Origin of the sequence: Pseudomonas sp. GD03903, from assembly GCF_029840045.1 — a bacterium.
Classification (GTDB): domain Bacteria; phylum Pseudomonadota; class Gammaproteobacteria; order Pseudomonadales; family Pseudomonadaceae; genus Pseudomonas; species Pseudomonas pseudonitroreducens.
The window spans coordinates 1-57,671 of record NZ_JAOCBT010000013.1; the positions used below are offsets into that span (position 1 = coordinate 1).

Annotated in this window: 49 protein-coding genes (1 of these 49 running past the window's edge); 43 read left to right on the plus strand and 6 right to left on the minus strand. The window is 60.8% G+C overall.

Annotated elements, in window-relative coordinates; translation table 11 throughout:
* The 26 genes from N5C91_RS19865 to rarD form a co-directional block, all read left to right on the plus strand.
* The coding region (locus tag N5C91_RS19865) for a bifunctional prephenate dehydrogenase/3-phosphoshikimate 1-carboxyvinyltransferase (protein ID WP_279831446.1) at positions 1–1,999 on the plus strand (1,999 nt) is incomplete at its 5' end.
* The gene (cmk, locus tag N5C91_RS19870; RefSeq protein ID WP_279831447.1) at positions 1,999–2,688 is read left to right on the plus strand and encodes a (d)CMP kinase; all 690 of its coding nucleotides are present in this window, start codon (positions 1,999–2,001) and stop codon (positions 2,686–2,688) included. The genes N5C91_RS19865 and cmk, both read left to right, overlap by 1 nt.
* A gap of 233 nt (positions 2,689–2,921) precedes the next feature.
* Positions 2,922–3,674 carry an ABC transporter permease gene (locus N5C91_RS19875; protein ID WP_279831671.1) on the plus strand — a complete coding sequence of 251 codons (753 nt, stop codon included), beginning with the start codon at positions 2,922–2,924 and terminating at the stop codon, positions 3,672–3,674.
* A complete protein-coding gene (locus N5C91_RS19880) occupies positions 3,664–5,397 on the plus strand; it encodes a type II/IV secretion system protein (RefSeq protein WP_279831449.1) in 1,734 nt (577 codons plus the stop codon). Before N5C91_RS19875 ends, N5C91_RS19880 begins: the two co-directional genes overlap by 11 nt.
* Positions 5,398–5,402: 5 nt before the next feature.
* A complete protein-coding gene (locus N5C91_RS19885; protein ID WP_279831450.1) occupies positions 5,403–6,593 on the plus strand; it encodes a type II secretion system F family protein in 1,191 nt (396 codons plus the stop codon).
* Positions 6,594–6,657: 64 nt separating this feature from the next.
* The gene (gspG, locus tag N5C91_RS19890; RefSeq protein WP_279831452.1) at positions 6,658–7,092 is read left to right on the plus strand and encodes a type II secretion system major pseudopilin GspG; all 435 of its coding nucleotides are present in this window, start codon (positions 6,658–6,660) and stop codon (positions 7,090–7,092) included.
* On the plus strand, positions 7,061–7,471 hold the full coding sequence (locus N5C91_RS19895; RefSeq protein ID WP_279831454.1) for a type II secretion system protein: 411 nt from the start codon (positions 7,061–7,063) through the stop codon (positions 7,469–7,471). Before gspG ends, N5C91_RS19895 begins: the two co-directional genes overlap by 32 nt.
* On the plus strand, positions 7,468–7,902 hold the full coding sequence (locus tag N5C91_RS19900) for a prepilin-type N-terminal cleavage/methylation domain-containing protein (RefSeq protein ID WP_279831456.1): 435 nt from the start codon (positions 7,468–7,470) through the stop codon (positions 7,900–7,902). Before N5C91_RS19895 ends, N5C91_RS19900 begins: the two co-directional genes overlap by 4 nt.
* Positions 7,899–8,489, plus strand: a complete 591-nt coding sequence (locus N5C91_RS19905) for a prepilin-type N-terminal cleavage/methylation domain-containing protein (RefSeq protein WP_279831459.1) — start codon at positions 7,899–7,901, stop codon at positions 8,487–8,489. Before N5C91_RS19900 ends, N5C91_RS19905 begins: the two co-directional genes overlap by 4 nt.
* On the plus strand, positions 8,479–9,516 hold the full coding sequence (locus N5C91_RS19910; protein ID WP_279831462.1) for a hypothetical protein: 1,038 nt from the start codon (positions 8,479–8,481) through the stop codon (positions 9,514–9,516). The genes N5C91_RS19905 and N5C91_RS19910 overlap by 11 nt, the downstream gene beginning before the upstream one ends.
* 406 nt (positions 9,517–9,922) lie before the next feature.
* Positions 9,923–10,540: a hypothetical protein gene (locus N5C91_RS19915; protein ID WP_279831464.1), complete on the plus strand. Its 618-nt coding sequence runs from the start codon at positions 9,923–9,925 to the stop codon at positions 10,538–10,540.
* Positions 10,537–11,142, plus strand: coding sequence for a hypothetical protein (locus N5C91_RS19920; protein WP_279831467.1), 606 nt, complete (start codon positions 10,537–10,539; stop codon positions 11,140–11,142). Before N5C91_RS19915 ends, N5C91_RS19920 begins: the two co-directional genes overlap by 4 nt.
* Before the next feature lie 118 nt (positions 11,143–11,260).
* Positions 11,261–11,788 (plus strand): hypothetical protein, encoded by a 528-nt coding sequence (locus N5C91_RS19925; protein ID WP_279831469.1) that lies wholly within the window; start codon positions 11,261–11,263, stop codon positions 11,786–11,788.
* The gene (locus N5C91_RS19930; RefSeq protein ID WP_279831472.1) at positions 11,772–14,081 is read left to right on the plus strand and encodes a type II secretion system protein GspD; all 2,310 of its coding nucleotides are present in this window, start codon (positions 11,772–11,774) and stop codon (positions 14,079–14,081) included. The genes N5C91_RS19925 and N5C91_RS19930 overlap by 17 nt, the downstream gene beginning before the upstream one ends.
* A gap of 501 nt (positions 14,082–14,582) precedes the next feature.
* A complete protein-coding gene (locus N5C91_RS19935) occupies positions 14,583–16,403 on the plus strand; it encodes a hypothetical protein (RefSeq protein WP_279831475.1) in 1,821 nt (606 codons plus the stop codon).
* A gap of 108 nt (positions 16,404–16,511) precedes the next feature.
* Positions 16,512–17,648 (plus strand): glycosyltransferase family 4 protein, encoded by a 1,137-nt coding sequence (locus tag N5C91_RS19940; RefSeq protein ID WP_279831477.1) that lies wholly within the window; start codon positions 16,512–16,514, stop codon positions 17,646–17,648.
* 21 nt (positions 17,649–17,669) lie between these two features.
* On the plus strand, positions 17,670–18,923 hold the full coding sequence (locus tag N5C91_RS19945) for an ABC transporter ATP-binding protein (RefSeq protein WP_279831478.1): 1,254 nt from the start codon (positions 17,670–17,672) through the stop codon (positions 18,921–18,923).
* Positions 18,916–20,607 (plus strand): sulfotransferase, encoded by a 1,692-nt coding sequence (locus N5C91_RS19950; protein ID WP_279831479.1) that lies wholly within the window; start codon positions 18,916–18,918, stop codon positions 20,605–20,607. The genes N5C91_RS19945 and N5C91_RS19950 overlap by 8 nt, the downstream gene beginning before the upstream one ends.
* Positions 20,608–20,662: 55 nt before the next feature.
* Complete coding sequence (locus N5C91_RS19955) at positions 20,663–21,403, plus strand: glycosyltransferase (protein ID WP_279831480.1); 741 nt, start codon at positions 20,663–20,665, stop codon at positions 21,401–21,403.
* Positions 21,404–21,414: 11 nt separating this feature from the next.
* Positions 21,415–22,947, plus strand: coding sequence for a glycosyltransferase family 4 protein (locus tag N5C91_RS19960; RefSeq protein ID WP_279831481.1), 1,533 nt, complete (start codon positions 21,415–21,417; stop codon positions 22,945–22,947).
* Positions 22,948–22,967: 20 nt separating this feature from the next.
* Entirely contained in the window at positions 22,968–24,176 is a 1,209-nt protein-coding gene (locus tag N5C91_RS19965; RefSeq protein WP_279831483.1) for a glycosyltransferase family A protein, read from the plus strand.
* Positions 24,173–25,978, plus strand: coding sequence for a glycosyltransferase family 4 protein (locus tag N5C91_RS19970; RefSeq protein WP_279831485.1), 1,806 nt, complete (start codon positions 24,173–24,175; stop codon positions 25,976–25,978). The genes N5C91_RS19965 and N5C91_RS19970 overlap by 4 nt, the downstream gene beginning before the upstream one ends.
* Positions 25,975–27,282, plus strand: coding sequence for a hypothetical protein (locus N5C91_RS19975; RefSeq protein WP_279831487.1), 1,308 nt, complete (start codon positions 25,975–25,977; stop codon positions 27,280–27,282). The genes N5C91_RS19970 and N5C91_RS19975 overlap by 4 nt, the downstream gene beginning before the upstream one ends.
* Before the next feature lie 332 nt (positions 27,283–27,614).
* Complete coding sequence (gene rpsA / locus N5C91_RS19980; RefSeq protein WP_038803317.1) at positions 27,615–29,297, plus strand: 30S ribosomal protein S1; 1,683 nt, start codon at positions 27,615–27,617, stop codon at positions 29,295–29,297.
* Between the two features lie 140 nt (positions 29,298–29,437).
* Positions 29,438–30,307 carry a carboxylate/amino acid/amine transporter gene (locus N5C91_RS19985; RefSeq protein ID WP_279831489.1) on the plus strand — a complete coding sequence of 290 codons (870 nt, stop codon included), beginning with the start codon at positions 29,438–29,440 and terminating at the stop codon, positions 30,305–30,307.
* Positions 30,304–31,200: an EamA family transporter RarD gene (gene rarD / locus N5C91_RS19990; protein ID WP_279831490.1), complete on the plus strand. Its 897-nt coding sequence runs from the start codon at positions 30,304–30,306 to the stop codon at positions 31,198–31,200. Before N5C91_RS19985 ends, rarD begins: the two co-directional genes overlap by 4 nt.
* Positions 31,201–31,253: 53 nt before the next feature.
* On the opposite strand, the gene N5C91_RS19995 is transcribed toward rarD, so the two are convergent.
* The 3 genes from N5C91_RS19995 to N5C91_RS20005 form a co-directional block, all read right to left on the minus strand.
* Positions 31,254–31,859: a C40 family peptidase gene (locus N5C91_RS19995; protein ID WP_236198490.1), complete on the minus strand. Its 606-nt coding sequence runs from the start codon at positions 31,857–31,859 to the stop codon at positions 31,254–31,256.
* 343 nt (positions 31,860–32,202) lie between these two features.
* The gene (locus N5C91_RS20000) at positions 32,203–32,607 is read right to left on the minus strand and encodes an NUDIX domain-containing protein (protein ID WP_236198491.1); all 405 of its coding nucleotides are present in this window, start codon (positions 32,605–32,607) and stop codon (positions 32,203–32,205) included.
* Positions 32,604–33,149 (minus strand): dihydrofolate reductase family protein, encoded by a 546-nt coding sequence (locus N5C91_RS20005; protein ID WP_236173035.1) that lies wholly within the window; start codon positions 33,147–33,149, stop codon positions 32,604–32,606. Before N5C91_RS20005 ends, N5C91_RS20000 begins: the two co-directional genes overlap by 4 nt.
* Positions 33,150–33,320: 171 nt before the next feature.
* Between N5C91_RS20005 and N5C91_RS20010 the strand changes: the two genes are divergently transcribed.
* Positions 33,321–34,658 (plus strand): DEAD/DEAH box helicase, encoded by a 1,338-nt coding sequence (locus tag N5C91_RS20010; protein WP_236173180.1) that lies wholly within the window; start codon positions 33,321–33,323, stop codon positions 34,656–34,658.
* A 60-nt stretch (positions 34,659–34,718) separates the two neighbouring features.
* Here the strand turns inward: N5C91_RS20010 and N5C91_RS20015 are convergent, their stop codons facing one another.
* A complete protein-coding gene (locus N5C91_RS20015; protein WP_236198492.1) occupies positions 34,719–36,383 on the minus strand; it encodes an MFS transporter in 1,665 nt (554 codons plus the stop codon).
* A gap of 221 nt (positions 36,384–36,604) precedes the next feature.
* Here N5C91_RS20015 and N5C91_RS20020 point away from each other — a divergent pair, with 221 nt between their 5' ends.
* A complete protein-coding gene (locus N5C91_RS20020) occupies positions 36,605–37,900 on the plus strand; it encodes a phospholipase (protein ID WP_279831495.1) in 1,296 nt (431 codons plus the stop codon).
* Positions 37,901–37,958: 58 nt separating this feature from the next.
* Here N5C91_RS20020 and N5C91_RS20025 read toward each other — a convergent pair whose 3' ends face one another.
* Both N5C91_RS20025 and N5C91_RS20030 read right to left on the minus strand, forming a co-directional pair.
* Positions 37,959–38,222, minus strand: a complete 264-nt coding sequence (locus tag N5C91_RS20025) for a DUF2790 domain-containing protein (RefSeq protein WP_024766324.1) — start codon at positions 38,220–38,222, stop codon at positions 37,959–37,961.
* A 559-nt stretch (positions 38,223–38,781) separates the two neighbouring features.
* The gene (locus N5C91_RS20030; protein ID WP_279831498.1) at positions 38,782–40,959 is read right to left on the minus strand and encodes an FUSC family protein; all 2,178 of its coding nucleotides are present in this window, start codon (positions 40,957–40,959) and stop codon (positions 38,782–38,784) included.
* Positions 40,960–41,303: 344 nt separating this feature from the next.
* Here N5C91_RS20030 and N5C91_RS20035 point away from each other — a divergent pair, with 344 nt between their 5' ends.
* The 15 genes from N5C91_RS20035 to astD all read left to right on the plus strand — a co-directional run.
* Positions 41,304–42,251 carry a LysR family transcriptional regulator gene (locus N5C91_RS20035; protein ID WP_236173031.1) on the plus strand — a complete coding sequence of 316 codons (948 nt, stop codon included), beginning with the start codon at positions 41,304–41,306 and terminating at the stop codon, positions 42,249–42,251.
* 216 nt (positions 42,252–42,467) lie between these two features.
* A complete protein-coding gene (locus N5C91_RS20040; RefSeq protein WP_279831500.1) occupies positions 42,468–43,529 on the plus strand; it encodes a TRAP transporter substrate-binding protein in 1,062 nt (353 codons plus the stop codon).
* 45 nt (positions 43,530–43,574) lie between these two features.
* Complete coding sequence (locus N5C91_RS20045) at positions 43,575–44,213, plus strand: TRAP transporter small permease (protein ID WP_279831501.1); 639 nt, start codon at positions 43,575–43,577, stop codon at positions 44,211–44,213.
* Positions 44,210–45,490: a C4-dicarboxylate TRAP transporter large permease protein DctM gene (dctM, locus tag N5C91_RS20050; RefSeq protein ID WP_054907235.1), complete on the plus strand. Its 1,281-nt coding sequence runs from the start codon at positions 44,210–44,212 to the stop codon at positions 45,488–45,490. The genes N5C91_RS20045 and dctM overlap by 4 nt, the downstream gene beginning before the upstream one ends.
* 150 nt (positions 45,491–45,640) lie before the next feature.
* Positions 45,641–47,596: an acetate--CoA ligase gene (acs, locus tag N5C91_RS20055; RefSeq protein ID WP_279831503.1), complete on the plus strand. Its 1,956-nt coding sequence runs from the start codon at positions 45,641–45,643 to the stop codon at positions 47,594–47,596.
* Positions 47,597–48,321: 725 nt separating this feature from the next.
* Positions 48,322–49,101 carry an ABC transporter substrate-binding protein gene (locus tag N5C91_RS20060; RefSeq protein WP_184593050.1) on the plus strand — a complete coding sequence of 260 codons (780 nt, stop codon included), beginning with the start codon at positions 48,322–48,324 and terminating at the stop codon, positions 49,099–49,101.
* A 140-nt stretch (positions 49,102–49,241) separates the two neighbouring features.
* Positions 49,242–49,931 carry an ABC transporter permease gene (locus N5C91_RS20065; RefSeq protein WP_279831507.1) on the plus strand — a complete coding sequence of 230 codons (690 nt, stop codon included), beginning with the start codon at positions 49,242–49,244 and terminating at the stop codon, positions 49,929–49,931.
* A 16-nt stretch (positions 49,932–49,947) separates the two neighbouring features.
* Complete coding sequence (locus tag N5C91_RS20070; RefSeq protein ID WP_236173028.1) at positions 49,948–50,646, plus strand: ABC transporter permease; 699 nt, start codon at positions 49,948–49,950, stop codon at positions 50,644–50,646.
* Positions 50,647–50,656: 10 nt separating this feature from the next.
* Positions 50,657–51,769 carry a M14 family metallopeptidase gene (locus N5C91_RS20075; RefSeq protein ID WP_279831509.1) on the plus strand — a complete coding sequence of 371 codons (1,113 nt, stop codon included), beginning with the start codon at positions 50,657–50,659 and terminating at the stop codon, positions 51,767–51,769.
* Positions 51,770–51,786: 17 nt separating this feature from the next.
* The gene (gene aotP / locus N5C91_RS20080) at positions 51,787–52,551 is read left to right on the plus strand and encodes an arginine/ornithine transport ATP-binding protein AotP (protein WP_024766334.1); all 765 of its coding nucleotides are present in this window, start codon (positions 51,787–51,789) and stop codon (positions 52,549–52,551) included.
* A 37-nt stretch (positions 52,552–52,588) separates the two neighbouring features.
* The gene (gene argR, locus N5C91_RS20085; protein ID WP_236173026.1) at positions 52,589–53,572 is read left to right on the plus strand and encodes a transcriptional regulator ArgR; all 984 of its coding nucleotides are present in this window, start codon (positions 52,589–52,591) and stop codon (positions 53,570–53,572) included.
* 481 nt (positions 53,573–54,053) lie between these two features.
* Complete coding sequence (locus N5C91_RS20090) at positions 54,054–55,274, plus strand: aspartate aminotransferase family protein (RefSeq protein WP_279831510.1); 1,221 nt, start codon at positions 54,054–54,056, stop codon at positions 55,272–55,274.
* A gap of 168 nt (positions 55,275–55,442) precedes the next feature.
* On the plus strand, positions 55,443–56,459 hold the full coding sequence (gene aruF / locus N5C91_RS20095) for an arginine/ornithine succinyltransferase subunit alpha (RefSeq protein ID WP_236198498.1): 1,017 nt from the start codon (positions 55,443–55,445) through the stop codon (positions 56,457–56,459).
* Between the two features lie 11 nt (positions 56,460–56,470).
* Positions 56,471–57,490: an arginine N-succinyltransferase gene (astA, locus tag N5C91_RS20100; protein ID WP_236173024.1), complete on the plus strand. Its 1,020-nt coding sequence runs from the start codon at positions 56,471–56,473 to the stop codon at positions 57,488–57,490.
* A 25-nt stretch (positions 57,491–57,515) separates the two neighbouring features.
* Positions 57,516–57,671 carry the start of a succinylglutamate-semialdehyde dehydrogenase gene (gene astD / locus N5C91_RS20105; protein WP_279831513.1) on the plus strand. The gene runs 1,311 nt beyond the window's last position, so 156 of the gene's 1,467 nt are visible here — the first part of the coding sequence; it begins with the start codon at positions 57,516–57,518; the stop codon falls past the right edge of the window.

Genomic DNA, 57,671 nt, shown 5'->3' on the forward strand with positions numbered 1-57,671 from the left:
CGTGCCGATTCTGGCGATGGAGAAAGCCCTCGGCGAGCTCGCCACCCTCGACATCGGCAACGCCATCCTCACCGACGTGGGCAGCGCCAAGGGCAATGTCGTGCGTGCGGCGAAAGCCGTGTTCGGTGGCATGCCGGTGCGCTTCATTCCCGGCCATCCCATTGCCGGCTCCGAGCAGAGCGGGGTGGAGGCGGCCAACGCGAAATTGTTCCGCCGTCATAAAGTCATCCTCACGCCGCTGGATAATGCCGACGCGGACGCGATCCAGTGCGTCGAAGCGCTCTGGCGTGAGCTGGGCGCGGATGTCGAGCAGATGGCCGTCGAGCACCACGACGAAGTCCTCGCGGCGACCAGTCACCTGCCGCACCTGCTGGCCTTCACGCTGGTCGACTCGCTGGCCAAACGCAGTGAGAATCTGGAAATCTTCCGCTATGCCGCTGGCGGCTTCCGCGACTTCACGCGGATCGCCGGCAGCGACCCGGTGATGTGGCACGACATCTTCCTCGCCAACCGCGAGGCGGTGCTGCGCATCCTCGATGTATTCCGTGACGACCTCGATGATCTGCGCGAGGCCGTCGACCATGGGGACGGGCAACAACTGATGGGCGTCTTCACTCGCGCCCGGGTTGCTCGCGAGCATTTCAGCAAAATCCTGGCCCGCCGGGCCTATGTGGACGCCATGCACAACAATGACCTGATTTTCCTGGCCCAGCCGGGTGGCCGCCTCTCCGGACGTGTTCGCGTACCGGGCGACAAGTCCATTTCCCACCGCTCGATCATGCTCGGCTCGCTGGCCGAAGGCACGACCGAGGTGCAAGGTTTCCTCGAGGGTGAAGACGCCCTCGCCACCATCCAGGCGTTCCGCGACATGGGCGTGGTCATCGAAGGCCCGCACCACGGCCGCGTGACCGTGCATGGCGTCGGCCTGCATGGCCTGAAGACGCCGCCCGGCCCGATCTACCTGGGCAACTCCGGCACCTCCATGCGCCTGCTCAGCGGCCTGCTCGCTGCCCAGCCGTTCGACACCACCCTGACCGGTGACGCCTCGCTCTCCAAGCGCCCGATGAACCGCGTCGCCAAGCCGCTGCGCGAGATGGGCGCGGTGATCGAAACCGGTCCGGAAGGCCGCCCGCCGCTGACCATCCGTGGTGGCCAGAAGCTCACCGGCATGCACTACGACATGCCCATGGCCAGCGCCCAGGTGAAATCCTGCCTGCTGCTCGCCGGCCTCTATGCCGCCGGTGAAACCTCCACCACCGAGCCGGCTCCGACCCGCGACCACACCGAGCGCATGCTGCGCGGCTTCGGCTATCCGGTCGACGTCGAAGGCGCCACCGCGCGCGTCGAGTCCGGCCACAAACTCAGCGCCACCTCGATCGAAGTCCCGGCCGACATTTCCTCGGCTGCGTTCTTCCTGGTTGCCGCGAGCATCGCCGAAGGCTCCGACCTGACCCTGGAGCACGTCGGCATCAACCCGACCCGTACCGGCATCATCGACATCCTCAAGCTCATGGGCGCCGACATCACCCTGGAAAACCAGCGTGAAGTGGGCGGCGAGCCGGTTGCCGATATCCGTGTGCGCTCGGCCCAGCTGAAAGGCATCGACATTCCCGAAGACCTGGTACCGCTGGCCATCGACGAGTTCCCGGTGCTCTTCGTCGCCGCCGCCAGTGCTGAAGGTCGTACTGTGCTGCGTGGCGCGGAAGAGCTGCGGGTGAAGGAATCCGACCGCATCCAGGTCATGGCCGACGGCCTGCTGGCCCTGGGCGTGAAGTGCGAGCCGACCCCTGACGGCATCATCATCGATGGCGGCAGCTACGGCGGCGGCGAAGTCTGGAGCCACGGCGACCACCGTATTGCCATGTCCTTCAGCGTGGCCTCGCTGCGTGCCGGTGCGCCGATCCGCATCCATGATTGCGCCAACGTAGCGACTTCCTTCCCGAACTTCCTCGGGCTGGCGTCCGGGGCGGGCATCCGTGTCGCCGAGGAGAAGAACTGATGAACGGCGAATGGCCAGTCCTCGCCATCGACGGTCCCAGCGGCTCGGGCAAGGGCACCGTTGCCGGCCTGCTGGCCAAGCGCCTGGGCTGGAACCTGCTGGACTCCGGTGCGCTGTACCGCCTGCTGGCGTTCGCCGCCGGCAACCACGGTATCGACCTGACCAATGAGGAAGCGCTCAAGGTTCTGGCGGCGCATCTCGACGTGCAGTTCACTCACGCCAAGGGCGGCCAGGGCCAGCACATCGTCCTCGAAGGCGACGACGTTACCGACGTGATCCGCACTGAACAGGTCGGCGCTGGCGCCTCCCAGGTCGCCGCGCTGCCGGCGGTGCGCGATGCACTGCTGCAACGCCAGCGCGCCTTCCTCGAAGCCCCGGGCCTCGTCGCCGATGGCCGCGACATGGGCACCGTGGTCTTCCCCAGCGCTCCGCTGAAGATCTTCCTCACCGCTTCCGCCGAGGAGCGCGCCCGCCGCCGCTACCTGCAGTTGAAGAACAAGGGCATCGACAGCGACCAGGCGCAATTGGCCGAGGAAATCAGCGCCCGCGACGAACGCGACAGCCAGCGTGCCGTTGCACCGCTCAAGCCCGCTGATGGTGCCATCCTGGTGGACTCCACCTCGATGAGCATCGATGAAGTGGTGGAGAGTATTCTCGCCGAGGTTTCGCGGCTGGGGCTGGCTGACTAGGTGACCTGATCTCGTCCGAGCCATGGCGGCTCGGACGAGGTCTTCCTTGCCTTAGGAATTGGCTGTCCGCGTGGTCGGAGCGGTCCTGCATCCACCGCCACGCACTTACCTCATCATCCCTGACTGGTTTTTCTACAGTCGCTCGCAATGAGCAGGCTGTTTCAGTCGAGGGTCCCTTGCCGAATCATTTCGCCCCCACCAGAGCCGAGCGCCTGATCGAGCGTAGCGGGCTGATGTTCACGCTGGCCCGTCGCGAACTGGACTCACGCTATCGCGGCACGCTGCTTGGTCGTCTCTGGGTCGTGCTCTCGCCGTTTCTCATGCTGGCCGTATACACCTTCGTCTTCGGCCATATCCTCAAGTCGCGTTGGGGAACTGATCAGTCAACCGCCTCCTTCAGTCTCACCCTGTTTTCCGGCCTGCTGCTCAACACTCTGATGGGCGAATGCCTGGGCCGTGCCGCTGGGGTGATCCACGACCATGGCAATTATGTGAAGAAGCTGGTCTTCCCGCTGGAGATCATCCCCCTGTCGCTGGTGGTGGCAGGCCTGACGAACGTGTTGGTGGGGTACCTCATCCTGCTGCTGGCGATGTTTCTGCTGGGTCACACACCGGGCTGGATAGCATTGTTGTTGCCGCTGGTGTTGCTGCCGTTCCTGCTATGCATCATCGGGCTGACTTGCCTGATTGCCGCTTTGGGTGCCTATTTCCGTGATACTCAGCAACTGGTGCAGTTTGCTTTAGTGCTCGCGCTGTTTCTCAGTCCGGTGCTTTACCCGTTGGCATCCCTGCCTGAGGGCGCCCGCGCCTTTCTGTCACTCAATCCCCTGACGATCCCTGTACAGGCAGTGCGTGGTCTCCTGTTCGATGCTCCCTTGCCATCGATGATCGAGTTGGCTATGTACTGCGCAGCCTCGCTGGTCATCGCCATCGGCGGCCTCTGGCTGTTCCTGCGCGTCAAGAGCGGTTTCATCGATGTACTCTGAGCCGATTGCCTCGTCGCCCCCGGAGTTGTCTGCTCTCGATCGACTGGGACAGCGTCTGGTCAGCAAGGGCCTGGTGAGCGCCGAAGAAGTGGAGCGGGCGTTGGAGTTGCAGGCACGTATCGGTGGTCGACTGGGGGCGATTCTGATGCGTTCCGGTGCCCTTTCTGAAACGGTATTGCTCGATGAGTTGGCCGATCAACTCCTGGCTCCTTTGGTAGGAAAGACCACGGAGGTTCCGAGTGCGGCGATGATCACCGACGCGCTGGAGAAGTCGAACATCCGTCCCGAATGGTTTCTGGCCGAGCAGGTCGTGCTTTGGGAGAGCGACCAGCAAATCCTGCAAGTGGCTGCGCGGGATCCACTGGAGCCCGCCTTGCGCGACGTCATGCAGCGCTTTTATCCGGAGCGTGAAGTGCAGTGGGTACTCTGCCGCTCGCAGGACCTGGATGCGTGGCTGCGGGTAGTTGATCAACACCAGCAACGCGACAGCTGGAGATCGCGCATGTTCGCCGAGGACGATGTGCGCCATTTGCGCGAAATGGCGGAAGAGGCGCCGATCGTCGAGTTGGTCAACAACGTGATCGGTCAGGCTATCGAGCGCCGTGCCTCGGACATCCACATTGAACCCGGCGAGTTCAACTTCCAGGTCCGCTTGCGCATTGACGGTGTGCTGCAGAACCAGCTGACACTGCCGCGAGAGCGATTTGCCGCCGTGGTTTCGCGGATCAAGCTGATTTCCGCCATCGACATTGCCGAGCGCCGCTTGCCACAGGACGGCCGCATGAGCATACGGATTGGCGGCCAGGAAATGGATATCCGAGTTTCCAGTCTTCCGGGAGTGCACGGCGAGTCGGTGGTGATGCGGCTTCTGCCCAAGGAGCGAGAAGGGCTGCGCCTGGAGAGCCTGGGAATGTTGCCCGATCATCTGGCGATGATGCAGGTGTGGACGCGGGAGCCGCACGGAATCGTGCTGGTCACTGGGCCGACTGGCTCGGGCAAATCGACCACGCTCTACGGTAGTCTCGAGTCGATCAACGATGGCGTGCGGAAGATTATTACGGTCGAGGATCCGGTCGAGTACCAGGTTCCGAACATTACTCAGGTGCAGGCTCACGCTGAAATCGGCCTGAGCTTTGCCGCAGCATTGCGCTCGATCCTGCGTCAGGACCCTGACGTGATCATGATTGGCGAGATCCGCGATCTAGAAACCGCCGAAATAGCCGTGCAGTCGTCGTTGACCGGCCACCTGGTCTTTTCGACGTTGCACACCAACGATGCGGTTAGTGCCTTCACTCGCCTTATAGACATGGGAGTCGAGCCTTTCCTGGTGGCATCACCGATCCGTGGTGTCCAGGCGCAGCGGCTGGTGCGCACCCTCTGTTTGCATTGTTCGCAGTTGCAGGATCCGACGATGGCCGAGGCAGAATTGGCCACGGTAATTAGCCTGGCTCAGTCGATCTTCCCGGAACAGAACGCAAGCTGGCGTCGCGCAGTGGGCTGTTCACATTGCCAGGGCACAGGCTATCGGGGGCGTCTGGGCATCTATGAAATGATCGATGTGCGTCCGGAAATGCAGGAGCTGATCATGCAACGTGCTCCTGTTGAGCAGATGCGCCGCCTGGCCCACGTACAAGGCTATCGCTCGATGCGTGAGGATGGGCTAGTCAAGGCCTGGATGGGACTCACATCGGTGGATGAAGTCCACCGAGTGACCAGTGGCTGACTGACATGCGTATCCGCTACGTCGCCATCGACCGCCACGGTAAACGCTGCCGTGGCGAACTGAATGTGGATTCCCAGGCTGAGGCATTACGGCAGTTGGAGTCCCAGGGTTTGACGCCGCTGTCGCTGGATCAATCGGCTCGAACTATCGCTCGACGCAGTCGCCGCCTGAGCAGTGAAGAACTCAATCTTTCCCTCTACGAATTGGCGACTTTGCTGTCTGCCGGCGTCGGGTTGGCCGACACCGTAGAAGCGCAGCAGTCTTCGGCTCAACACCCTCGCCTGGCTCATGCCCTGCAGAGCATGAGCGATGGTCTGCGCCAGGGCCGTTCCTTCACTCAAGTGCTGGAATCGGCTGGGCTGCCCTTGCCCCGCTACGCCTATCAACTGGTCGCAGCTGGCGAGATGACGGGCAATATCGCCCAGGCGTTGCGCGATTGCGTCGCGCAGATGGAGTACGAACGGCGCACTCGCGATGAGATCCGCAATGCCTTGATCTATCCGGCGATTCTGGTCCTCAGTGGTGTCGGGGCGGTCGCGATGATGTTCGTTTTTGTCGTGCCCAAGTTCGCCAATCTGCTGGAGCATTCCGAGCGCCTGCCGTGGCTGGCCTGGGCTGTTCTGGCCAGCGGCGTTTGGTGCAAGGCCAATGCGCTGCTGCTGCTGGTGCTGGTGGTGATCGTCGCCACGGTTGGTATCTCCCTCCTGCGCAACCCCATTGTCCGGGGGCGCGTACTGAATCGTGTCCTGCATTTTCCGCTTATAGGGGAATGGCTGCTCCAGGCAGAGATCGCCCAGTGGTCAAAGGTACTGGGCACCCTCTTGGGCAATCGCGTCACCCTGGTAGACGCCTTGCGACTATCGGGTGAGAGCCTGCGAATTCCTTCGCAGCGCGAACTGATGGAGCGGGTTACCCAAGATGTTCGCGGTGGTACGTCACTTTCCGAAGCCTTGGAAAACCGGCATGCCATCACCGCCACGGGCAGCAATCTGATTCGAGTGGGTGAAAAGTCGGGACGGCTATCGGACATGCTCGACAATCTGGCCACCCTTTACGAAGAGCATGGTCGCTCGCGCATGCGCAAGGTGTTGGTCTTGGTGGAGCCACTGGCGATCCTGGCGATCGGTGGCGTCTTTGGCGTGATTATCACTGGCGTGGTTCTTGCGATCACCAGTGCCAACGACATGGTTCTTTAGGTCCGACCGTGATGCTCACGGGTGTAGAGCGCCGCACTGGCGCGTAATGAGGGGAAACGGGTTGATGAGAAAACGCCGGCAGCAGGGGTTCACCCTGCTGGAAATGATCGTGGTGCTGGTGATCATCGGATTGCTGATGGGATTGGTCGGACCTCGGCTGTTCAGTCAGGCAGACAAGGCCAAGGTGCAGACCGCCGAGACGCAAGTGAAGATGCTCAAGGGAGCGTTGATGACCATGCGTCTGGATATCGGGCGTCTCCCCACCGATCAGGAAGGGTTGGCGTTGCTCAATTCCGCACCGACCGACGACAGCATCAAGGCTTACTGGAAGGGGCCGTATCTGGAGGGGGGAGTGCCTCTCGATCCTTGGAATCACCCTTATCTCTACAGCAGCAAACCGAGCCAGGACCAGCCGTTCTCTCTCTATAGCCATGGGGCGGACGGTCAGCCGGGGGGAGAAGGGGACAATGCCGATATCGGCTACTTGCCCAAGCAATAACCGCCAGGGGGGCTTCACCTTGCTTGAACTGGTGGTGGTTCTGGCGATTGTCACGTTGCTGGGCGCCGTCGTGCTGCCGAACCTGGTGAAGATGCAGCAGGCGTGGAAGTTCCGGATCGAGTTGCAGGATATCGTCAGCCAGATCCGGAGCCTGGGGTACCGTGCTCGGCTGCAACATGTCGAGGCTCGAATCGGCTCGCAGGGCATGTTGCCGGAGTACCTGCTGGTACTGCCGCCGGGCTGGAAACTGACCACCCAAGTGCCGGTGATCTACCGTAGCAACGGTGCCTGCCTAGGAGGCAAAGTCGAGCTGATACAAGGAGATCAGCGCCGCGAGTTCGACCTGATACCTCCTCTCTGTGTGCCGGAGCATTCATGAGGTGGAGTCAGTCGGGTTTTACCCTGTTGGAGGCCGTCGTTGCCATGACCTTGCTGGTAACGGTGGGGGGAGCGCTGCTCGCCTGGATAAACTCCACCTTCGTCATGGTCGAGCGGATGGAGGCAGTGCAGCGGCGCATAGTCACCTCTCGCCTGGCGCTTGCCTATCTGGAGCAGCTCAACCCGGCCGTGCAGGATAGCGGTCAGGTACAACTGGGGCATTACCTGCTCGAGTGGAAAAGCCAAGCGTTGACGGAGCAGGCGCCAGTCGTGGGGCGCTACACCGGCAACCCCGGACCTTATGTGGCGAGTCTTTTCCGGGTCACCGCGCGGGTCAGCGAAGAAGGGGCGAGGCCTGTCGAGTTGGCAGTCGAGTTGCCAGGTTATCGTCAGGTTCGCTTCTCCCAGGACCAGGGTGCGATGCAACCATGAAACAGGGGCGGCAGGCCCGCTTTCAAGCGGGCTTTACCCTGCTGGAATTGCTGGTGGTGCTGACCATGGTCGCCTTTATCACGACCCTGTTGATCCAGGGGATGGGTTACATCGCCAAGGTCAACGACAGTTTTGTTCGGGAGGGGGACAGCCGTCAGGCACGAGAGCTTGCATTCGGCTGGTTCGACGACGCACTGACGCAACTGGTAGCACCCGAGCACAACGATGTCGCGGGCCGCTTTCGGGGGGATGCCCTGAGCTTCGAGGGCGTGACCCTGGCCAGTGTGGATCGGCGCGAAGGCATTCCGGTCCCGTTCGCTTTTCGACTCGAACCCAAGCCGGGCGGCACCGAGCTGATTTACGTCCGGCGCATCGAGGCACGTCGTTGGCCGCTGATTTCTCTCGCCGCCGAGGCACATTTCGAGTTTCAGGATGCAACTGGCCAATGGCACAAGGAGTGGCCACCCGCACCGACCGAAGCGGATTTGCTGCCGGCGGCTGTTGCTCTGGCTGAAACTGGCGGAGGTCTGTTCTTGATGGCGACCGTACAGACACCACGCCAACAGGTGTATATCAGTGACTTTTGACCCTCGCGGCCTATCGCCGCCCAGGCGCGCAAATGGTTTCGTGCTGGTAGGCGTGATCTGGTTTCTCGCCTGTATGAGCCTGGTGGTTGCCGCTGCCGTGATCTGGATCGATCGCTCACGCGAAGGCATCGAGGCCGAGCAGCAACTTCTGCTTTATACCCTGGACGAGCGGAGCATGCTGAGCCGCCTGATCTGGATGACGGCAACGCATCGCCAGACGGTAGCCGGACTGACGACGCCAGAAAGTATTCCCCCTGAACCTGGGAACATGGATCCATCGATCCTGGCGGCAGGTAGCGAGATCCCCATGGACGGGCGGGAATATTGCCTGGCCAATGGTCGTTGCATTGCGTTGATCGACGGCGCTTCCCGTTTGAGTCTGATCGGCAGCGAGCCCGCGGTGCTCAATGCATTGCTGCGCTACCTGGGCGTTCCCGCGGAAGACATACCGAAAATGCTGGTCGAGTTGGCCCAGTATCTGAAGAGCGGCCAGCAAAGTGCGGAGGCGGGCTTCATGCAGCGCAGAATGCACTCACCCATGGAGGTATTTCTGCTGCCGTCTTGGCATCCATGGGAAGAGCAGCTCACCGAGCGCGGTTGGGGCGAGTTGGTGACGGTCCGAGAAACCGCGTTGAACCTGAATACCGCCAGCCCCGAAGTCCTAAAGGCCGGATGGCAGTTGCCAGCCAGCGGTATCGCGCGCCTGGTCAACTTGCGTCTCGAGCATCCCATTCTCCACGCCGCCGATCTTGAGGCCATGTTGGGTAGCTATGCCGCAAGCGTCCCGCCAGAAGGGTGGGCGCGTCTGCCCAGTACGACTGTTCTGATTCGCACCCGCCCTGTGGGCGGGCAAGCTCTTCATGAATATCTGCTCAGCTTCGAATCCACCGATCTGCGCCTCCCGCCCTGGCAGCTACTCCAACGAAGGACATTGCCGATCCATGCTTCTACAGTCGCCGTTCCTCATGAGCCTCACTCGACACCTGGCCTTCTCGCCGCCCCGCTTGTGGCAGGTCCTTGGCGATGACGAGCGGGCTTCCCTGCAATGGGAGTCTCGTGCCCAGGGCATATGGCGCAATGCTTCGGCTCAATGGGTGATCGATCGATCTCAATGCATCTTCCGCTGCCTGGATTTGACTCATGTTCCACGGTCGCAACGACCACAGGCACTCTCAGTGAAGCTGACTGGCCTGTCCCCCTATCGCTTGCCGGGGCATTACGCCGTGTGGCGTGGTGGGTTAGCAATGGTCTGGCTCTGGGACCGAGAAATACAGCAGGAGTTGGCCTCGACAGAACCTGAGTTGCCCAGGCACTACCGCTGTCTGCCAGAGACCGTCTTGCAACGGGCCGTTGCAACAACGGAGCAGTCGGTTACCCGACTGCAGAAGACCAGGCGTGGTATAGATCTGCAGGTCTGGAAGGCGGGAGCGCTGATGCAGAGCATTCATTACCAAAGCCCTCCTTCGCCCAGTCAGATTGGCATGCTTGCCCGTGGTATTGCCGGATTAGATGCTCAATTGCAGTTGGAAGCAGAAAGCGCGGACTACCTACCCGCTCCTTGGGGCGGGGGGTGGCAAGGAGTGCAAGGGCAGTGGGAGCGCTGGGTGCCCCATGGGCTGCTTACCGTGCTCTTGCTGGGATGCTCCGTTCAATTGGCACAAGGCATCTCCTGGTGGTCGGAATCGAGGAAGTTGCAGTCGGAGCATGCACAGCTTGTAGACAGGATCGAACCACTCCTGGAAGCCCGCACTCGCACCCAGCAGGCTTCAGCATTCAGCGCGCAATTGCACAAGCGAATGGATGAGCAACCCTCGCAGATCGAGTTGCTGCGTAAGGTCGCCCCGCTCTTGCCCGTTGATTCCAGGTTGTTGAGTTGGCGACTGCGTGACCACGAGCTTGAGCTGCAGATCACCACGGACAATCAGGACCCACGGTACTTCGTTCAGCAGCTACAGGAGGGCGGAAAGTTCCAGAATGTGCGGGTTGAGCCGGCTCCTGCCGGGAATGGTCTGCGGCTGCTGATGTCGCTAGGTGAGAAGGGCGCGAAATGAACGAACTACGTGGCTTCGCCCATCAGCATTGGCTTCGTCTGCAACAGCAATGGCAGGAACAGATTCGTTTGCGCATGGCCTGTTGGGGATTGCTGGCACTGCTGATAATCAACCTGATCGCGCTCTGCGGGAGCTGGAAGTCCTCCCGTCAACAGGAGTACAAACAATACGCAGTCGAACTGAAGAAAATGCAGGAGCTGGCACGCCAATCTTATTGGCCTGATCGAGCGATTCAGGCAGAAGAGCGCCTGGCTCAGTTCCAGACCCACTTGTGGAGAGCGCCGAATGCTTCGCTGGCCCGAGCCAACGTTCAGGCCTGGCTGGATCGTGAGGTGAAATCCTCCGGACTTCAGGAGCCTCGAATCAATGTGCTCGAGCCATTGGATTTCACCGGGCAGAAAGATGCGCGTATCGAAGTACAGCTACGTGGCAGGTTCGAAGCTGCCAGCTATGGAAAGCTCCTCTATGCAATCGAAGGTGCAGAGAACTGGATCAGCATCGATTCGGTCGACCTGAACAACGGTCTCTCTCCTGCATTGAATCTCCAACTGTCATTCCACTTTGTTCCAGGTGAAAGGGCTGCCTCGACTGTACAACGCTGATCGAGGAAATTTCCTGCGAGCTTGAGGAATAAATTCGAATTAAAACCCCTGTTTGGCAAAATAAAGCAGAAATACAGAAATTTCATTCAGATCAGATGCCGATTGCTTAGCGAGAGGAGTGACAGAATCATGCACTCTGTCTTCTCGCCATGTCGCCGTTGCCCAAGCAATGATCTCTTTTAATATTCTCCGCTGGTATGTTTTCGTCGTCGCAGTTGGTGTTGCCTACGGCTTTTTTGCCAAGCCTGAGACACATATCCAGGTGGCCGAAGAAAACAGTGAAGAGTGGGCGTTAGTCGAGTATTCGCGGGCGCACTACGACCAGGGCATAGTTCATGATCTGGCTCAGATGACGTGGTGGAAAGAGGATCAGGAAGAGTCAATCTCTAGAGAAAAGGAAGAGGCGGAGAAGGGGCCTGTTAAAAAAGTTTCTTGGCTATTTCGAGGGATTGTTGTCGAGAGCGGAAAGCGCTATGCGCTGATCGCCGAAGATGCTGCATCGCCGCTAAGGCGTTATTCGCCTGGCGAGTCGCTTCCAGGAGGGGAAATACTCGAAATTATTCATAAGCAGGACATTCGTTTTTCTCTTCCAGGTGAAAATGAAGGTAAGGATCTTGAAAGGAAATTGTATGCGCCTGCCGAGTAGAGCGATTCCCTTGACGGCATGGCGTGCGTTTGTGGTAGCCACTGTCGTGGGTGTCGCTTCGGGATGTAGCACCGACGCGATGAAAGTGCCGCACCCGCTAGTCGAGCCGGCGTCTAATGGTACAACTGAGACTAATTCATCTTCGACTTTAGATTCTGCAGCTACCGGCGGTGAGCAGGCTGCGGCCAAAAAGGAACTGGAAGTCAGCAAGACTCCTCAGGCGCCGGCGCCCTCCCAAGGTGGCGTGGTGGATAGACCTGATCGTCTGGTGCTCAATGACAGCAAGCTAGATGTAACGGTCAATGTCGAGGATGTTACATTGCCCGCCTTTATCAACGAAGTGTTCGGCAATATCCTCGGGCAGTCCTTTGAAATAGATAATACCCTGAAGAACAAGAACGACCGCGTAACCCTGCGCCTGGAGCAGCCGCAGACTCGTCAAATGGTCTACAACGTTGCCTCGCAAGTCATGAGCAACTATGGCGTCGAGATCATCAAGCAGGGCAGCGTACTGCGCTTCCAGATCAAGCAGATTGGACTGAGTCCGGATGAGCCACCTATCCTTATCAGTGGTGACGCCCGCCCCGAAGTTCCTATTGCCTATCGACCCGTTTTCCAGTTCGTCCAACTACATAATGTTGATGGCAAGGATGTCATTCCGTGGCTGAATAGTGCCTATGACAAAGCCGGACTGACGGCTTCGGTCGACGGCGCGCGTGGCGGCCTGATGCTCAAGGGAATGTCGTCCATCGTGGCACAAGCCGCCAAGGCAGTGCAGTTGCTGGATCAGCCCTTCATGCGTGGCCAGCACAGCATCCGTATCGATCCCGCGTTCCTTTCTGCCGATGACCTCGCCAAGCAACTGAAAGCGTTACTTACTGCACAAGGTTACAGCGTAGGAATAGGGGAAGGCGCAGGAAGCATCGTTCTCGTTCCCTTGGAAAGCTCGAATGGCTTGATCGTTTTTTCAAACCAGCAATCACTACTGCATCTCGTACAGGAGTGGGCAGAGCAGGCGGATCGTAGCCCCTTGGCAAATACCATCAGCTCTGGTGAGGGAGCAGATAACGTTGGGTTGTACTTCTATGAGGTGCGTAATACCCGAGCTACGGATCTAGCTAAGTCTTTGCGATCACTGATGTCTGGTCTAGGTGGTGGGTCGGGGGCCTATGGCTTGACTCCGGATCTGACCAGCAGTGCATCGCAACGAGCTACCGCCGACAGTCCTCCTCCTGTTCGGTCAGCGCAAACCTCTGATATGGGGGGGGGGAGGCAATCCGGTGTGTCGCCATTGCTTCAATTGGCTGGAACTCAAGCCCTCCTCGGCGCGACAGGTAATAGCAACTTGATGGACAGCATTACCTCAAGCGTGATGGGCGGCGGGACTATTGTTGAAGATGAGAATCGCAACGCTATTCTTTTTCGTGGACCGGGAAAGGTGTGGCAGCAATTACAGCCGATCTTGAAGCAGCTTGATAGGCCGGCGCGACAAGTTTTAATCGAAGTTACAATCGCCAGCGTGGCCTTGACTGATAACGAATCGACCGGTGTCAGTTGGGGGAAGAATACTCCATATAATGAAGGTAGGGTGATGAATTTAAGCGCTGGCGAAGGCGGATTCATGTACATGCTGAATACTGCTGGAGGAGCGTTTGCAACGATCAATGCGCTGGCCAATGACGATCGTTCCCGGATATTGGCTACGCCTCGTGTTCTTGTCAAAAGCGGTGATCAGGCAAATATAAATGTTGGTACCGATATTCCTATTGTTACCGGTCAGCAAAACGATGGAAGCGCTACGAATGGAAGTTCTAACGTACTCCAGAGTATTTCATATCGATCTACAGGGGTGATTCTCAATGTCTCTCCGGTTATTTATTCAAATAATCGGGTAGATATGATGGTAAGCCAGGAAGTTAGCTCGGCAGGAGGCGGGGGCGGATCATCTGGAGGCGGGGGTACCGGGACATCTAGCGGTAATCCACCCATTACTCGAACGTCACTGGAAACCGCTCTGACTCTCCAGAGTGGCGGGTCGGTCTTTATGGGAGGGCTGATTCGTGAAGATGGGGATGATGGAAATGGCGGTGTTCCGGTTCTAAAGGATATTCCATGGCTTGGCTATCTATTTGGTAGCCGTTATAGGAATAAATCGCGCAGTGAAGTAGTCATGCTGATACAGCCCTACATTATTGAAAGTGCAGATGAGATAAAGGAAGTTACCGAGAAGCTCAAAAAAATGATTGAGCCTGCTCTCGAGTGCAATAAGGCACCCGGAATGTGTGGGATTTGAAATCTATAGAGGCCGGTTGGTTATGCGTCTGGCTCTAGTTGGTGTTCTCGCTTAATTGAGCCCAGGCTGAAGTCTGGGTTTGTTTTTAAGAGCGCTGGATTTTTCGTAAGGAAATTTCCGCTCTAGTACTTCAGGAAGGCTGTAGGAAGTACTTCCCGTCGATGAGGGTTTTTTCTTTATTTGTGTCTTTCCTGAATGATATGGCTTGCCTGTATTGTCTAGTGCGCAACGGTGGCGGTATAAATTTAATTAGAAATCACTCTTGGTGGTTTCCTTGCCCTGGCTCGATCCTATCGAGAAGGGTAACTAAAAGAATGTCCGACGATGAGGTTTGAACGGTAGGGTTGTTGGCCAACTACTGTCGAACTTGGCTGCTGGTAATGAGTGTTGATGAATCCTCATCATTTCGGCGCTGATCTCTAAAGTTGGCTTGCGTCTATTGGTTCAGCTAATAGACAGAAAATCAAAATGACTAGTCGAAAAATTAGGAGTTAATAACTCATGTTGAAGAAAACACTGCTCGGTGCCGCGATTACCTCTGCCCTTTTCGCAGGCTTTGCAAATGCAGGGGTAGTAAGCATCAGTCCGGCGAGCTCGAACGAATCTGTTCCGGTGAACTCACCGGGTGCTGATAATCAGTTTGCCCCGGGGCAGGCCAACTATCTTGCAGGTGTGAGCCTGGAGACTGGTGCGAATTACGCCAGTCGTGCAGCCAACATCACCATTGCCCAGGAAATCTTCGGCAATCTGTCCGAAACCACTCAGTTCGACCTGCCGGACCTGGACTACGCCATCGATCCGTCCAAAGCGATGAAGGCTGCGGTAGGCCACACCATCAAGCTGACGCTGGACCGTACCGTTGCCCAATTCGCTAACCAGATTTCTCCTAACCAGATCCAGATCGGATCGTTGGCTGCGGGGACGGGCTTCGCTATCACCAGCGGTATCGGGGTTAACACCCTCAGCTTGACTCTGGATGCTGCAGGTGCGGCAGAGATTGCCAAGGCAACTGCGGCAAACCCGTCGTCCGGTGTGGTTCACTTCCTCTTCCGAACTGTAGGTTCCGCCAGTACCGCTCCCGCCAAGGTTGACCACTTGCGTGCTCCGCTTCAGGGCGATGCAACTTTTGTCGGACAATCGAGCCGGCCCGTATCGTTGCTGGTTGATCCACTTAACGAGCGCCGCTTCCAGGTAACCGTTTCTGCTCAGCTGGATACCACGACCGGTGCGAATGCTCTGAGCTCCGCCAACAATGATTCTGCTACTCCCTTCATGGTGTTCACATCGCTACCGGCGGTGTACTGGGATGTAATGAACACCAATCAGTGGGGCTCCTATCAGGTACTTAACTCCCTGGATCTGGCTAACCAGGATAAAACATTCGATCCAAAAGTCACCGCTCAATCGGCTGGCAGTGATGATACAAATTACGGAGCCAACTATCAGCGTCTGGGTTCCGTTCGTCTCGGTGTCAACACTGATGTACTGAACGAAGACGGCCGTAACGTTTTCGGCTTCAACGGCAGTGACCAGATAGAAAGCTATATTTCAGGTAATTTCACCGGACTGGATTCAATTGGCCTAGTTAATGGCTCATGCTCCGATTATGCGACCGGCACGTCTGCCGCAGTGTATGCATGGGATGCTGCGGCCATCGCGAAGAAAGCGGGCACAGATGGCGTTGCGAAACTCGCGATCAGTCTACGCAACGAAGATGTCAACCAGACTTACAACATCTGCGCCATTGCAAGTGGAGCTAAGGCGATGGCGGCTCAGCAAACCTTCGCTGTCGGACCGCTTTCGGTCAACTTCGGCAACGTTCGCTATGTCAACCGCCTGATCAACGGCGGCCAGATTGACCACTTCTGGAAAAGCAGTTGTGTTGCAAGTCTGTTCAATTTGCCTGCCGGCAACAACCAGGACCAGTTCTACATTCGCCTGACCAACACCAGCGATGACGGTCGTAACGGGAAAGTTCGCGGCGTTCTCTTCGATCAGAATGGCAAGCGTTATCCCGCTACTGGCAGTGCTTACCTCACTGACTCTATGGGCAAATCGGCCCTGAAAGCTCACGAGACTGGTGTATATAGCGTGAAGGAAGTGGCTAGCGCGTTCGGCGTGAATGGCGACGACTGGAATGGTGTTGGCGGTCGCTCTCGTTTGGTACTGGAAGGCGAATTCCCCACTTGCGAAGCTCTGGGGCTGATTCGTACCGCTAATGGCACTCTGAACAATATGACTGCAACTACACAGGGTAACTTCAATGGTGATGGTGGGCCGTCTACCATTATCAATCACGAGGCAGGTAACAACCGTAATTAATTGATGGTGTAATTCAAGAGGGGGGTGATCCCCCCTCTTGTTTTTTTTGGTAAATAGTTCGTTGTGGTTTTTTGATGATTTGACACTCGGAGTGTCGAGGTTAGGTTAGTGCCTTCTGTCAGTTTCAAGAAGTTGGCTATTGTCTCCACTCAGGCATTCTCTCTGATTAATTTTCGCGGCGATTTGATCAGCTTTCTTGTTCGGCGTGGGGTGCAAGTTTTTGCCTTGGCCCCTGACTATGATGAGTCAACAGAGCGGGCCATACGCGGCTTGGGCGGTGTTCCTGTAGTTTTTTGCATCGATCGAGTTGCAATAAATCCTTTATCTGCACTAAAAGTCATGTGGGATCTCGGAAGAATTTTTCGCTCACTTCAAGTTGATGCGGTTCTTAGCTACTTCGCTAAGCCTGTTATCTATGCGGGGATTGCCGCGCGCGTGGTACGGGTTCCTCGTATTTATTCGATGATTGAGGGCGCGGGCTATGTGTTCTCTGATGACTCACTAAGAACGCTTAGAAAAAAATTCCTTAGACTTATCGTTGGTCGCTTGTATTGGCTGAGTCTGCGTTATTCTCATAGAGTTTTTTTGCTCAATCAAGATGACTATAAGCTGTTTGTTCATGGTGGACTGGTGCAGGCGGATAAAGTGAAATTGCTGCCCGGAATTGGGGTGGATCTGCAGCGGTATTGTGCGGTTAGGCCGCTCGTAAATCCGATAACTTTTGTATTTATGGGGCGTTTGCTTAAAGAGAAAGGTATTTGTGACTTCATAGAAGCGGCACGAAAAGTCAGGCTAAAGTACAACTCTCAGGTTAGGTTTGTCGTAGTCGGTGATGTTGATCTGAACCCGGGCTCTATTCGGCGTGATGCAGTAATAGGGTGGGAGCGTGAAGGGTTGATTCAGTGGGTTGGCCATGTGAATGACGTTCGCCATTGGCTGGCGAGGGCGAGTGTGTTTGTTCTTCCCTCATTTTATCGTGAGGGGCTGCCGCGAAGCATTCAAGAGGCAATGGCAACCGGACTTCCCATTATTACTACCAACTGGGTGGGATGTCGCGAAACCATAGAAGACGGTCGTAATGGGTTTCTGGTTCCGATCCGTGATCCGGTTAGCCTTGCCAATGCAATGGAGCGCTTTATCCTGGAACCGGTTATTATTTTTAAGATGGGGCTGGAGAGTCGCCTGCTGGCAGAGTCTCGTTTCAATGTTCATAAAATAAACAGACAGATTGTGGCGAGTATGTAATGCGCGTTGCGAGGATGTTTCATGCGCGTTATTGACAGTCGCTCGGTAATAGAGGTTCGCAATTTGGAAAGAGGCTTTCCGATTTACGAATCGCCGTCACAGCGTTTCCTGAATGCCTTGACCCGAGGTCTCTATCAACCGCGTCGTGAGTTTCTGGCACTGCGCGATGTCAGCCTAACTATTGCGCGTGGTGAAGTTGTTGGGGTTATTGGGCGAAACGGCTCGGGTAAATCGACGCTGTTGCAAATCGTCTCGGGAATCATGCCCCCTTCTAGCGGGAATGTTGAGGTTCACGGAAAGGTGGCGGCACTTCTGGAACTCGGGACTGGATTTGATTTCGAAGAGACTGGTCGAAGCAATATTGAATTCAACGCTCGCCTTCTAGGCATGCGTGCCTCGGAAATTTCTGAGCGAATAGATGCAATCATCGAATTTGCTGATATTGGTGATTTCATTGATCAGCCCATGAAGAATTACTCCAGTGGCATGATCGTGCGGCTAGGATTTGCGATTAATGCTCATATCGATGCAGATGTTCTAATTGTCGACGAGGCATTGTCTGTTGGTGACTCTGCATTTCAGTTCAAGTGTCTTAGCCGTCTGGACGATTTACTTAAAAAAGGTGTAACCGTTTTGCTGGTTTCGCACGATGCTCAGTTGATAAAGAGCTATTGCACTCGTGCTATCTATTTGCGCCAAGGGTCTATTGTCTTTGATGGGGACTGCGAAACCGCCTGCGAGATGTATCAGAAGGACTCCCTGTGCGGAAAGGTGACTTCAGATGTTTCGGATGTCAAGGCGTCGACGTTTTCCATCGAAGAGGAAGGCTCCGATGTTGCTCCGGGGGCGGGCAGGATTCTTGGTACCACATTGGGTGGCAATCATAGCGACGGAACCGTATTCAATGGCGGTACGCGTATCTATGTGGGCGTCCATGCCCAAGTCGGTTCGGATATTTCGAAGCCCTGCGTGACTGTTGTTGTTCGTGATCTTCGAGGCTATAACTTGTTTGCTTTCAATAATCATCATCACGATGAAGAACTTTCTCGTGATCGTGATGGAAATATTCACGCCTGCTTTAGTTTCGTCGCTGATTTGCAGGCGGGAGATTATGCATTGGCTGTGCGCCTGGATGATGCTTTCTCTCCCAATATATTTAGAATGCTCGACAAAAAAGTTAATGCGGCTGGTTTTTCTGTTTTTCGAGATAAGAAGCAATTCGACGCGGTCGTAAATTTACATGGCCGGATAGAGGCAGTCTCCGACCATGCGTAAGAAGTATTCTTTAGGGTCTTCGGACGATATCAGCGTAATTTTTGTTGTTCATGGCGGAGAGCTCGAAACCAAAGCTGCATTGCTGGCGGCCTCGCTGCGCGCAAGGATGGGTGGGCGGATAAGAATTGTAGCGGCATTGGCTACCCCTGCGGATATTTGGGGGGAGATAAGCAAATCTACTTATCGGTTATATGAGCGGCTAGATGTCGAGCTGCGTGAGATTGTTAACCCTTTTGGTAAAGCCTATCCTATCGGTAATAAGTTTTCTGCCTTGGAGTTGGGTGGGGATCAGGGCGGCACTATATTCCTGGATAGTGACATCTTATGCCTAGGAATGCCGGATCTGGATTGGCTCCGTCGCTTTGATGCTGCACTCAAACCAGCGGATGTCGCGCTGATTCCGACTGATGTGGACTATTGGGAACCGCTATATAGACTGGCGGGACTTCAACCTCCCGTGAAGCGGGTATTGACCAGTTGTACGTCCGAATTGATGCTTCCCTACTTCAATGCCGGGTTCATCTGGATGCGTCAGGCTGCGAGTTTTGCGGCGCAATGGTTGGCAATTGCCAAGCTGATTGCCAGTGCCTCTGAGATTGAACATAAATGGCCCTGGCTTGACCAGTTGGCGCTTCCGGTGGCCCTGCAGTCGCAGGGGCGCCAAGTAAAGGTCCTGACCGAGCGTTTCAATTTCCCCGCGCATCTAAAACCCCTGCGTTGTGGGGCGGATCAATTATTCTGCCATTACCACGAACTGGCGGTCCTGCCGCGCGAGGTGGTTCTAATGGAGTTAATTGATGAGTTGCGACAGCGCTGGCCTGAGTTGGATGAGGTGCTGCATAGCAGCGCCGCAGGGCGTGCGATTCTTGAGGCTGATTCCGGCAGCGAGGGACAATCCGCACAGGATGTTCTAATCACTGGCCTGCCACGTAGTGGGACTAGTTACCTGTGTCGATTGTTATCCGAGCGGCCGGATACCGTCATCGTGAATGAGCCGCCCCAAGTATTCTCTGCATTGGGAGAGAGCGTTTTGCCGTGGGGGATCCCTCGAATGTATGAAGAACTTCGACGGGAAATTCGCAACGGCAGGCCGATCCTCAATAAGCACAATGGCGGGCGCATCCTTGAGGACACTGCCTTGGGTGGCGATATTGCTACTCCCTATTTGGCGGAAGCGCAAAGCCCTAGGTTCATGTTGGGCACGAAGAACACCTTGGCCTATCTGTCCCGGCTTCCAGCCATTCAACGAACGATGCCCTGGGTACGTTGCATCGGATTGATACGCCACCCCTACGACAGCCTGACATCCTGGTCTCGAACGTTCGAGCATCTGCGCGTGGCGTCGGTGGAGGCACAGGCCATTGCACATCCCGACGATCCTGCGTTGGCAGGATGGCAGCGGAAGTCCCTGCTGGAAATTGTCAGCACAGAGTCTCCGGCATTACGCCGAGCACTTTGGTGGCGCTACCTCGCTTGGCAGCTTTTGGACGCACGGGATTTGCGCTGGATGCGCTACGAAGACTTGATCAGCTCACCGCGGGAAATGGCAAACCGCCTGGTGGAGGGCCGGCCATTGCCTGAGTTGTCTCCAATAACCTCGGCAGCTGAATTGACTGACGAAGAGCGTGATTTGATATCCAGTGTTGTCTGCGAAGTGGCCGAGCGCTTCCAGTACGTTCTATAGAGAGGCTACTCGATGCAGCCGAAAACCATTACGCAGCAAGCTTGGGACGAATGAGATGTCTGTCTTCGACTTGAGTTTGGTGATGAACTTCCACGCCGAAGGTGTGCTTGCCCAGTGGAGCCTGTGGGGCGCACAGAGAATGCGAGAGCATTCCTGCCGGTTTGGAGTCCGCGTGCAATTGATCGCGGTACTGGATTGCGCTGACGCCGAGACTACGCGGATGGTCAGGGCGCATCCTGCGCTTCTCAGCGGAGATCGAGTGCTGGACGTGCATTTTGCCGATCTGGGGTTGTCACGCAATGCCGGGGCCGAGAGTGCGCAGGGCAGTTATGTGGGGTTCCTGGATGGCGACGACTATTGCAGTGCCAACTGGCTCACCTCTGCCATGCAAGTTGCCCAATCCTGGGGCGACCAAGTGGTGGTTCATCCTGAGTACATTGTCAGTCACGGTGCTGTTCGAGTGCTGGCGCGAGCGGTGGACCAACTGACGGATAACTACGATACCGCGAACTGCTTCAAGGCCCACCCCTGGGGGTCCGCAGTCTTTGCTCGCCGATCGGTCTTCCTTGAGATTCCTTATCAAACCACCCGCGTTCGTGAAACTGGATTTGGCTATGAGGATTGGCATTGGGGGCTGGAGATCATCGCATCGGGGCGAAACCACACCATTGCTACTGAAACCGCTTTCTTTTATCGCCGCAAGCGAGATTCGATGCTGGTCGATATGAATGCTCGCCAAGCTGTTCTGCGTCCTGGGCGGTTCTTTGCGACCTGTCCGTACTCTTCTCGCAAGTGAGCGTCGTTCCCGTGAGTGAAAAGCAGAAGAACGTTGTCGCTAAATTATCTTGGTGGCATTCCTTTCCCACTTTGAAATCCCAACTGATGGCGCGAATCATTTTGCGCGCGCGGCATCCATACCAGCGCTGCATCAGTTTGTTGCGCGGCCGCATGAGCGAGCGGCACCTGCAGCTCTTGATGCGAGTTTGCGAGCGAATTCGATTCCGTCTTGCTCCGGTAGAGACGAGCCTTTCGTCAGTACCCGCCCCGATCCCGTCATCGGCGACTGTCCTTCCAGACTGGATTGTTGCGGAAATGCGAGATCTTTCCGCGATAGAGCCGGCTATCCACCCGTCGCCGGAGTTGCTCGCTGATTTCCATTGCTGGATCCCTCCGGCGGATCCGTATCCCGCGCAACTGTATCAGGAGATGCTTGGCGACTTCCTATCCTGGAAGCCTCAGATCGTCTTTTTGATTCCCCATCTGATGCGAGGCGGAGCAGATCTGGGCACATTGCATCACTTGAACCTGTGTTGCGAGGCGGGGCTGCGAGTGACGGTGGTTATCACGCGCGACGTGAAGTCGGCCTGGCGTGATCGAATTCCCAAACAGGCTCGTGTAGTAGAGTTCGGTCAATTGACCCGGTATGTGAGCGAGGAAGATCGCCGGCTGATACTGTTGCGGTTGTTGCTGCAAAGTACTGCCCGCAGGCTGCATCTGATCAATTCCGAACTAGGTTGGCAGCTATTTGAGTTGTTCGGACGGTCGCTCGTCAGCGAAGGCATCCAGCTGTTTGCCAGTGTGTATTGCGACGATATCAATTCTTATGGCGTGCGTTGCAGTTATTCCACGGAATATTTGCCGCGCGTCTGGCAGTACCTCTCCGCCATCGTTTCGGATAATCGACAGTTTCTGATAGAAATTCAACGTCGCGATGGCCTGCCGGCAGAGCGAATGCACGCGCTCTATTTCCCCAGCTTGCCTCCGATTGCTTGTTCTACGACGGGGGGCCAAAAGGTTCTTTGGGCCAGTCGAGTGACTGCCCAGAAACGGCCAGAATTGCTGCTGGAGATTGCGTGCGCCTTGCCTGATGTGATGTTCGAAATCTTCGGCGAAGCTGATTCCAGTTGCTCATCGGACACCTTGCGCCACCTCGCAAGCTTGGCCAACGTGAGGTTGGGAGGCAGCTTCGACTCTTTTACGGAGCTCGCCGCGCGTGGCAATTGGGGACTGTTTCTCTATACGTCTGCGTACGATGGTCTGCCCAATGTACTGTTGGAAGCCACAGTGGCAGGCCTGCCTGTGGTCGCCGAGACAGTGGGCGGGGTGGGCGAGTTGATTGATTCGAGGACGGGATTCCCATTATCTCCTGGGGCCGATTGCGCTGCCTATGTTGCCCGCATTCGAGAGGTGTTGGCTGATCCAGTCGAGGCCATGCGGCGTGTCACCCATGCTCAGGATGTAGTCCGCCATCGACATGCCTGGGAAAACTTCCACGAAGGAGTGCTTTCCATCCCCGGCTATTGGCCGATCGAGGATGGCGGTGCGCTGTCCCTGAGTTGATGACGGTGGTGCTCTCTCTAATGGCTTCTTTGCGTCGGCTGTCCCTGGATATCGCTTTCCAGGTGCGACCTTGGTTGCCTCGAATGCTGGGCGACTCGGCCCGCAAAGTCGTTGGCCGACTGTTGGCTGGGCCCGAGATCATCCCGCGGCGGGAGTCTGCCGTTGCGATTCGCTGGCCAGCGGCGATGCCTCTCGTATCCGTGATCGTGCCCTGCTTCAACTACGGTCGATTCCTTCCGCAGGCGCTGCGTAGTGTGCGCCGGCAGACGTTGCAAGATATCGAGCTCATCCTGGTCGACGATGGTTCCGATGATCCCCGTACGCTGCGTGTAATTCGACGATTGGCGCGCTGGGCGGGCCTTAGGGTCGTTCGTCAAGGCAACTCGGGACCGGGTGTTGCTCGCAATGCCGGTATAGCAGTGGCAAAGGGGCGCTATATCTGTTGCCTGGATGCTGATGACCTACTGGCTCCGGATTACCTGGAAAAGTGCGTGATAGTTCTTGAGGCGGATAGCGGGACGCGCCTGGTGCACAGCTGGATGCAGTTGTTCGGTGATGAATGCCGCTTGGCCAAGACACGTGATCTGAACGTTGAGCTGCTTCGATTCATCAACCATCTGGGCGCATCTGCTGTTTATCACCGCGACGATTGGCAGGCAGTTGGTGGATATTCAATCCATCGCGAGCAGCACGAGGACTGGGACTTCTGGATACGCCTGGCAAGAATCGGGACGCGTGGAAAAGTACTCGCTGAACCCCTGTTCTATTACCGCCGACACCTCGCTGGGCGTGCGCGCGCCGTCAATGGTCGTGGATTGCGTGCCTACCACGAATTGAGTCGGGAACATCCGGATTTCTTTGCCAATTCGCTCTTGCGCCGTCGCTTGAGAGAGAGCTATCGGCAGCGGATCGTCGTTGATCCATTCTTGAACCTGGCCGAGCCTGGTCAATATGGCCACCCTGCCAGGTTCCTATGGATTCACCTGCGCTCACCCGCCGATGCGCGGTCATGTCGCGAGAAAATTACATCGGTCATGCAGGGCTTGACTGGGCCGTCGCTGCAGGTGGTGGTCGAGTACAAGGAGCCGTTGCCTGATTGGCTGGGTTCCTTGGCGATCATCGTGTATCGCCTGCCGATGTTGCTAGACAAAGGGCAATGGCCGGCGTTCGTCGAGAACTTCCGACGTACCCGAGGCGAGGCAATTTACCATCCCTGTTTACTGTCATGAACGACAGCCTGTGCTCCACGGGGCTCTGTGAAGCGAGCGAGCTTCCTCTGCTGGCCCTAATCAGCGTTGGGGGCAGTGATGAGGAGCTGTCTTCCCTGGCCAAGTCGCTGTGGTCACAAACGGAACAGACGTGGCTTTGGTTGATAGTGCGCCCCCGTATCCCGGCAGGTATGGGGCGGGACAGACGTATCCGGTGCCTGGAGAGCGTGGAAGAAGCAAGACCGTGGCTGCAGGACGAGCGCTGTGTCGCTTGGATTCGCTTGGACGATCCGCGAGTGGTGGACGATCACTGCGCCCTGGAGAAGGTGCGCTGGTGCCTGCGTAGTTATTCCAAGGCTCGTTTTGTCGCTTATTCACGGGACAGTCGTCATGGGCCCCGGCTTCAGGCCTTGCGCCGGCGACCTCGAGCGGGTGTCTATTGGTCACGCGGGAGAGGTATTCCTGGCCCGCAGGCTCTGGCTCAGGATCAACGCGGACGTGCGGTCCTCTTTTTGCTCCCGTGGCTGGAGCCGGGCGGAGCGGATCGCTGCAACCTCGACATCATGCGGGATCTGGTAGATCGAGGGTGGCGCGTTTGTGTGGTGGCTACCCTGGAGGCTCGTCACGCTTGGCAGGCATTCTTCCGGGAATTGACGAATGATGTACTTATTCTGCCGGATTTCATCCGAGCAGAAACGGCGGTGGAGTTTCTGCTCGATTGCCTGGCCTCCCGCCGCTCCGACTTGCTGATTTCATCGAATTGCCGCTTGGCCTATGACGCGTTGCCTCTGCTTCGGGAGGCGTATCCACAGTTGCCAATAGTTCTATTGAATCATATGGAGGAGGCCTGGGCCGCCGGCGGCTACCCTGGACTGGCTGTGCGCTCGCGGAACTGCGTGGATCGGCACTGGGTAGTCTCCGATCACTTGCGGGATTGGCTGGTGGCCCGGGGCGTAGAAGCGGAAAAAGTGCATACGCTTCATTGGTTTGCCGACACTTCGCGTTGGGCGCCTTGCCTGAAGAGACGGAGGCAATTTCGTGAGCGCCATGGCATCCCTGAACATATGCCCGTGATTGTTTTTGCTGGGCGTCTTTGCCAGCAGAAGCGGCCAGATATCCTTGTGCGAAGCCTTGGTGCGCTAGCCGAAACGGGCCAGGAGTTCATGGTGTTAGTGGCCGGAGATGGCGAGTTGGCACCAGCCTTGCGCCGCAAGGTGCAGGCACTGGGTCTGCAGCATCGGGTGCACTACTTGGGATGGCAGGACGAAGACGGATTGAGGCTGGCGTTTCAGGCCGCTGATCTGCTCTTCATGCCTTCCGAAGCGGAGGGCATCGCATTGGTGTTGTATGAGGCAATGGCTTGCGGGCTGGCGGTACTGGCGTCGAATGTCGGAGGGCAGGCCGAGTTGGTCAGCGACGACTGTGGCTACCTCGTCGAGCCGGGAAAAGAGGATGTTTACATCGAGGCCATTCAGCGGCTTCTGGCTAATCCGCAAGAGCTCCGAAGAATGGGCGTGCAAGCACGCATGCGCGTTCGCCGTCATTTCAACGCGGCAGGCTTTTCGCGGCACCTGGGAGAGTTGCTCTGCGAGCTGGACTTCAAACCTCACCAGCGAGTAAGCATCCGCCAGGCGCATCCAGTCGGAGGACTGATTCGTCTGCAGTGGCAATGGACGGTGTTTCGCCTGCTGGAGAGTTCCGGTCGGCAGCAACTGACAAGCCTGCCGGTAATCGGTCGGTCGTTGTCGCTGGTACTGAAGGCTGTGCTCTATGCCGCTGTATGGGGCATCGGAAGGTATCGGTTGAGAAAGGATTCGCAATGAGAGAGCGCGTCATTGTTGTGTTGGGCATGCACCGGTCAGGTACCAGCGTTTTATCGGCAGCGCTGGAGTGCCTCGGAGTCCATTTTGGTCATCGGCTGTTGGGGCCACGGGATGACAATCCGAAAGGTTTCTGGGAGGACGAGGATTTCGTTGAGCTGAACGAGCGTTTGTTCGTCATGGGAGGAAGCCTCTCTTCGGCGCTCGGTTTCGACCTGGAGAAGGTTCGTGGTAGCCCCGATTACCCGGCCATGTATCGCAGAATGAAGACACTGCTCAGGGCTCGACTGGATGAGGCGCCCCTATTCGGCCTCAAGGACCCTCGAATGCCGCGGTTGATTGCGTTGTGGGGAGAAGCTCTGGGCGAGATGGGCGTTGAAGTCGCTTTCGTGCTTCCACTTCGCAATCCACTGAGTGTTGCGGCATCTCTGGGCAAACGTGATGCCTTCCCCACGAGCAAGAGCCTGCTTCTCTGGTATGAGCACATGGTCCAAGGCCTTCACTATGCCGCTCCCCGAGAAATGGTCGTTGTCGATTACGATGCCTTCATGGACGAACCCCGTGAGGCCCTGCTGCGGTTGTCGGAACGGTTGCGTCTTGATTTTGACGACCGCAGGTTTGAAGGATTCGTGCGTGGGATATTGTCCGAAGACCTGCGCCATTCCCGTTTCAGCGACGCTGACCTGTTACAGCACGAAGATGGCTTTCCTGCTCTGATCAGACTGTATGGCATGCTCAAGTGCCTGTCTCAGGACAAGTACTCAACTTCGTCGGAGATTGCGCTGGCGGAGATTCGGCAGGCCAATGGCGCATTCGCTGATATCTGGCCACTGCTGCGTCGATGTGGCGAGTTGGATGTTGAGTTGTGGCGCGGGGCTCAACATTTGGAGGCAACTCAGAAGTATTCGGTTCATCGCGAGAAGCAGTTGTCAACCTGGATTGCATCGCTGGAGTCCACAGTCCGGGATGTGGAACAGGCACGGCTCAATGAGCAGGTTAGGCAGCGAGACCATTTGCATGGGCAGGAGACCTCGTTCGCTGCGCGCGAGGCGGAGTTACTGGCGTGGATTTCGACGCTGGAAAACACTGTCCAGTCAGGAGAAGAGCAGCGGCGCGCCAACCAAGTCTGGTTTGACGGACAATTACAGGCAGAGATTCTCCAGCGAGATCATGCGTTGATCCAGCTGCAACGCCTGCAAGCAGAGATTGATCAGCGCGATCAATTGCTGTGCCAATTGCAGGGTAGTCTTTCCTGGCGCCTCACCAGGCCGCTGCGCTGGTGTAGAGGGCTCCTGGCAGGCAGCTAACGATGGCTGGCGACACATTCGCGCCTTGCTCGATCTTTCGTCAGGGGCGGGCAAGCAGATTTCTAGGCTCTACGCCGATCTGATGGCCAGGTCAGTCCAATTGACGCAGGCTGCATCCGTTGCTACCATTCCAGACCTTATATCGGGAGGGTTTCGTCCATGTTGGGCGAAGCGTTCCCTCAAAATCTGAATGTGGAGCATCCGTTTCGGCGGGTGCAACAGGGGGCCGGCGGGATACCAGTCTTGATCCTGCTGGCTTCTTTTTCATCACTTGACCGTGTCTGCTGGTGGCGCGGAATCGGGCTTACAAGCCTTTGACTACAGGTATAGACATGAGCGAAAGCTTCGCAGAACTCTTTGAAGAAAGTCTGAAATCCCTCGACATGCAGCCGGGTGCAATCATCACCGGCATCGTGGTCGACATCGATGGTGACTGGGTCACCGTCCATGCCGGTCTGAAATCCGAGGGCGTCATCCCGGTCGAGCAGTTCTACAACGAACAGGGCGAACTGACCATCAATGTGGGTGACGAAGTCCACGTCGCGCTGGACGCGGTAGAAGACGGCTTTGGTGAAACCAAGCTGTCCCGCGAAAAAGCCAAGCGTGCCGAGAGCTGGATCGTTCTGGAAGCTGCTTTCTCTGCCGACGAAGTGGTCAAAGGCGTCATCAACGGCAAGGTCAAGGGTGGCTTCACCGTCGACGTCAACGGCATCCGCGCGTTCCTGCCGGGTTCGCTGGTCGACGTGCGTCCGGTGCGTGACACCACTCACCTGGAAGGCAAAGAGCTCGAGTTCAAGGTCATCAAGCTGGACCAGAAGCGCAACAACGTTGTCGTTTCCCGCCGCAGCGTGCTGGAAGCCGAGAACAGCGCCGAGCGCGAAGCTCTGCTGGAATCCCTGCAGGAAGGCCAGCAGGTCAAAGGTATCGTCAAGAACCTCACCGACTACGGTGCGTTCGTTGACCTGGGCGGCGTCGATGGTCTGCTGCACATCACCGACATGGCCTGGAAGCGTATCAAGCATCCGTCGGAAATCGTCAACGTTGGCGACGAGATCGATGTCAAGGTTCTGAAGTTCGACCGCGAGCGCAACCGCGTATCCCTGGGCCTGAAGCAACTGGGCGAAGACCCATGGGTTGCCATCAAAGCCCGTTACCCGGAAGGCACCCGCGTTACCGCGCGCGTCACCAACCTCACCGACTACGGCTGCTTCGCCGAGCTGGAAGAGGGCGTGGAAGGCCTGGTACACGTCTCCGAAATGGACTGGACCAACAAGAACATCCACCCGTCGAAAGTCGTTCAGGTTGGCGACGAAGTGGAAGTTCAGGTTCTGGACATCGACGAAGAGCGTCGTCGTATTTCCCTGGGCATCAAGCAGTGCAAGTCGAACCCGTGGGAAGACTTCTCCAGCCGCTTCAACAAGGGCGACAAGATCTCCGGCACCATCAAGTCGATCACCGATTTCGGTATCTTCATCGGCCTGGAAGGCGGCATCGACGGTCTGGTTCACCTGTCCGACATCTCCTGGAACGAAGTTGGCGAAGAAGCCGTTCGCCGCTTCAAGAAGGGCGACGAGCTGGAAACCGTCATCCTCTCCGTTGATCCGGAGCGTGAGCGCATTTCCCTGGGCATCAAGCAGCTGGAAGACGATCCGTTCTCCAACTACGCCTCGCTCAACGAGAAAGGCACCATCGTTCGCGGCACCGTGAAAGAAGTGGACGCCAAAGGCGCTGTCATCAGCCTGGGCGGCGAAATCGAAGGCATCCTGAAAGCCTCCGAAATCAGCCGTGACCGCGTTGAAGACGCTCGCAACGTTCTGAAAGAAGGCGAAGAAGTCGAAGCCAAGATCATCAGCATCGACCGTAAGAGCCGCGTCATCTCCCTCTCCATCAAGTCGAAAGACGTTGATGACGAGAAAGATGCGATGAAAGAACTGCGTCACAAGCAAGACGTAGAAGCGACTGGTCCGACCACCATCGGTGATCTGATCCGTGCTCAGATGGAGAACCAGGGCTAATCCCTGATTCACCATCCAAGGAAAAGGGCGACTTCGGTCGCCCTTTTTCGTTTCCGCCTTTCGCAGGGCGCGGGCGCGCAGCGCTTTTCCTGCGTTGAGACTGGCGCTATGTTGCCTGCCCCGTTCCGGTCGTCTTTTCCATGCCTTACCTGCTTTTCGTTACCGTCCTCTGGGCGTTCTCCTTCAGCCTGATCGGCGAATACCTCGCCGGGCAGGTCGACAGCTATTTCGCTGTGCTGACCCGCGTGGTGCTGGCTGGCCTGGTGTTCCTGCCGCTGACCCGCTGGCGCGGTGTCGATCCGCGCTTCATCGCGGGGGTGATGCTGGCGGGCGCGCTGCAGTTCGGCATTACCTACGTCTGCCTTTACCAGAGCTTCCGTGTGCTGACGGTGCCGGAAGTGCTGCTGTTCACCGTGCTGACGCCGCTGCATGTGGCGCTGATCGACGATGCGCTGAACCGCCGCTTCAATGCCTGGGCGCTGCTGGCGGCCGCCGTGGCGGTGCTGGGCGCCGGGATCATCCGTTACGACGGGGTCAGTGGCGACTACATCCAGGGCTTCCTCCTGCTGCAGGTGGCCAACGCGACCTTCGCGGCGGGGCAGGTGTTCTACAAGCACCTGGTGCGGAGCTATCCCTCGGACATCCCGCAATACCGCCGTTTCGGTTACTTCTTTGTTGGCGCGCTGCTGATCGCGCTGCCGGGCTGGCTGCTGTTCGGCAATCCGCAGAAGCTGCCGTCCACTGACCTGCAATGGGGAGTGCTGGTGTGGATGGGCCTGCTGGCCACTGCGCTGGGGCAGTTCTGGTGGAACAAGGGCGGCACTATGGTGGATGCAGGCACCCTGGCGGTGATGAACAACCTGCATGTGCCGGTGGGCCTGCTGATCAACCTGCTGATCTGGAACGAGGCTGCCGACTTGCCGCGCCTGGCGCTGGGCGGCGTGGTGATCGTCGCGTCGCTGGGCGTCAATCGTTTTGGCCTGCACCGTCGCAAGGAGCGTTTCGCATGAATATCTCCGGACGTGGCGTAGCGCTGTCCCTGGCGTCCTCCGTGCTTTTCGTGACCCTGCCGGGTTACATCCATTCGCTGGAGCCGCTGACCAGCATCCAGGTGATCGCCCACCGGGTGGTCTGGTCGATTCCGATGGTTCTGCTGCTGGTGCTGTTCACCCGCCAGGGTGGCGTGCTGCGCGAGGCGGGTCGGCGCCTGCTGCGCGAACCTTGGCTGCTGGCCTGCTTCCCGCTGACGGCGGCGATGATGCTGATCCAGTGGGGTGTTTTCATCTGGGCGCCGATGGTCGGGCGCACGCTGGAGTTGTCGCTGGGGTATTTCCTGCTGCCGCTGACCATGGTGCTCTGCGGCCGGGTGTTCTACGGCGAGCGCCTGACCACCTTGCAGGCCATCGCGGTGGCCTTCGCGCTGGCGGGCGTACTGCATGAGCTGTGGCTGACCCGTGCATTCTCCTGGTTCACCCTGATCACCGCACTGGGCTATCCGCCGTACTTCATGCTGCGCCGCAAGATGGCGGTGGATTCGCTGTCCGGCTTTGTCTTCGAGATGATCGTACTGCTGCCGTTCGCCCTGGCGGCGCTGTGGCTGACCGATAGCGGCAAGGTGCTGGAGGAGGTACCCCGGCTGTGGGCGCTGCTGCCGTTGCTGGGGCTGATCAGTGCGCTGGCGTTCGGTGCGATGATGGCGGCCAGTCGATTGTTGCCCATGGGGCTGTTCGGGATTCTGAGCTACGTCGAGCCGGTGCTGCTGTTCGCCATTGCCGTGTTGTTCCTCGGCGAGGCATTCAACCCGGCGCAGATCTGGACCTACGGGCCGATCTGGATCGCCGTGCTGTTGACCGGTTGGGATAGCGCGCGACTCTTGCGCCGGCAGGCGCGTCGCGGCCTGTAATCGAAGGGAGAGAGGCGAGGGACAGGCGCTCTCCTTGCGGAGAGCGCTCAGTATCAATCGTAGCGGCCGCCGACGTCGGCTTTCGCCAGGGTTTCCGGCAGGATGCGGCGGGCAGCGGTGTAGTGCTTCTTCCAGTAGTCGCCTCCGAGGTCGGAGACCCGGACCTTCTGGCCGCGGCGCGGTGCATGGACGAACTGGTTGTCACCGACGTAGATGCCGACATGGTCGACATTGCGGCGGTTGTGGATGCGGAAGAACACCAGATCGCCGGGCTGCAGGTCGCCACGCGCCACTTTCGAGTTGCCGCGCATGCTGTACATCTGCTGCGCGGTACGCGGCAGGTCGACTTCGTCGACGTTCTGGAACACGTAGTTCACCAGGCCGCTGCAATCGAAGCCGCGCTTGGGCGAAGTGCCGCCCCAGCGGTAAGGCGTGCCGATCATGCTGTAGGCGCGCTGGGTAACCTGGTGCGCCTCGCTCTTGGTCGGCTTGACCTGCTTGGCGTTGAAGGTCAGCAGGGCGCTGCCCTGGACCGGGACTCGCAGATCAACCGGTGCGGGTTGATAGGTGCGCGTGATCTTGGAGGAGGCGGTTGCCTCAGTGGCGGCCAACAGGGTCGCCAAGCCTATGGAAAGGCATGTCAAAAGGGTACTTCGCATTCGGCATGTCTTCTTGCTGGTTGATATCGCCCAGACTCCGCTGGATCGCCATTGTTATCGGCGTGGTTTCCTTTGGTCCGCTCAAAAATTCCACGCATTCTGAACGACTTTTCATGACAGTTCGTACCGTCCGTCGATTCTGACAAATACCCTGTGACTTGTAGGACGCTGCGTGACATGTGCTCTGACGTATCAGTCACGGCCTGACCTTATAGCCGGAAGCCCTATAAAACGGGGCTTTCGGCCGCGCGACGGAAAGCCGGCGGGTTAATGGCCAAAAGCCAGGCGCTTAAGGTTTCTTAAGGAAAAACCCGACGAAATGCAGGTAATTGAGCCGTGCGAGTCAATGCAGGTGGGCGAGCAGAGCGGGGAGAACCTGCTCGCGCAGCAGCGGGGCAAGGTTGTGCGGGTAATCGCCGGTGGGGTCCAGCCAGGCGAGCTCTTCCAGCTCGGCGGCAGGCTGGACGGCGTGGGGCAGGGCGGCGATGAAGACCTCGGCGTCCACGCGCATGTCCGGTTCGTTGGCGGCGTTGGCCTGGAACTGGCCCAGAGGAGTCAGCGCAGCGGTCGCCAGGTGCAGGTCGAGCTCTTCGCCCAGTTCGCGCAGCAGGGCCTGGACCGAGGTTTCGCCGGGCTCGTGCTTGCCGCCGGGCAGCATGAACGCCTGGGTGCCACGCTTGCGTACCAGTAGCAGGCGTCCGGCGTCATCCAGCAGACAAGCGGCGGCGATACGAATGGTGGCGGTCATGGCGAGGGCGTTTCCTTCAGAACCTGGTAGCGCATCTGCACGATGCCGCTAGGGAAGCTGCGCTGCTCCAGCAGCTGCAGGCGTTGCTCGAGGCCGATGCTGAACAGCGGAATGCCGGCACCGAGCAGGTGCGGAATGATGCTGACGATCACTTCGTCGAGCAAGCCTCCTGCGAGGAAGTTACCCGCCAGGCTGCCTCCGCCGACCAGCCAGATGCGCTCGCAGCCGCGTGCCTCCAGCGAAGCCAGGGCGTCCACCGGCGCGTAATGTTCCAGTTCCACCTGAGGGGCGGCCTTGGGCAGGTGGTTGGAGCGGGTCATCACCAGCGCGGGCTTGTCCGGATAGGGCCATTCCCCCTGTTTCAGACAGAACAGGTACGTGGCGCGGCCCATGAGCAGGCCGTCGATGCTGGAGTAGAACGCGTGGTAGCCATGGTCGTCGGTTTCGCTGCCATAACCTTCGAGCCAGTCCACGCTGCCGTCCGGGCGTGCGATATAGCCGTCAAGGCTGGCGGCCACATAATAGATGAGAGTCGATGGCACCTGTTTTCTCCTTTTTGTCAGGCCCATCAGAGCATGGCATCGCCTTTCGAAGGGCGCCGCTACGTTTGTCGGGTTATTGACGCGGCACCGCCCGCGCGCAGGCGGCTGGCAATATTTCCAGCGCGCGGGCTCGGCAAACATTAAGCTATGCAGCTATTTGGTCTTTACGTGATATCGAGGTCTGCCTTGTTCTCCCAATTCGCCCTGCACGAACGCCTGCTGAAGGCGCTCGATTCTCTGTCCTTCACCGAGCCGACCCCGGTCCAGGCGGCGGCCATTCCGAAGGCCCTGGAGGGGCGCGACCTGCGGGTAACGGCGCAGACCGGCAGCGGCAAGACCGCCGCTTTCGTACTGCCGCTGCTGCATCGCCTGCTCACCGAGGAAAAGCCCAAGAGCGGCGCTCGCGCGCTGATCCTGCTGCCGACCCGTGAGCTGGCCCAGCAGACTCTCAAGGAAGTCGAGCGCTTCGCCCAGTTCACCTACATCAAGGCTTGCCTGATCACCGGCGGCGAAGATTTCAAGGTGCAGGGCGCACGCCTGCGCAAGAACCCGGAAATCATCATCGGCACACCGGGCCGCCTGAACGAGCAGTTCAACGCCGGCAACCTGCCGCTGGGCGATGTGGAAGTACTGATCCTCGACGAAGCCGACCGCATGCTCGACATGGGCTTCTCCGAGGACGTCCTCAAGCTCGCCGCACAGTGCCCGGCCGAGCGCCAGACCCTGCTGTTCTCCGCCACCACTGGCAGCGGCCTGCACGAGATGGTTGAGAAGGTCCTGCGCGAGCCCGAGTTCCTGCAGCTCAACCGCGTCAGCGAGCTGAATGAAGATGTCAGCCAGCAGGTGATACTGACCGACCACGTCGGCCACAAGGAACAGCTGCTGCAATGGCTGCTGACCAACGAGACTTATGAGAAGGCCATTGTCTTCACCAACACCCGCGTCGCCGCCGACCGCCTGACTGGCCGGCTGATCGCCGCCGGGCACAAGGTTTTCGTGCTGCATGGCGAGAAGGACCAGAAGGACCGCAAGCTGGCCATCGAGCGCCTGAAGCAGGGCGCGGTGAAAATCCTCGTCGCCACCGACGTGGCAGCCCGTGGCCTGGACGTTGACAGCCTGGATTTGGTGATCAACTTCGATATCCCGCGTCGGGGCGACGAGTACGTGCACCGCATTGGCCGTACTGGTCGCGCGGGCGCCGGCGGCACTGCGATCTCGCTGGTCGGCCATGGCGACTGGAACCTGATGTCGAGCATCGAGCGCTACCTCAAGCTGCGCTTCGAGCTGCGTGTCATCAATGAGCTGAAGGCCACCTACAAGGGGCCGAAGAAGGTCAAGGCGTCCGGCAAGGCGGCCGGCACCAAGAAGAAAAAGGATGACGCGAAGAAGACCGGCAGCAAGGCGGGAGCGAAGAAAAAGCCAGCCGCCCGCCCCAAGGCCGGCCCGTCGAAGGTCGTGAGCCAGGATGGCCTGGCGCCGCTCAAGCGCAAGAAGCCGGCAGCGGAATAAGCCTTCCGCGTCGCGCCAGACGCCTCTCCTGACCGAGAGGCGTTTTTGTTTCTGCGCCGGTCAGCCCAGTGTTTCCGGTGGCGCTTCGTAGCTACTCGACTCGTAACTCACTCCGTGGCGAATCACCGGTGGCGCGTCACCGTCGTGGAGGCTGGTCACGTTGTCGATGATGGTCTTGTCCTCCAGGGTGAGGCGGTCGAGCATGCGCAGGTGGCCGATCCAGTTGTCCACCAGGAACAGTTCCTGCCAGATCTCGGGGTTGCTCACGTCGCGGTACAGCGCCCAGCGTTCCGCGCCGTTGCGCAGGCGCAGGCGGCGCAGTGGCTTGGCGGCGCGGACAAAGTCGCGGGTGCGCTCGGCAGGTATCCGGTACTCGATGGAGACCAGCACCGAGCCACGCTCGGGGTTGAACACGAAGGTCGGCTGGCCCGGAACGCCGCCCGGTGCGCGAGCAATGCTGGCGGAGTTGAGCTCCGGCAGGCGCGAGTTGTAGAGCAATGCCACGGAGATCAGCAGCAGGCAGCCGGCGGCGATCAACGCGCCTTGCACGCCCATGGTTTCGGCGAAGTGGCCCCAGAGGAAGGAGCCGGCGGCCAGGCCGCCATAGATCGCCGTCTGGTAGAGCGCCAGGGCGCGCGCCTTGACCCAGTCGGGCACGAGGATCTGCACGGCCGAGTTGTAGGTGGCGACAGCGGCGATCCAGCAGGCGCCGCCGAGCACCAGCGCGGGGAAGATCACCCACAGATTGTCGACCCAGCCCAGGGTCAGCATGACCAGTGCCAGGGTCGCGGCGGCGAAGCTGATCAGCCGGCTGCTGCCCAGCCATTGCCGTGCCTTGCTCACGACCGTGCTGGCGACGATTGCGCCAAGCCCGAGGGCGCCGAGCATGTAGCCGTACACCGAGGCACTGCCGTCCGGGTTGCGGTGTGCCAGCAGCGGCAGCAAAGCCCAGACTGCGCTCGCCGACAGGCCGAAGACCGCTGAGCGCAGCATCACCAGGCGAGTGACGCTGGAGTACTGGGTGAAACGCAGCGCGGCGATCACGCCTTCGAAGATGTGCTCCGGCGGCAGGGTGCGCTTGGGCACGTCGCGGCGCCACTGCCAGATCGCCCAGATCAGCGCGGCATAGCAGATGCAGTTGAACAGGAATACCCAGGAGGCCCCGGTGGCCGACAGCAGCAGGCCGCCGATGGCCGGGCCGACGGCGCGGGCGACGTTGTAGTTGACGCTGTTGAGCAGCACCGCATCGCCGAGCATGCGCGGCGGCACCTGCTCGTTCACCGCCGCCTGCCAGGCGGGAATGGTGATCGAGCTGCCCAGCGACAGCCAGAGGATCGACACGATCAGCATCAGCGGGTCGAGATAGCCCATGAACGCCAGCACCGTCACCAGCGCGGCGCCGGAGAGTTCCACCGTCAGGCCCACCAGCATGATCTTGCGGCGGTCGTGGTTGTCGGCCAGCACACCGGACATGATCGACAGCAGCACCAGCGGCAGCGCCGAGGCGACCTGGATCATCGCCACCATCAGCGGGCTCGCGTGGGCCTCGGTGACGACCCAGGCGGCGGCCACCGATTGCGCCCAGGTGCCCAGGTTGGCGAACAGGTTGCAGATCCAGATGATGCGGAACGCGGCGATGCTGAAGGGCGCGAGGACGCCGCTGCGGGGTTCTGCTGGATCGGGCTTGAGGGGGAGGTCTTGCTTGGGTGAAACGGACTGCAGCATGGGGACGCCCTTATTTCGAGTGGCTGGCACGCGCGTGGAACCGGTGCCTATCCATGCCGGGGAAGTGTAGTGGCTGAGTCGGTATGCGCCATTGATGATGGTCAGACGTGGCGTTATCGGTGACACGCGCTGGCAAGCTTCGACAGTGCCTGCGCGGTTCTGGATTGTTAGGCTGCGTCGGAATTTTCCACATTGCACTGCCAAATAAGAGCGAAGAGCCGATGAAGCGACTTTCCACCTGCCTGCTGGCCGGCCTGCTGGCCCTGCCGCAAAGCCTCTGGGCCTGGTCCAATCACACCCTGGGCAGCTATATCGCCCTGCAGCAATTACCGGCGGTTGCCCGGGCCCCCGAGGTTGAGGTCGAACCGCTGGAAAGCTTCATCAGCCAGCAGCGCGCCGGCCTGGTGAAGCTGCTGGACGAGCAGGAAGCCTACGCTCGCGAGCACTTCCGCCAGTACCCGCCGCGCCCGGATGACCTGCGCCTGAGCGAAGACGGCCGCGACGACTTGCGCCAGGCCTTCCTCATGGCGCTGCGCCTGAACCCCGAGATCAAGCTGGCCACCGCGGTGCAGCCGCCACCCGGCGGCGAACTGCCGAATCACGTCGCGCTGCAACCGGCGGAGGTGCTGGTATTCCGCAACCTGTCCGGCTGGAACCAGTGGCGCTTCGTGCAACTGCAGGCGGGCGAGAAGATTCCCGCAATCGGTGTGCTGGCCAGCGCCGCCGACGAGCCGGACTTCGGCCACGATATCAACCTGTTCAGCGACAACCCCGGCGAGGCTGGCCAGCGTTATGGCTTCGGCACTCAGCCGTTCGGCGACCCGCGCTATGAGTTCAGCTCCCAGGCGCCGTTCCACATGGGCTTCTACCACGAGGACGCGATCATCTTCACCGGCGCGCCGTACCTGGAGCGCAATTGGCCGGAGTGGCGCGCTTACCAGTTCTACGGCCTGGCGCGCTTCGCCTTCGACAAGGGCCACCCGTACTGGGGCTACCGTTTCCTCGGCTGGGCGATGCATTACATCCAGGACATGACCCAGCCGTATCACTCGACGCCGCTGCCCGGTGAGACGACCACCAGCATGCTGTGGACGGCGGGCAAGTCCATCGCCGGTTTCGATGCCGACAAGCAGGCAGCGATCCAGCGCGTGGCGGACCGGCATACGGGCGTCGAGCGTTATCAGGTGGACTGGCTGCGCGAGACGCTGCGCCTGGGCGGGCAGTCGCCGTTGCTGGCGGCCTATGCGGATGTCAGTACCGATGGCGGTTATCCACCGTATTCGACGGAGTATCTGCGCGAGGTGGTGGCGAGCGAGTCCCATGCCCATGCGGCGGCGTTCGACGCGGCGATCGGCCATTGGCTGGAAAACGAGAAGGCGCCAGCGGGGGATTTCAGCGCGGGGAACTCACCGGAACCGTTCCGGCACGATGAGGCGTTGGATGAGCAGATTCTGCAGTTGATCCGGCACTTCGGCGCACACAGTCGCAATATTGCGAAAGCGGCGCTGCAGCCGTAAGGCAGGGCTGGCAGTCAAGCCGGGGCTGCGTGGGCCCCGGCGCAACTGCACAAGTCGCTTAGCCGCCGGAACAGCCGTTGCCCCACACTTGGTATTCGACGGTGTGGCGCTGACCCTGGGTATCTTCGTAGGTCATGCGCGCCGGCACGATGCCGCACTCGTTGGACACGTCGGTGGTCGAGATGACGTGGGCGACGTCCAGTTTCATGTCGTAGGTGTACTGCTCCACGGCCGCGCTTGGCGCCTGGTCGGCGGCGTTCACCTGCTCGGCCAGGGCGAGCGAAGAGAAGCCCAGCATGGCCAGGATGACTACAGCTTTCATGAATTTACCTGCCTTGTTCCCGGTGTCCGGACGTGACGGGTCCGTGACGTTCAGCGGATGGCTGCGTCGGGAATCGTTGGGGTTGATTACGGGTCTTGGGTGGTGTTGCGGCGCGCGCTGTAACAGCACGGAAATAATAGGATTTACCTGACCTGAGTCATATATCCAGGCGCCAACAAGACTTCGTACTCAGAGGCAACAATCCAGGATTGACGCGGGTTGCAGGGGTGTTCTTGCGGCGGGTGGTCGCAGGTTCTGGCAATTTCGGGATGCAGTTGCAGGGGGCGTAGGAGCAACAGTCTTTCTCGGGAAGCCCGTGCCGATGCGTTCCCCTCACCCCTGCCGTCTCCCAGGGGGAGAGGGAGCCGTCCGTGCCGGCTGTTGCCGACGTTTCATCCTGCACCGAACGGTCCCCTCTCCCCTTGGGAGAGGGCTAGGGTGAGGGATGGCCCTAGCGCAGAGGTATCTCGTAGGAGCGGACTCCGTCCGCGATGTCTGGCATGCCGCTCTCAGGCTGAACCTGGCGATTGGATCAGCCGATCGCGGACGGAGTCCGCTCCTACGAAACGATCTGAAGTTCGGTGCCGTGCGGTTCGCGCAGCGGCGACTGTGGGTCGAGCAGCGAGGTGCGGATGAAGTGCAGGTAGCTGCACACGCGGCGCAAGGGCGAGGAATCGAAGTGCGGCGGGCGGCGATCGTCGGTAGTGCGGGTCGCGTGGATCGCGTGCTCCACGGCAGCCAGCGCGCGCTGGCGGTTGCTTTCGCTGGGCTGGATGAACAAGCGGATCAGCGCTCGGCCCAGCGCGCGGATAGCCCGCCGCCAGGGCATGCGCTCGGCGTACCAGGGCTCTTTCGGCAGGGCTTCCTGTTCGCGGCGCAACTCGATGATCGACAGGCCGATCTCCTGCACCTGGAAAGTCCAGCGCAACAGGCGACGCTGCACGTCAGGTCGCCCTGTGGATAACCCGTAGGCCTGATTGAGCAGATCACGGGTGCCACTCTCGAAGTTGGACGACAGGCCCTTCAGCGGATCGCTGATCACCCGTACCACGCGCAGGCGCAGCTCGGCTTCCAGACGCTCCCACAACCATGGCCGGTTCGGCGGCAGGATGACGATCGCCGCGACCACCGCCATGCCCATGGACAGCAGCATCGCCAGGTATTCGTTGATGAAGGTGTAGGCGTCGTAGCGCGCGAGGTTGGCCGGCAGCGAGGCGATGCAGAACCACACCAGCAGGCCGACGCCGTAGCCGCTCCACTTCGGCCGGGTGATCAGGAAGGCACCCAGGGTGAACACCGGTGCGAGCACGAAGCACAGCAGCGGGAAGCCGTCGATGTGCGGCAGCACGCGGAAGGTCAGGATGAAGCCCAACGTGGCGCCGAGCAGCGTGCCGAGGGTCAGTTGCAGTGACAGACGCTTGGGATTGGGCGAGGCGGAGGACAGTGCGGCGATCAGTACCGAAGTCAGCGCGAAGGTGGCGCCACTGAGCCAGGATGTTTCGATCCAGAACACCCCGCCGACGATCACCAGCAGCGCGCAGCGAAAGCCCGCAACCGCTGCGGCGAGTGCGTTGGCCTTGGGCGTGAAGCGCTCCTTCCACTGCTCGCGCTCGTGCTTGTGCGCGGCGAGCGAGGCGTGGGTCTGCGCGTAGTTGTGCATGTCGTCGACGAAGCGGAACAGCAGTTCGGCGGCGGTCTCGAAATCCAGCTGGTCGGCTTCCCGCGGGCAGGTGTGGCCGAGGCTGGCGCGAGCCTCGCGGATACGTGGCATCAGGTGATGCTTGCAGAGTTCCAGCTGCACGCTCAGGCGCTCGGCGTCCGCTTCGCTGAGCGGCCGGCCGTGCCAGCTGGAGAGCAGTTCGCTGACATCGATCAGGCACGGCATCAGCACTTCCAGCACGTTGCTGGCCTGTCGCGCGCGCAGGCGGTCAAGCAGGCGCTGCAGGGCGTGGAAGCGCGTGGTCAACTGCATGAACTCGCTGTTCAGTCGTGCCAGGCGGCCGCTGCGCAGGCGCATGTGCGGGTCTTCGAAGGCGGTGACGTTGCGCAGGCTTTCCAGGCCCACCACTTCGGCGGCGATGCGCGCACTGGCCTGCTCGAAGCGCTCGCGCTCCAGCGTGCCATTCAGGCCGGCGCTGGCGAGGCCGGCGAAGTCACCGAAGCGGGTGTTCAGCGCGTTGCGCAGGGCGGCGGTACTGGTCTGCGGCAGGACGATGGCGCTGACCACGCCGGTGCAGAGAATCCCCAGGGTGATCTCGATCACCCGCCACAGCGCCTGCATGAAGGCGCCTTCGGGGTGTAGCGTGGCGGGGATGCCGATCATCACGGCGGTATAGCCGGCGAGCAGGCAGGCGTAGGCGCGGAAGTCGCGATAGCGTGCCGCACCGGCAGTACACAGGCCGACCCAGATCGCCACGCAGAGCAGGAACAGCACGCGCTCCTGGGCGAACAGGGCGATGAAGGTGACCATCACCGTGAGCCCGGCCAGCGTGCCGAGGATGCGGTAGAAACTCTTCGCCAGTACCTGGCCACTCTGCGGCTGCAGCACGATGAAAGCGCTGACCAGCACGGTGTTGGGCTGCGGCAGTTCAAGACGGTAGGCCAGCCACAACGCCGTGAAGGCGGTGATCAGCGTCTTGAGGATGAACATCCAGGTGACGCCATCGGTGTGCGCCCAGTCGGACAGGGCGAAGCGCACCGCGGCGGCCTTGGGCAGGCGCACGGACAGACTGCTCATCAGGCTTATCTCGGCAGGCGGTGGTGAGGCTGGATCGGGCCTTGAGGACCCTGTAGTTCGAGGTGCAGAGGAGTGGGAGGCACGTTGCACGAAAGGCGGAGCACGGGTGCGAATCCTGGGGTGTCGCGGCAGACCGCGTTGGGGACGGCGATTCTAGAAGTGCGCCGGGGGGCAGGATAAGCTGACGGTTGGATGAATTATTGTTGCCTGAAAGGACAATAATCCCGTCGCGACAGGTATGCGACAATTCGCCGCCTGTCATGAATCTGTAACAAGGCGTTGCTCGTTCGAGCGCCGTTGCAGAGGCCGCCCGCCGTGGCGTGGACAGGCTCTCAGGAGAAATGATGGACCTGCTGCACAACATGCGTGCTTTCGTCTGTGTCGCCGAGACCGGCAGCTTCACCGCTGCCGCCCAGCGCATGGACCTCACCACCGCCTACGTCTCGCGGACGGTGGCCAAGCTCGAAGCGCACCTGCGTACCCGCCTGCTACACCGCACCACCCGCCGCATCGCCCTCACTGAAGCCGGCCAGCGCTACCTGCAGCGCTGCCAGCAGATCCTCGGCTACATCGAGGAAGCCGAGGCCGAGGCCGGCGACGCCCACGCCCGGCCCCACGGCAAGGTGAAGGTGCATGCCATGACCGGCATCGGCCAGCACTACCTGATCCGTGCGATCTCGCAGTACTGCGAAATCTACCCGGAGGTTACCTTCGACCTGACCCTGGCCAACCGCATCACCGACATCCTCGACGAGGGCTACGACATCTCCGTGGTCATCGCCCAGGAGCTGCCGGATTCGGGCTTCGTCTCCAAGCGCATCGGCAAGACCTACAGCGTGCTCTGCGCGTCCCCCGAATACGTGGCGCGCCATGGCATGCCCAAGCAGCTCGCGGAGCTGACCGATCACCGTTGCCTGCGCCTGGTTAATTCGGTGATGTCGCTGGACAAGTGGCTGTTCGACGGCCCCGACGGCCAGGAAATGGTCGGCATCAACCACAGCCACTTCCAGGTCAACACCGCCGACGCCATGACCGAGGCGGTGCGTGCCGGCATGGGCATTGGCGCGCTGCCGGTGTATTCCGCCGTGCAAGGACTCAAGGACGGCAGCCTGGTGCGCGTGCTGCCCGACTACAGTCTGTTCCACCTCAACGTCTATGCGCTGTATCCGTCGCGCCAGTACCTGGATGCGAAAATCCGCACCTGGGTGGAATTCCTCCGCGACTGCGTGCCCGGCATGCTCGAGGAACACGAGCGGATGATGCTCGAACACCGCACCCGACAGCCTGGCTGACACGCTATCCGGCAGCATTGAACCCGCGAATCCTTCCGCGCCCGGCCATCGCCGGGCGTTTCTTTTCGCGCCTTGCGTTCCGCTGTGTCGAACGCGGCTTTGGGAAAAGACGAATTCTCCGAACGCCAACATTTGCGTCAGTCTCCCTGCGAGCCTGCCGCCAGGCTCACCTCGCAAGCACAAGAACAAATTGAGGGTGACGCGATGTTTGGATCGATGTTTGGATCGACGGGGCGGGCGTTGCTCGCCGTCCTGGCGTTGGCCTGCGCTACTGCCACACAGGCTGCCAATGAACCGCAGGCTGCCAATCAACCGACTATCCATGAGCCGGCTGTTCATGAGCCGGCTGTTCATGAACCCATAGTGATCAAGTTTGCCCACGTGGTCGCGGAGAACACGCCCAAGGGGCAAGGCGCGCTGATGTTCAAGCGCCTGGCTGAAGAGCGCCTGCCCGGCCGGGTGCGCGTGGAGGTCTACCCGAACTCCTCGCTGTTCGGCGACGGCAAGGAGATGGAAGCACTGCTGCTGGGCGACGTGCAGATGCTCGCGCCGTCCCTGGCCAAGTTCGAGCAGTACACCAAGAAGGTGCAGATCTTCGACCTGCCGTTCCTCTTCGACGACATCCAGGCCGTCGACAACTTCCAGCGCAGCCCGCAGGGCCAGAGCCTGCTGACCAGCATGCAGGGCAAGGGCATCCTCGGCCTGGCCTACTGGCACAACGGGATGAAGCAGCTGTCGGCCAACCGCCTGCTGCTCGAGCCGGGCGATGCGCGCGGGCTGAAGTTCCGCGTGCAGGCCTCCGATGTGCTCAACGAGCAGTTCCGCGAGCTGCGCGCGATCTCCCGCAAGATGTCCTTCGCCGAGGTCTACCAGGGCTTGCAGACCGGCGTGGTGAATGGCACCGAGAACACCTGGTCGAACTACGAGAGCCAGAAGGTCAACGAGGTGCAGAAGTACTTCACCGAGTCCAACCATGGGCTGGTGGACTACATGGTGATCACCAACGCGAAGTTCTGGAACGGCCTGCCGCCCGACATCCGCGACGAGCTGCAGAAGATCATGGCCGAGGTCACCGTGCAGGTGAACCTGGAAGCCGAGCGCCTGAACCGTGACGCCCGCCAGCGCATCCTCGCCAGCGGCGGCAGCGAGATCCACGCACTCACCGCGCAGCAGCGCGCCGACTGGCGCGAGGCGATGCAGCCGGTGTGGCAGAAATTCCGCAACAACGTCGGCGCCGATTTCCTCCAGGCCGCCGAAGCCTCCAACCGCCCCCATTGATCCGTCCGGCCCCGCCGGTTGGCGGGGCTTTGTGGAGTGCCTTGTATGAATCGACTCATGCGCGTCTGGAACCACTTCGAGGAGGGCGCTATCGCCTTCCTGCTGGCGACCATGACGCTGGTGACCTTCGTCTACGTGGTGATGACCAACGTCTTCACCCTGTTCTATGACCTGGGGGATCGCCTGCCCGCCGTGCAGGCACCGTTCTACGCCGTCGGCGACGCGATCCTCGGCGCTGCCCAGGACATGTCCTGGAGCAACGCGCTGACCAAGGCGCTGTTCGGTTGGCTGATCTTCTTCGGCATCGCCTATGGCGTGCGTACCGCTGGCCACCTGGGCGTGGATGCGCTGGTGAAGCTGGCGCCGCGCCCGGTGCAACGCTGCATCGGCGTGCTCGCCTGCCTCTGCTGCCTGGGCTACGCCGGGCTGTTCATGGTTGCCAGCTTCGACTGGGTGAAGACCTTGTTCATCGCCGGCATCGGCGCCGAAGACCTCGACCACTTCGGCATCCTCCAAGCCTACATCGCGGTGATCGTGCCCATCGGCTTCGGCCTGGTGCTCCTGCGTTACCTGGAAATCCTCGTCAACCTGTTGCGCGGCCGCCAGCTCGGCCTGGGCCTCGCCGACGAGGCCGCGGAGGCCTCGAAACTGGCTGGCGAAGAAGCCGCGGAGAATCGTCCATGACCGTGATGATGCTGTTCCTCCTGCTGTTCGTCTTCATGTTCATCGGCGTGCCCATCGCCATTTCCCTGGGGCTTTCCGGCGCGCTGACGATCCTGCTGTTCAGCCCGGATTCGGTGCGCTCGCTGGCGATCAAGCTGTTCGAGACCTCCGAGGCATACACGCTGCTGGCGATCCCGTTCTTCCTGCTCTCCGGCGCCTTCATGACCACCGGCGGCGTGGCCCGTCGGCTGATCGATTTCGCCAACGCCTGCGTCGGCCACATCCGTGGTGGCCTGGCGATTGCCGCGGTGCTGGCGTGCATGCTGTTCGCCGCGCTGTCCGGTTCGTCACCTGCAACGGTGGCGGCGGTGGGCTCGATTGCCGTGGCCGGCATGGTGCGTTCGGGCTACCCGCGCGAGTTCGGCGCCGGGATCATCTGTAACGCCGGGACCCTGGGCATCCTGATTCCGCCGTCGATCGTCATGGTGGTGTACTCCGCCGCCACCGAGACCTCGGTGGGCAAGCTGTTCGTTGCCGGTGTGGTGCCGGGCCTGCTGCTGGGCGTGATCCTGATGGTGGTGATCTACATCGTCGCGCGGGTGAAGAATCTCCCGGCGCAGCCGCGCGCCAGCCTGCGCGAGTGGTTGTCCGCTGCACGTCGCGCCGGTTGGGGGTTGTTGCTGCTGGTGATCATCCTCGGCGGCATCTACTCCGGGCTGTTCACGCCCACCGAGGCGGCGGCGGTGGCGGCGGTCTACTCGGCCTTCGTCGCGCTGTTCGTCTACAAGGACATGCGCCTGCGCGATTGCCCCAAGGTGCTGGTGGAGTCGGGGCGGCTGAGCATCATGCTGATGTTCATCATCGCCAACGCCATGCTCTTCGCCCACGTGCTGACCACCGAGCAGATTCCCCAGCAGATCACCGAGTGGGTGATGCAGGAAGGGCTGACGCCGATCGGCTTCCTGCTGATGGTCAACGTGGTGCTGCTGGTGGCCGGCAGCTTCATGGAGCCCTCGGCCATCGTGCTGATCCTGGCGCCGATCTTCTTCCCCATCGCCATGCGCCTGGGGATCGACCCGATCCACCTGGGGATCGTCATGGTGGTGAACATGGAGATCGGCCTGGTGCACCCGCCGGTGGGGCTCAACCTGTTCGTCACCTCGGCGGTCACCGGGTTGCCGCTGGGCTCGACCATCCGCGCGGCGCTGCCGTGGCTGATGATCCTGCTGCTGTTCCTGATCCTGGTGACCTACGTGCCCTACATCTCGCTGGCGCTGCCCCACGCGCTGGGCATGTGACAGGTTGTCGCGGCCCCATGGCAGTAAGGCTGATGGGGCCCATCACTACGACTAAGGATTGGTAAGACCATGGTCGAATGGCCTGGGGAAGGGTGTCGCCGTTACAACTTAGGGCAACAAAAACAACACTCTTCACCGAGGTAAAACGCCATGACAGCGGCATCCGTGTACCCCGTGCGTCCCGAAGTGGCCGCGACCACTCTGACCGACGAGGCCACCTACAAGAAGCTGTATCAGCAGTCGGTGGTCAACCCCGACGGCTTCTGGCGCGAACAGGCCCAGCGCATCGACTGGATCAAGCCGTTCACCAAGGTCAAGCAGACCTCTTTCGATGACCACCACGTGGACATCAAGTGGTTCGCTGACGGCACCCTGAACCTCTCCTACAACTGCCTCGACCGTCACCTGGCCGAGCGCGGCGACCAGCTCGCCATCATCTGGGAAGGCGACGATCCTTCCGAGCACAAGGAAATCACCTACCGCGAACTGCACGAGCAGGTCTGCAAGTTCGCCAACGCCCTGCGTGGCCAGGACGTGCACCGTGGCGACGTGGTGACCATCTACATGCCGATGATCCCGGAAGCCGTGGTCGCCATGCTGGCCTGCGCCCGCGTCGGCGCGATCCACTCCGTGGTGTTCGGCGGCTTCTCCCCAGAAGCCCTGGCCGGCCGCATCATCGACTGCCGCTCCAAAGTCGTGATCACCGCCGACGAAGGCCTGCGCGGTGGCAAGAAGACCCCGCTCAAGGCCAACGTCGACGACGCGCTGACCAACCCGGAAACCAACAGCGTGCAGAAGATCATCGTCTGCAAGCGCACCGGTTCTCCCATCAAGTGGAACCAGCACCGTGACGTGTGGTTCGAGGACCTGATGAAGGTCGCCGGCTCCACCTGCGCACCGAAGGAAATGGGCGCCGAGGACCCGCTGTTCATCCTCTACACCTCCGGTTCCACCGGCAAACCCAAGGGCGTGCTGCACACCACCGGCGGCTACCTGGTCTATGCCTCGCTGACCCACGAGCGGGTGTTCGACTACCGTCCGGGCGAAGTCTTCTGGTGCACCGCCGACATTGGCTGGGTCACCGGCCACACCTACGTCGTCTACGGCCCGCTGGCCAATGGCGCGACCACCGTGCTGTTCGAGGGCGTGCCGAACTATCCGGACATCTCCCGCGTGGCGAAGATCGTCGACAAGCACAAGGTCAACATCCTCTACACCGCGCCGACCGCCATCCGCGCGATGATGGCCGAGGGCAAGGCGGCAGTCGAAGGCGCCGATGGCTCCAGCCTGCGCCTGCTCGGTTCGGTCGGCGAGCCGATCAACCCGGAAGCCTGGCAGTGGTACTACGAGACCGTCGGCCAGTCGCGCTGCCCGATCGTCGATACCTGGTGGCAGACCGAAACCGGCGCCTGCCTGATGACCCCGCTGCCGGGCGCCCACGGCCTGAAGCCGGGCTCTGCGGCCAAGCCGTTCTTCGGCGTGGTGCCGGCGCTGGTGGACAACCTGGGCAACATCCTGGAAGGGGCTACCGAGGGCAACCTGGTGATCCTGGACTCCTGGCCGGGCCAGGCACGCACCCTGTACGGCGACCACGACCGCTACGTGGACACCTACTTCAAGACCTTCAAGGGCATGTACTTCACCGGCGACGGCGCCCGTCGCGACGAGGACGGCTACTACTGGATCACCGGCCGCGTCGATGACGTGCTCAACGTCTCCGGCCACCGCATGGGCACCGCCGAGATCGAGAGCGCCCTGGTGGCCCACCCGAAAGTTGCCGAGGCCGCGGTGGTTGGCGTACCGCACGACATCAAGGGGCAGGGCATCTATGTCTACGTCACCCTGAATGCCGGTGAGGAAACCAACGAGCAACTGCGTCAGGAACTGCGTGCCTGGGTGCGCAAGGAAATCGGCCCGATCGCCACTCCGGACGTGATCCAGTGGGCGCCCGGCCTGCCGAAGACCCGCTCGGGCAAGATCATGCGCCGCATCCTGCGCAAGATCGCCACGGCCGAGTACGACACCCTGGGTGATATTTCCACCCTGGCCGACCCGGGTGTGGTGCAGCACCTGATCGACACGCACCAGGCCATGCGCGCAGCCTGATCTGCGGCTCCATGAAAAACGCCCCGCTTGCCGGGGCGTTTTTCATTCCTGCGTCTTTATGCCGGGCGCCTGCCTGCGCTGAAGCTCTCGCTGAGCACGAATGTAGGATGGCGTGGAGCGCAGCGATACCCATCAATTCCGTACGCATCGACAGCATGGGTATCGCAAGCTCCACCCATCCTACGAGTTCGCTTTCCGCGGAGGGCGATAGCTCGCAGGGCGCATAACGCGCCTTATCCGTCGGCGGGGTATCGGCGGATAACCCGTTCCGGGTTATCCGCCCTACAGTGTGCTTCCTGCTCAGCGGTAACATTTCCCTGCGACAAAATGAGGCGTCAGGAAACAGTTCGCACGGATTCGGTGCGTCTTTTCTGTCCGCGCGGAATGAGTCAATATCGCGCACCTCGCGTAATACCTGGTGTTTGATATTTGTGGCCCAATTACTGCAGGTAAATTGGGTTTTACTACCTGCTTTCGGATCACGTAAAATTCGCGCCGTCAAGCCGCCGGGGCTCTGTCTCCGGCGCTTCTATAATTACTTGTCGCATTGAAGAAATAACCGCTCCGGGGCTGTCGCTAGAATGCCGCTCACCCCGGTAGGCGCGCTTTTCACAAGAATCGCGCCGGCAATGCGCAGACGAACAATAACCTTCACTTCTGCACGGGCAGCCTGGGCCAACCCCTTTCTCCTGCCAATCGAAGTCCTACCCTCGAAGGAGTTACTGATGAAGAAGTTTGCACTTCTCGGTGCGCTGGCCCTGTCCGCGCTTTCCCTGGTTGCCCACGCTGACGACAAGCCGGTCCGCATCGGCATCGAAGCCGGTTATCCGCCTTTCTCCTTCAAGACTCCCGATGGCAAGCTCGCCGGTTTCGACGTGGATATCGGCAACGCCCTGTGCGAAGAAATGAAGGTCAAGTGCACCTGGGTCGAGCAGGAGTTCGATGGCCTGATCCCGGCGCTGAAGGTCCGCAAGATCGACGCCATCCTCTCGTCCATGACCATCACCGACGAGCGCAAGAAGTCCGTCGACTTCACCAACAAGTACTACCACACCCCCGCGCGCTTCGTGATGAAGGAAGGCGTGACCCTGAACGACCCGCTGGTCGACCTGAAGGGCAAGAAGGTCGGTGTGCTGCGCGCCTCCACCCATGACCGCTACGCCACCGACGTCCTGGCCCCGGCCGGCATCGAAGTGGTGCGCTACAACTCGCAGAACGAAGCCAACATGGACCTGGTCTCCGGCCGCATCGATGCGACCATGGCCGACTCGGTCAACCTCGACGATGGCTTCCTGAAAACCGACGCCGGCAAGGGTTATGCCTTCGTAGGTCCGGAATACAACGATCCGAAGTACTTCGGTGGTGGCGCCGGTATCGCCGTGCGCAAGGGTGATACCGCCCTGGCCGAGAAATTCAATACGGCCATCGCCGGCATCCGTGCCAACGGCAAGTACAAGGAAGTACAGGACAAGTACTTCAAGTTCGACGTCTACGGCGAGAACTGATCCACGTCCAGAAGTGGCACAGACCCAGGCCCGGTCCTGATGTTTGTGCCACTTTTTTATTGGGGGCGATCCGTCAGCTGGCGGGCGCCCTGCAGCGTCCGTGCGGTTGCGGGCGGCTTCCGGTCTAGAGGTGCGAAACTATGTTCAATGGCTACGGAGCCACCATCGTCGATGGTGCCTGGCTGACGCTTCAGCTGTCCCTGCTGTCGATGGCCCTGGCAATCGCGTTGGGCCTGCTCGGCGCGGCCATCCGCCTGTCGCCGGTGAAGTGGCTGGCCTGGTGCGGCGACCTCTATTCCACCGTGATCCGCGGCGTGCCGGACCTGGTGCTGATCCTGCTGATCTTCTACGGCGGCCAGGCCGCAGTGAACTGGGTCGCGCCGATGGTCGGCTATGACGACTATATCGATCTCAACCCCTTCGCCTCGGGCGTCGGCACCCTGGGCTTCATCTTCGGTGCCTACCTGTCCGAAACCTTCCGCGGCGCCTTCATGGCGATCCCGAAAGGGCAGGGCGAGGCCGGCTTCGCCTATGGCATGAGCCCGCTGCAGGTGTTCTTCCGCATCCAGGTGCCGCAGATGATCCGCCTGGCCATTCCGGGCTTCACCAACAACTGGCTGGTGCTGGTCAAGGCCACCGCGCTGATCTCCGTGGTCGGCCTGCAGGACATGATGTTCAAGGCCAAGCAGGCCTCGGACGCCACCCGCGAACCCTTCACCTATTTCCTCTCCGTGGCGGCGCTGTACCTGGTGGTCACCAGCGTTTCCCTGGTGCTGCTGCGCATGCTCGAACGCCACTATTCGGTCGGCGTGAAAGTCGCCGAGCTTTGAGACCGGGAGCCCTCGCATGATCTTTGATTACACCGTCATCTGGGACAGCCTGCCGCTCTACTTCAGCGGCCTGCTGGTGACCCTCAAGCTGCTGGCCATCTCACTGTTCTTCGGCCTGCTCGCGGCAGTGCCGCTGGCGCTGATGCGCTGTTCGAAGAACCCGGCGGTGAACCTGCCCGCCTGGCTCTACACCTACGTAATCCGCGGCACGCCGATGCTGGTGCAGCTGTTCCTCATCTATTACGGCCTGGCGCAGTTCGCCGTGGTACGCGAAAGCTTCCTCTGGCCGTGGCTGTCCAACGCCACCTTCTGTGCCTGCGCCGCGTTCGCCATCAACACCAGCGCCTATACCGCCGAGATCCTCGCCGGCAGCATTCGCGCCACGCCCCATGGCGAGATCGAAGCCGCCAAGGCCATGGGCATGTCGCGCCTGAAGATGTACCGCCGCATCCTGCTGCCCTCGGCCCTGCGTCGCGCGCTGCCGCAGTACAGCAACGAAGTGATCATGATGCTGCAGACCACCAGCCTGGCGTCCATCGTCACCCTGGTGGATATCACCGGCGCCGCGCGCACCGTGTACTCGCAGTACTACCTGCCGTTCGAGGCGTTCATCACCGCCGGCATCTTCTACCTGATCATGACCTTCACCCTGGTGCGCCTGTTCAAGTTGGCCGAGCGCCGCTGGCTGGCCTATCTCGCGCCGCGCAAGCACTGAGGAAACGACCATGGAACGTATCGATCATCTGCTGCCGTGGAGCAGCCTGGGCAGCGAACGTCGCCTGAGCGTATTCCGCTACGGCAAGGGCCCGCGCAAGGTCTACATCCAGTCCAGCCTGCACGCCGACGAGCTGCCGGGCATGCGCACCGCCTGGGAACTCAAGCAGCGCCTGGCTGACCTCGAGTCGCGCGGGCAGCTCAACTGTGTCGTCGAACTGGTACCGGTGGCCAACCCCATCGGCCTGGGCCAGACCCTGCAGGCCAGCCACCTGGGCCGTTTCGAGTTCGCCAGCGGGAAGAACTTCAACCGCGATTTCGTCGAGCTGAGCGCTCTGGTCGCTGGGCGTGTCGGCGACAAGCTGGGCGCTGACGAAGCCGCCAACGTCGAGCTGATCCGCCAGGCCATGCGTGACGGCCTCGATGCGCTGCCGCCGGCCTCGTCCGAGCTGCAGGGCATGCAGCGCATCCTGCTGCGCCACGCCTGTGACGCCGAGGTCGTACTCGACCTGCACTGCGATTTCGACGCCGCCATCCATGTCTATGCGATCCCGCAGCACTGGCCGCGCTGGAAGTCCCTGGCCGCGCGCCTGAAGGCCGGCGTGGCGCTGCTCGCCGAAGACTCCGGCGGTAGCTCCTTCGACGAGTCCTGCTCGCTGCCCTGGCTGCGCCTGGCACAAGCCTTCCCGCAGGCGGCGATTCCGCTGGCGTGCCTGGCGACCACCGTCGAGCTGGGCGGCGTGGGGGATACCCGCGTCGACCAGGCGCAGGACAATTGCGAAGCCATCCTCGGCTTCCTGGCCGAGCAGGGCCTGATCGCCGGCGACTGGCCGGCGGCCCCGGCCGAGTGCTGCGAAGGCATGCCTTTCGAAGGCACCGAATACCTCTACGCACCTCACGTTGGCGTGGTGAGCTTCCTGCGCAAGGCGGGGGAGTGGGTGGAGAAGGGCGACGCGCTGTTCGAAGTGGTCGACCCGCTGAACGACCAGGTCAGCACCGTACACGCCGGGACCTCCGGTGTGCTGTTCGCCATCGAGCGTGGGCGCTACGCCCAGCCAGGGCTTTGGCTGGCCAAGGTGGCCGGGCGTGAGCCGTTCCGCAAGGGCCGGCTGATCAACGACTGAATTCGAGAACCGACACCATGTACAAACTTGAAATCCAGGACCTGCACAAGCGCTACGGCACCCATGAGGTGCTCAAGGGCGTCTCCATGGCGGCCAAGGCAGGCGACGTGATCAGCATCATCGGCTCCTCCGGCTCGGGCAAGAGCACCTTCCTGCGCTGCATCAACCTGCTGGAGCAGCCCCACGCCGGCAAGATCCTGCTCAACGGCGAAGAGCTCAAGCTCACCCCGAACAAGGACGGTGCGCTCAAGGCCGCCGATGCCAAGCAGCTGCAGCGCATGCGCTCGCGCCTGTCGATGGTGTTCCAGCACTTCAACCTGTGGTCGCACATGAGCGCCCTGGAGAACGTCATCGAAGCGCCGGTCCATGTACTGGGCGTATCGAAGAAAGAGGCGCTGGAAAAGGCCGAGCACTACCTGGCGAAAGTCGGCGTGGCGCACCGCAAGGATGCCTATCCCGCGCACATGTCCGGCGGCGAGCAGCAGCGCGTGGCGATTGCCCGTGCGCTGGCGGTCGAGCCGGAAGTGATGCTGTTCGACGAGCCGACCTCGGCGCTCGACCCCGAGCTGGTCGGCGAAGTGCTGAAGGTCATGCAGGACCTGGCCCAGGAAGGCCGCACCATGGTGGTGGTGACCCACGAGATGGGCTTCGCCCGCGAGGTCTCCAACCAGCTGGTGTTCCTGCACAAGGGGCTGGTGGAAGAGACGGGCTGCCCGAGGGAAGTCCTCGCCAATCCGCAATCGGAACGCCTCAAGCAGTTCCTTTCCGGCAGCTTGAAGTAAGCTGTTTGTCATTCGCACCGTTGGGTGAACCTGCCGCATGACCGCACAACGCATCGGATTCCTGCTCTGGCCGCACACGCGGGCGCTGACCCTCGCGCTGGCCGAGGAGGCCCTGCGGGTCGCCCGCCGGCTGCACCCTGAAGCGCTCTACGAACCGGTGTTCATGAGCGCCGAACCGGTGGCCGAAGCGGACGGCTGGCGCCTGCCGGGGCAGTCCTGGAGCGGTGTGCTGGAACAGTGCCAGCGCATCTTCCTGGTCGCCGACGAGGTTCCCCAGACGATTTCCGCGCCGCTGGGCGCCGCGCTCAAGCAGCTGTCGCGCAGTGGTGTGAGCATTGGCGCGCTGTCCGCCGGCATCTACCCGCTGGCGCAGCTCGGCCTGCTCGATGGTTACCGCGCCGCCGTGCACTGGCGCTGGCACGACGACTTCACCGAGCGTTACCCCAAGGTCATCGCCACCAACCACCTGTTCGAGTGGGATCGCGACCGCCTCAGCGCCTGTGGCGGCATGGCGGTGCTCGACCTGCTGCTGGCCGTGCTGTCCCGCGACCATGGCGCGGAACTGGCTGGCGCGGTGTCGGAAGAGCTGGTGGTGGAGCGCATCCGCGAAGGTTCCGAACGCCAGCGCATCCCGTTGAAGAACCGTCTCGGCTCCAGCCACCCGAAGCTCACCCAGGCGGTGCTGCTGATGGAGGCGAACATCGAAGAGCCGTTGACCACCGACGAGATCGCCCAGCACGTGTGCGTCTCGCGCCGCCAGCTGGAGCGCATCTTCAAGCAATACCTGACCCGCGTGCCGAGCCAGTACTACCTGGAACTGCGCCTGAACCGCGCGCGGCAGATGCTCATGCAGACCAGCAAGTCGATCATCCAGATCGGCCTGTCCTGCGGCTTCTCCAGCGGCCCGCACTTCTCCAGCGCCTACCGCAACTTCTTCGGCGTGACCCCGCGCGAAGACCGCAACCAGCGCCGCGGCCAGGGCGCCGCCGAAGCCGCCCCGGTGGTCGCCGAGCGCGGCTGACCCCGTGCTTCTGTAGGATGGGTGGAGCGAAGCGATACCCATCAATAGGGTGGCTTCAAACGACATCGTCTCCAAGAGCTCGAAGGTCAACGCGTAATCGTTCGTCCGGCCCCTGTTGGTCCGGTGCGCTGGCAGCATGGGTATCGCTGCGCTCCACCCATCCTACGAACTTGCGAACCGCCGACGCCGATGTGGCCGGTAAGAGCGTTCGCGAGCAAGCTCGCTCCTACATGAAAAGCCTCTGCCGCCTTACTCCCGTTTCGCTCGTTCGCCGAGCGAACAAATTCCACGCGCGTTGGTACCCGCAGCAGTTCGCAGGCCTTACACTGCGCCTTCCCGACGCTTTCTGTCGCATTTCCGTAAGCCTCGGCAATTCGCGGGTTGGCGCTATAACAAGTTGTCGCATGGCGGCAATGACGGCCCGCTGATCGTCCCTACAATCCATTCATCGATAGCCGCCTCACCAGGCAGGAGAACACCGATGTCCGCTCCGCAAGCTCAGGTCCAACGCTCCGACTTCGACCAGGTCATGGTTCCCAACTATTCGCCGGCTGCCTTCATTCCGGTGCGTGGCGAAGGCTCGCGAGTCTGGGATCAGAGCGGCCGAGAGCTGGTGGACTTCGCCGGCGGCATCGCGGTGAGTTCCCTGGGCCACACCCACCCGGCGCTGATGCAGGCGCTGACCGAGCAGGCCGGCAAGATCTGGCACGTCTCCAACGTGTTCACCAACGAGCCGGCCCTGCGCCTGGCCAAGAAGCTGATCGACGCCACCTTCGCCGAGCGCGTGTTCTTCGCCAACTCCGGCGCCGAGGCCAACGAGGCCGCGTTGAAGCTGGCTCGCCGTTACGCCCATGACGTCTACGGCCCCGAGAAGTACGAGATCATCTCGATGGTCAACAGCTTCCACGGCCGCACCCTGTTCACCGTCAACGTCGGCGGCCAGGCCAAGTATTCCGATGGTTTCGGCCCGAAGGTCGAAGGCATCACCCACATCCCGTTCAACGACCTGGAAGCCCTCAAGGCGGCCATCTCCGACAAGACCTGCGCGGTGATCATCGAGCCGGTGCAGGGCGAGAGCGGCGTGCTGCCGGCCGACCAGGCCTACCTGGAAGGCGTGCGCAAGCTGTGCGACGACAACAACGCGCTGCTGATCTTCGATGAAGTGCAGAGCGGCTTCGGTCGGATCGGCTACCTCTACGCCCACCAGTACTACGGCGTGAACCCGGACATCCTCTCCAGCGCCAAGGGCCTGGGCGGCGGCTTCCCGATCGGCGCCATGCTGACCACCGCGAAGATCGCCGAGCACCTGGTCGTCGGCACCCACGGCACCACCTACGGCGGCAACCCGCTGGCGTGTGCGGTCGCTGGCGCCGCCTTCGACGTGATCAACACCCCGGAAGTGCTCGAAGGCGTGAAGGCCAAGCACGAGCGCTTCAAGGTCCGCCTGGAGAAGATCGCCGCCGAGTACGGCATCTTCACCCAGGTGCGCGGCATGGGCATGCTCATCGGCGCGGTGCTCAACGACGCCTTCAAGGGCAAGGCCAAGGACGTGCTCAACGCCGCCGAGAAGGAAGGCGTGATGGTCCTGCAGGCCGGCCCGGATGTGGTGCGTTTCGCGCCCAGCCTGGTGATCCCGGATGCCGATATCGACGAAGGCCTGGATCGCCTCGAGCGCGCCATCGCCAAGCTGACCCGCGGCTGATCCCCCGGCTACGCTGAAGCGGCGGGGCTCGCACCTCGCCGCTCGACCGGCCGGATCGCCCCGGCCGGTGTTTTCGAATTCCCTGATGTGCGCGGCGCAGGCTGTGTCGCGCCCGTGATTCAGAAACCAAGAATCATGAAACTTTTGTCTGGTTAGAGGAGTGACGCCATGCTGGTGATGCGCCCCGCCCAAGTGGCCGACCTGCAGCAAGTGCAGCGTCTCGCCGCGGACAGCCCGGTCGGCGTCACGTCGCTGCCGGACGACGCGGAACGCCTGCGCGAGAAGATCCTCGCCTCGGAGGCCTCGTTCGCCGCCGAAGTGAGCTTCAACGGTGAAGAGAGCTATTTCTTCGTGCTGGAAGACAGCGAGACCGGCCGCCTGGTCGGCTGCTCGGCGATCGTGGCTTCGGCTGGCTTCTCCGAACCGTTCTACAGCTTCCGCAACGAGACCTTCGTGCACGCTTCCCGCGAGCTGAAGATCCACAACAAGATCCATGTCCTCTCGCTGTGCCACGACCTCACCGGCAACAGCCTGCTGACCAGCTTCTACGTCGAGCGCGAACTGGTGAACACGCCGATCGCCGAGCTCAACTCCCGCGGCCGCCTGCTGTTCATGGCCAGCCATCCGGAGCGCTTCGCCGACGCGGTGGTGGTGGAGATCGTCGGCTACAGCGACGACCAGGGCCAGTCGCCGTTCTGGAACGCCATCGGGCGCAACTTCTTCGACCTCGACTACACCGAGGCCGAGAAGCTCTCGGGCCTGAAGAGCCGCACCTTCCTCGCCGAATTGATGCCGCATTACCCGATCTACGTGCCGCTGCTCCCGGACGACGCGCAGGAAGCCATGGGCCAGGTGCACCCGCGTGCGCAGATCACCTTCGATATCCTGATGCGCGACGGCTTCGAATCCGACAACTACGTCGACATCTTCGACGGCGGCCCGGCGCTGCACGCCCGCACCAGCAGCATCCGCTCCATCGCGCAGAGCCGGCAGGTGCCGGTGCGCATTGGCGAAGGCGGCAAAGGCAACCGTGGCTACCTGGTGACCAACGGCCAGTTGCAGGACTTCCGCGCCGTCGTCGCCGAACTCGACTGGGTACCGGGCAAGCCCGTCACCCTGAATCAGGAAACCGCCGAAGCCCTGGGCATCGGCGAGGGCGCCAGCGTGCGCCTGGTTGCGATCTGAGGGGAGAGAGCATGATCGTCCGTCCCGTAACCAGCGCCGACCTGCCGGCTCTCTTTGACCTGGCGCGCAGCACCGGCACCGGTCTGACCACGCTGCCGGCCAACGAGCAGCGCCTGCAGCACCGCGTGAGCTGGGCCGAGAAGGCCTTCCGTGGCGAAGCCGAGCGCGCCGATGCCGATTACCTGTTCGTGCTGGAAAACGACGAGGGCAAGGTGGTGGGTATTTCCGCCGTCGCCGGCGCCGTCGGCCTGCGCGAGCCCTGGTACAACTACCGCGTCGGTCTGACCGTCAGCGCCTCCCAGGAGCTGGGTATCCACCGCGAGATTCCCACGCTGTTCCTGGCCAACGACCTGACCGGGCAGTCCGAGCTGTGCTCGCTGTTCCTGCATGCCGACCACCGCGCCGGCCTGAATGGCCGGCTGCTGTCCAAGGCGCGCTTCCTGTTCATCGCCGAGTTCCGTGAGCTGTTCGGCGACAAGGTGATCGCCGAGATGCGCGGCATGTCCGATACCGCCGGGCGCTCGCCGTTCTGGGAAAGCCTGGGCCGGCACTTCTTCAAGATGGAATTCAGCCAGGCCGACTACCTGACCGGTGTGGGCAACAAGGCCTTTATTGCCGAGCTGATGCCCAAGTTCCCGCTCTACACCTGCTTCCTCTCGGAGGAAGCGCGCTCGGTGATCGGCCGCGTGCACTCGGATACCGAGCCGGCGCTGGCCATGCTCAAGGCCGAGGGCTTCAGCTACCAGGGCTACGTCGACATCTTCGACGCCGGCCCCGCCATCGAGGCGCCGACCGAGAAGATTCGCGCCATCGCCGACAGCCAGAACCTGGTGCTGGCCATCGGCACGCCGGGCGATGACGCCGAGCCCTTCCTGATCCACAACCGCAAGCGCGAGGAGTGCCGCATCACCGCCGCGCCCGCGCGCCTGGCCGCCGGTTCGCTGGTGGTCGATGCGCAGACCGCCAAGCGCCTGCGCTTGTCCGCCGGGGCTTCGGTCCGCGCGGTGCCCCTCTCCGGAAAACGCAACTGACGCCGTCCGGCGTCAGGGGAGCCAGATGATGAATACCCACTACATTGCCGGCCATTGGCTGGCGGGCGAAGGCGAGCCGCTGGAATCGCTCTGCCCGGTCAGCCAGGCCGTGGTCTGGTCCGGCCTTGCCGCCTCCGAGCAGCAGGTCGCCGCCGCCGTTGCCGCCGCGCGAAATGCCTTC

Bases quoted from the DNA above. Each gene is read 5' to 3' on its own strand.
- N5C91_RS20070 (WP_236173028.1), top strand. From the start codon at position 49,948: ATGATCTTTGATTACACCGTCATCTGGGACAGCCTGCCGCTCTACTTC.
- argR (WP_236173026.1), top strand. From the start codon at position 52,589: ATGACCGCACAACGCATCGGATTCCTGCTCTGGCCGCACACGCGGGCG.
- N5C91_RS19970 (WP_279831485.1), top strand. From the start codon at position 24,173: ATGAACGACAGCCTGTGCTCCACGGGGCTCTGTGAAGCGAGCGAGCTT.
- N5C91_RS20045 (WP_279831501.1), top strand. From the start codon at position 43,575: ATGAATCGACTCATGCGCGTCTGGAACCACTTCGAGGAGGGCGCTATC.
- N5C91_RS19895 (WP_279831454.1), top strand. From the start codon at position 7,061: ATGCCGATATCGGCTACTTGCCCAAGCAATAACCGCCAGGGGGGCTTC.
- dctM (WP_054907235.1), top strand. From the start codon at position 44,210: ATGACCGTGATGATGCTGTTCCTCCTGCTGTTCGTCTTCATGTTCATC.
- N5C91_RS19955 (WP_279831480.1), top strand. From the start codon at position 20,663: ATGTCTGTCTTCGACTTGAGTTTGGTGATGAACTTCCACGCCGAAGGT.
- N5C91_RS19945 (WP_279831478.1), top strand. From the start codon at position 17,670: ATGCGCGTTATTGACAGTCGCTCGGTAATAGAGGTTCGCAATTTGGAA.
- N5C91_RS20040 (WP_279831500.1), top strand. From the start codon at position 42,468: ATGTTTGGATCGACGGGGCGGGCGTTGCTCGCCGTCCTGGCGTTGGCC.
- N5C91_RS20025 (WP_024766324.1), bottom strand. From the start codon at position 38,222: ATGAAAGCTGTAGTCATCCTGGCCATGCTGGGCTTCTCTTCGCTCGCC.
- aruF (WP_236198498.1), top strand. From the start codon at position 55,443: ATGCTGGTGATGCGCCCCGCCCAAGTGGCCGACCTGCAGCAAGTGCAG.
- N5C91_RS20065 (WP_279831507.1), top strand. From the start codon at position 49,242: ATGTTCAATGGCTACGGAGCCACCATCGTCGATGGTGCCTGGCTGACG.
- N5C91_RS19880 (WP_279831449.1), top strand. From the start codon at position 3,664: ATGTACTCTGAGCCGATTGCCTCGTCGCCCCCGGAGTTGTCTGCTCTC.
- N5C91_RS20030 (WP_279831498.1), bottom strand. From the start codon at position 40,959: ATGAGCAGTCTGTCCGTGCGCCTGCCCAAGGCCGCCGCGGTGCGCTTC.
- N5C91_RS19915 (WP_279831464.1), top strand. From the start codon at position 9,923: ATGCAGAGCATTCATTACCAAAGCCCTCCTTCGCCCAGTCAGATTGGC.
- astA (WP_236173024.1), top strand. From the start codon at position 56,471: ATGATCGTCCGTCCCGTAACCAGCGCCGACCTGCCGGCTCTCTTTGAC.
- N5C91_RS19930 (WP_279831472.1), top strand. From the start codon at position 11,772: ATGCGCCTGCCGAGTAGAGCGATTCCCTTGACGGCATGGCGTGCGTTT.
- N5C91_RS19995 (WP_236198490.1), bottom strand. From the start codon at position 31,859: ATGCGAAGTACCCTTTTGACATGCCTTTCCATAGGCTTGGCGACCCTG.
- N5C91_RS19965 (WP_279831483.1), top strand. From the start codon at position 22,968: ATGGCTTCTTTGCGTCGGCTGTCCCTGGATATCGCTTTCCAGGTGCGA.
- gspG (WP_279831452.1), top strand. From the start codon at position 6,658: ATGAGAAAACGCCGGCAGCAGGGGTTCACCCTGCTGGAAATGATCGTG.
- N5C91_RS19905 (WP_279831459.1), top strand. From the start codon at position 7,899: ATGAAACAGGGGCGGCAGGCCCGCTTTCAAGCGGGCTTTACCCTGCTG.
- N5C91_RS19900 (WP_279831456.1), top strand. From the start codon at position 7,468: ATGAGGTGGAGTCAGTCGGGTTTTACCCTGTTGGAGGCCGTCGTTGCC.
- N5C91_RS19885 (WP_279831450.1), top strand. From the start codon at position 5,403: ATGCGTATCCGCTACGTCGCCATCGACCGCCACGGTAAACGCTGCCGT.
- N5C91_RS19935 (WP_279831475.1), top strand. From the start codon at position 14,583: ATGTTGAAGAAAACACTGCTCGGTGCCGCGATTACCTCTGCCCTTTTC.
- rarD (WP_279831490.1), top strand. From the start codon at position 30,304: ATGAATATCTCCGGACGTGGCGTAGCGCTGTCCCTGGCGTCCTCCGTG.
- N5C91_RS19920 (WP_279831467.1), top strand. From the start codon at position 10,537: ATGAACGAACTACGTGGCTTCGCCCATCAGCATTGGCTTCGTCTGCAA.
- aotP (WP_024766334.1), top strand. From the start codon at position 51,787: ATGTACAAACTTGAAATCCAGGACCTGCACAAGCGCTACGGCACCCAT.
- N5C91_RS20075 (WP_279831509.1), top strand. From the start codon at position 50,657: ATGGAACGTATCGATCATCTGCTGCCGTGGAGCAGCCTGGGCAGCGAA.
- acs (WP_279831503.1), top strand. From the start codon at position 45,641: ATGACAGCGGCATCCGTGTACCCCGTGCGTCCCGAAGTGGCCGCGACC.
- N5C91_RS20060 (WP_184593050.1), top strand. From the start codon at position 48,322: ATGAAGAAGTTTGCACTTCTCGGTGCGCTGGCCCTGTCCGCGCTTTCC.
- N5C91_RS19985 (WP_279831489.1), top strand. From the start codon at position 29,438: ATGCCTTACCTGCTTTTCGTTACCGTCCTCTGGGCGTTCTCCTTCAGC.
- cmk (WP_279831447.1), top strand. From the start codon at position 1,999: ATGAACGGCGAATGGCCAGTCCTCGCCATCGACGGTCCCAGCGGCTCG.
- N5C91_RS20090 (WP_279831510.1), top strand. From the start codon at position 54,054: ATGTCCGCTCCGCAAGCTCAGGTCCAACGCTCCGACTTCGACCAGGTC.
- rpsA (WP_038803317.1), top strand. From the start codon at position 27,615: ATGAGCGAAAGCTTCGCAGAACTCTTTGAAGAAAGTCTGAAATCCCTC.
- N5C91_RS20035 (WP_236173031.1), top strand. From the start codon at position 41,304: ATGGACCTGCTGCACAACATGCGTGCTTTCGTCTGTGTCGCCGAGACC.
- N5C91_RS19875 (WP_279831671.1), top strand. From the start codon at position 2,922: ATGTTCACGCTGGCCCGTCGCGAACTGGACTCACGCTATCGCGGCACG.
- N5C91_RS19950 (WP_279831479.1), top strand. From the start codon at position 18,916: ATGCGTAAGAAGTATTCTTTAGGGTCTTCGGACGATATCAGCGTAATT.
- N5C91_RS19975 (WP_279831487.1), top strand. From the start codon at position 25,975: ATGAGAGAGCGCGTCATTGTTGTGTTGGGCATGCACCGGTCAGGTACC.
- N5C91_RS20015 (WP_236198492.1), bottom strand. From the start codon at position 36,383: ATGCTGCAGTCCGTTTCACCCAAGCAAGACCTCCCCCTCAAGCCCGAT.
- N5C91_RS20000 (WP_236198491.1), bottom strand. From the start codon at position 32,607: ATGACCGCCACCATTCGTATCGCCGCCGCTTGTCTGCTGGATGACGCC.
- N5C91_RS20020 (WP_279831495.1), top strand. From the start codon at position 36,605: ATGAAGCGACTTTCCACCTGCCTGCTGGCCGGCCTGCTGGCCCTGCCG.